Origin of the sequence: Streptomyces sp. NPDC048664, from assembly GCF_040650555.1 — a bacterium.
Lineage (GTDB): Bacteria > Actinomycetota > Actinomycetes > Streptomycetales > Streptomycetaceae > Streptomyces.
On sequence record NZ_JBEZHK010000005.1, the window covers coordinates 1 to 56,054 of the forward strand.

Below are 56,054 nucleotides of genomic sequence, written 5' to 3' on the forward strand. Positions count from 1 at the left end.
CGTGGTGCGGGGTGAGGGCGCGGTCGGTGATGCCGAGGACGGCCAAAGGGCGGTGGGGGCGCGGGGAACTGCGCGAAAAGCGGCCACCGGCCCGCAGGCGATGAACCGGCCTGGGGTCGCACGATCAGGGGCGCGGGGAACTGCGCGAAACCGGCCACCGGCCCGCTGGGATGCTCAGGGGTGTGGAACCCGGTGCTGCCAGTGCAACGTCAGCCGCAGCAGTCCGGCGCCAGCCCCCACGGCAACCGCTCCCCCCCGAACACCGCGCACGTCGCCTCGTCGCCCCCCAGCGCCGCCACCGCGAGCAGCAGCGACCCCGCCGTCCAGCTGGTCAGCTCCTCCGGCCAGACCGCCCCGGCGTCGAACACGTACCCCGTCCAGTACAGCCCGGACTCCGCGTCCCGCAGATGCTGGATCGACTGGAGGATCTCCAGCGCCCGGTCGGACTCGCCCATCGCCCACAGCGCCAGCGCGAGTTCGGCCGATTCCCCGCCCGTGACCCACGGGTTGGGCACGACGCACCGCACGCCCAGCCCGGGCACCACGAACCGGTCCCAGTGCGCATCGATCCGCTCCTTGGCCTCCTCGCCCGTCAGGGCGCCGCCGAGGATCGGGTAGTACCAGTCCATCGAGTAGCGGTCCTTGTCGAGGAACCGCTCCGGGTGCCGCCGTATCGCGTGCCGCAGCGCGCCGGCCGCGAGTTCCCAGTCCGGCTGCGCCTCCTCCCGCTGCTCGGCGATCGCGAGAGCGCACCGCAGCGCGTGGTGGATCGAGGAGGAGCCGGTCAGCAGCGCGTCCGTCGTCGCCGTACCGTCGTCCTCGCGCTTCCAGCCGATCTGCCCGCCGGGCTGCTGCAACCGCAGGACGCACTCGATGGCCGCGTACACCGTCGGCCACATGCCGTCCAGGAAGGTGTCGTCGCCGGTGGCGAGGTAGTGGTGCCAGACGCCCACGGCGATGTAGGCGACGAAGTTCGTCTCGCGCCCGCGGTCGGTGACGTCGTGCGGGTCCCCGTCGGCGTACGCGGCGTACCACGAGCCGTCCTCGTTCTGGTGCCGCGCCAGCCACTCGTACGCCCGTTCGGCCGCCGTGTGCTCCCCCGCCGCGTCGAGCGCCATGGCGGCCTCGACGTGGTCCCACGGGTCGAGGTGGTGTCCGCGGAACCACGGTATGGCCCCGTCCTCCCGCTGGAGCGACAGGATGCCGCGCACGGTCAGCGCGGCCTGCTCCGCGGTGAGGACCCCGGGCAGGACCAGGTGTTCCGTCCGGGGAGTGGTCACGCGGCGTCCGCCTCGGTGGCGCGGGGCAGGTGCGGCTTGGTCGCGTAGGCGACGAAGCTCTTGCCGATCAGCGGGTTCAGCGCCTGCTCGGCGACCCGCGTGGCCAGCGGCTTCTTCATGATGTCCCAGACCAGCAGCTTGTGGTACGCGCGCACCGGCAGCGCCTTGTCGTTGTCGACGCCGAACGCGCACTTCAGCCACCAGTAGGGCGCGTGCAGTGCGTGCGCGTGGTGGGTGCCGTACGGCTTGAGGCCCGCCTCGCGGATCTTCGCGAGCAGTTCGTCCGCCTTGTAGATGCGGATGTGGCCGCCCTCGACCTCGTGGTAGGCGTCGGACAGGGCCCAGCAGACCTTCTCGGGGCCGTAGCGCGGGACGGTGATCGCTATGCGTCCGCCCGGCTTGAGCACCCGGACCATCTCGGCGAGCACGCCCTTGTCGTCCGGGATGTGCTCCATGACCTCGGAGATGATCACGACGTCGAAGGACTCGTCGGGGAAGGGCAGCGCGAGGGCGTTGCCCTCCATGGCGGTGGCGGTGGCGCCGGCGGGCGCCTCACCCGCCTCCTTCATGGCGGCGAACCACTTGGCGACCTCGCGGATCTCCTCGCCGTTCTGGTCCAGTGCCACGACCCGGGCACCGCGCCGGTAGCACTCGAACGCGTGCCGTCCGGCACCGCACCCGAGGTCCAGGACACGGTCGCCCGGGGCGAGCGGGAACCGGGAGAAGTCGACGGTCAGCACGTGGCCCTGCTTTCACGGTGGGAGCGGTCGGAACGGTCGGTGTCGGTCTGGGTGTCCGCCGCCGACGCGGCGGCTGTCGCGCCCACGACGGCCTGGGTCCGCGCGGCCGGGGCCGCGGGGACGGCGGGTGCCCCGGCACCGTGCGCGGCGCCGCCCGAGGCGGCGATGGCCTCCCGGTACCGCGCCACCGTGCCCTCGGCGGCCTTGGCCCAGGTGAAGCGGCCCAGGACCCGTTCCCGGCCCGCCCGGCCGAGCCGGACCCTGAGGTCCCGGTCCCCGAGCAGCCGGCTCAGACCGGCGGCCAGGGCTCCCGCGTCGCCGGGCGGCACCGCGAGGCAGGTCTCGCCGTCCGGGCCCGCGACCTCGGGTATGGCGCCGCCGGTGGTGGCCACGAGCGGGGTGCCCGTCGCCATGGCCTCGGCGGCGGGCAGCGAGAAGCCCTCGTAGAGGGAGGGCACGCACGCCACCTCGGCCGAGCGCACCAGGTCGACCAGTTCGGCGTCCGAGATGCCCTTGACGAAGTCGACGGCGCCTTCGAGGCCGTAGCGCTCGACGGCCGCGGCGACCGGTCCCTCCTCGGGGCGCTTGCCCACGACCACGAGATGGGCGGCCGGGTGCTCGGTCCGCACCTTGGCGAGCGCCTCGACGAGGAACACGAGTCCCTTGAGCGGCACGTCCGCGCTGGACGTGGTCACGATCCGCCCCGGCACCTGCGGCACCGAGGGGTCCGGGGAGAACAGGTCGGTGTCGGCGCCGATGTGCACGACATGGATGCGGTCCCGCTCCACGCCGAGGTGTTCGACGATCTCCTGCCGGGAGGTGCCGGAGACGGTGAGCACGGAGGGCAGGCGGCGGGCGACGCGCTTCTGCATGCGGGTGAAGGCGTACCAGCGCCGCACGGAGGCGCGCCGCTTCCAGCCCTGGGCGGCGTCCAGCTCCAGCTGCCGGTCCACGGTGATCGGGTGGTGGATGGTGGTCACGAGCGGCGCGCCGACCTCGCCGAGCAGGCCGTAGCCGAGGGTCTGGTTGTCGTGCACCACGTCGAAGTCGCCGCGGCGGGCGTGCAGCAGGCGGCGGGCGCGCAGCGAGAACGTCAGCGGCTCGGGGAAGCCGCCGGTCCACATCGTGGCGACTTCCAGGGCGTCGATCCAGTCCCGGTACTCGCCGCGGCCGGGGGTGCGGAAGGGGTCCGGGGCGCGGTACAGGTCGAGGCTGGGCAGCTCGGTGAGGGAGAGTCCGGCGAGGTCCTCGCCCTCGTCCAGAACGGGGTACGGCTGCGAGCCGATCACCTCGACGTGGTGGCCGAGCCGGGCGAGCTCGCGCGAGAGGTGCCGTACGTACACGCCCTGGCCACCGCAGAACGGGTTTCCCTTGTACGTGAGGAGCGCGATGCGCAACGGGCGGAGCCCGTCGGCGGCGGGGCCCTCCTGGGGACCCGTCTCCCAGGCCTCAGCGGTCACTCTTGGCCCCTTCTTCCCTGCCATTTCCCGCGAGACTACGACGGGACGGTAATCTAGAACAAGTTTCAGACTTGATCGTAGAGCCTCTGAATCTACCGGCAGGTACTGCCACTGTGAGCGTTGGATCAGGTGATTCACGCCACGGCCGACGACTGTCACGGAACGGGACCCCAGCGATGCCCGCGGAAGCCAAGGTGCCCACCAGTGCCTCACCGCTCACCGAGCGGCAGGAGGCGCGCCGCCGCCGGATCCTGCGCGCGAGCGCGCAGCTCGCCGGCAGGGGCGGGTTCGACGCGGTGCAGATGCGGGAGGTGGCCGAGCTGTCGCAGGTGGCGCTGGGGACGCTGTACCGCTACTTCCCCTCGAAGGTGCATCTGCTGGTCGCGACGATGCAGGACCAGCTGGCGCACATGCACGGGACGCTGCGCAAGAAGCCGCCGGCCGGGGCGACGGCCTCGGAGCGGGTGGCGGAGACGTTGATGCGGGCGTTCCGGGCGTTGCAGCGGGAGCCCCAGCTGGCCGACGCGATGGTGCGGGCGCTGACGTTCGCCGACCGGAGCGTGTCGCCGGAGGTGGACCAGGTCTCGCGGCAGACGACGGCGATCATCCTGGACGCGGTGGGGTTGGACGATCCGAGTCCGCAGCAGCTCTCGGCGGTGCGGGTGATCGAGCACACGTGGCATTCGGCGCTGATCACGTGGCTGTCGGGGCGGGCGTCGATCGCACAGGTGAAGATCGACATCGAAACGGTCTGCCGCCTGATCGACACCCCCGAGTCCCGGTGACCGGGGCCCGGCCGAACCGCCCGCCCAGTTCCCCGCACCCCTGAGGGAGGTGGCCCGGGCCGGTGGGCAGGTGCTGGTGCGTGGCGGGATTCGCGCAGTTCCCCGCGCCCCTGAAGGACGCGGCTCGGGCCGGTGGGCAGGTGCTGGGGCGTCGTGGGTTTTTGCGCAGTTCCCCGCACCCCCGAAGGGCGTGGCCCGGGCCGGTGGGCAGGTGCTGGGGCGTCGAGCCTGATCGCCGTCGTCCCGATGCGCGCGGAGCGCGCCGCTGGGGGCGCGGGGAACTGCGCGAGTGGCCACGACGGGCCCGCGGCCGGCAACGGTCGGCACACGAGAACCTACGAGACGGGTCCGGACGGCCTTGGGGTCTTTTCGGCCCTTCCAGCCCCTCGGCCGACCTCTGTCGGCCCCGGCGGATTCACATGCCTCACGCCAAAGTCGGCAGCTTCCGGTCGAGCTTCCTCGCTCGCCTCGTAGGCGACTTTCAGGATAGCCCTTTCCAGGCCGGACAGACCACCCCAGAGCCAAATTTTTCGGGCACATCCTGAGGGCCTACTCCTCGGGCGGGAACACGGCCTCCCCGCTGCCGGCCAACGTGATCGTGATCGCCTCCACCGGGCAGTTCTCCGCCGCCTCGAGCACCTGCTCCGCCGCGTCCGCGTCCGCCTCGACCGGATGGGACTGCCGGGCGGAGTCGAGGCGGAAGGCGCCCGCCGCGCGGTGCACGCACTGGGCGGAGCCGATGCAGAGCGCGCGGTCGACCTCGACGTGCCAGCGGTCGCCCATGCGCTACGCCTCCCCGTGCTCGTACCCGGCCGGAAGGTGGATCATCTTGTGCTCCAGGTACTCCCCGTACCCCTCGGGCCCGAACTCCCGCCCGAGACCGGAGTTCTTGTAGCCGCCGAAGGGGCCGAGCATGTCGAGGCTGAAGGTGTTCACGGAGTACGTCCCCGTCCGCACCCGCCGGGCGACCTCGATGCCGCGCTCGACGTCGGCCGTCCACACACTGCCGCTGAGCCCGTACTCGGAGTCGTTCGCGATCGCCACCGCGTCGTCCTCCTCCCCGTACGGGAGCAGGCAGATGACCGGGCCGAAGATCTCCTCGCGGGCGATCCGCATGGAGTTGTCGACGTCGCCGAAGAGCGTCGGCTCGACGTACCAGCCCCGCTCCAGGCCCGCCGGCCGCCCGCCCCCGGCGAGGATCTTGGCGCCCTCCTCCTGGCCGACGCGGATGTAGTCCAGGCTGCGCCGCTGCTGGCGCCGGGCGACCAGCGGCCCGACCTGCGTCGCCGGGTCCAGCGGGTCCCCGACCACGAGCGCGCTCGCGGCGGCGGCCAGGGCCTCGGCGAACTCGTCGTAGCGCGAGCGCGGCAGCAGGATGCGGGTCTGGGCGACGCACGCCTGGCCGTTGTTCATCCAGGCCGCCGGGACGATCCCGGCGACGGTGGTGGCGAGATCCGCGTCCGGCAGCACGACGGCCGCCGACTTGCCGCCCAACTCCAGTGTCACGCGCGTGAGGTTGCGGGCGGCGACCTCCATCACCCGCCTGCCGGCCGCCACCGAGCCGGTGAAGGACACCTTGTCGATGCCGGGGTGTCCCACGAGGTACTCGCTCACCTCGCGGTCGGCGGGCAGGATCGACAGCACGCCCTCCGGAAGCCCGGCCTCGCGCGCGATCTCCCCGAGGAGGTAGGCGTCAAGCGGCGACTCGGGCGACGGCTTGAGCACGACGGTGCAGCCGGCGAGCAGCGCGGGCGCGAGCTTGGCGGCGGCCACGAACTGCGGCACGTTCCAGGGGACGACGGCCGCCACGACCCCGACCGGCTCGCGCCGTACGAGGATCCGGCCGAGGACGCCGTCGCGCCGCTCCTCGTGGGTGGCGTTCCGGGCGACCGTGATCGCCGCGTCCCACACCATCATCGCGCCGAGCGCCTGGGCGAGGACGCTCCAGGAGTACGGGGAGCCGTTCTCGGCGGAGATGACGCGGGCGATCTCCTCGTGCCGTACGGCGATGGCGTCCTTGATCCGGGTGACGACCGCGATCCGCTCCTCCAGCGTCGCCCTCGGCCAGGGTCCCTGGTCGAAGGCGCGGCGCGCGGTGGCCACGGCACGGTCGACGTCCTCCCGGGAGGCGTGCGGGACGCGCCCGATGACCTCCTCCGTGTGCGGTGAGACGACCTCGATGACGTCCCGGCCCAGGGGGTCGGTCAACTCCCCGCCGATGTACAGCTGTCCGTGCTCCACGAGTTCGGTCATGACCGACTGCCTCCCCAGGGACTGCCTTTGGGCGATCCGGTGACCTGACGGCTCATCAGATATGGATGAACTGATACCAGTTCCGGCCGCCGGAGTCCACGGACGGGACACAGGTCCGGAAGGTGCCCAGGGCTACCGTCGCAACGCGTTCTCGTTCATAGTGGGCCGGGAGCGCGAGGCGGCGAACGGGGAACCGGTGGAACCCAGGAAGCGCGTGGCACCCGAGGCCGGGGTCGCGGCCGATCACGGCGGCGGCGTACGGTCGCTCCGCGTCCCCATCCCCGACAACCCGCTCGGCCACACGCTGGTCTACGTAGTGGACACCGACCGGGGCCCGGTGCTGGTGGACACGGGCTGGGACGACCCGGAGTCCTGGGACACCCTCGCCGCGGGCCTGGCCCGGTGCGGCACCTCGCCCAAGGAGATCGTCGGCGTCGTCGTCACCCACCACCACCCCGATCACCACGGCCTGTCCGGCAGGGTCCGGGAGGCGTCCGGGGCGTGGGTCGCGATGCACGCGGCGGACACCGCGGTCGTACGGCGCACCCGCGAGAACCCGCCCGAGCGCTGGTTCGCCTACATGGCCGCGAAGCTGGCGGCGGCCGGGGCGCCCGAGGAGCACGTGGCGCCGCTGCGCTCCGCGCGCGGCCGGGCCGGCATGCCCGGGTTCTCGCCCTCGCTGCCCGACCGCGAGATCGTGCCCGGTGAACTCCTCGACCTGCCGGGCCGCCGGCTGCGCGCGATCTGGACCCCGGGGCACACGCCCGGCCATGTCTGCCTGCATCTGGAGGAGGAGCATCCCTCCGGGCTCCCGGGGCGTGGGCGTCTGTTCTCCGGGGACCACCTACTGCCCGGGATCACTCCGCACATCGGCCTGTACGAGGACCCGGACGACCTCACCGTCACGGACCCGCTCGGCGACTACCTCGACTCCCTGGAGCGCGTCGGACGGCTCGGGGTCGCGGAGGTGCTGCCGGCCCACCAGTACGCGTTCGTGGACGCGGGCGGCCGGGTGGGGGAGCTGTTGGACCACCACGAGGAACGGCTGACCGGCCTGCTCGCCCTCCTGTCCACCCCGCTGACCCCCTGGCAGCTCGCGACCCGCATGCAGTGGAACCGCCCCTGGGACCAGATCCCCTACGGCTCCCGCCACATCGCGGTCTCGGAGGCCGAGGCCCACCTGCGCCGACTGGTGAAACAGGGCCGCGCGGAACAGGTACCGGGCTCGGACCCGGCGACGTACATCGCCCTACGGACCTGAGCCCGGCGGGCGCGCTCTGCCCTCAAGACCGCCATCGGAGGGTCGGTCCGGGCACGAGCCTCGTCAGGACCCTGCGGGTTTGCGGGCCACGAGGCAGGCGCGACCGTGCTGTACGACTCTCGGACGGCGGTCAGGAAGGAGGGCTCGGCCATGTGGGATCAGGCCGGGCTCTCCGCTGCTTCGTGGAGCCGGGTCAGCAGTGCCATCAGATGCTTCTGCTCGTCCGGGGTGAGTGGTGCCAGCAGTTCGACATTGGCGGCTTCGGCCAGGGCCCCGCAGCGGGAGAGGACGGCCGCACCCTCCGGAGTGACGGTGACGGCGTTCTTGCGGCGATCGGAGGGGTGGGGGGCGCGCAGGACGAGGCCCCCCTTCTGGAGGTGGTTGAGGATACCGACCATGTCCTTGGGGTCGACGGACAGCCGGCGGCCCAGGTCGGCCTGAGCGACGGGCCCGTACTCGGCCGTGGCGGCCAGTACCGCGTGGTGCATGAGCTTCAGCCCCTCGGCAGCGATCGCGTCGGCGACCATCCCCCGGCCTCGGGCCGCAACACGGCCGACGAGCCACGTCGGCAGGGACTGGATGCGCTGGAGGTCCGAGGTCATGAGCTGAGCCTACCGAAAAGTTCATTGGACTTCCCAACGACATTGCCCCTATCGTTGGGGCATCCAATGAGTTCGGACGGGGGAGGTCCTGTGCTGCGCATGCGCCATGAGGTCAACGGTGGGCCCGAAGTGCTGTTCGCCGAGGAGGTCGACCGACCCGAAGCAGACGCCGGGGAGGTGCTGATCCGGGTCGAGGCAGTGGGGGTGACCCTGCCCACCGTGCGCAAGGTGCGGGAGGGCAGCGAGCCGATCCCGTTCGGAGGCGAGGTCGCCGGGGAGATCGTCGCCCTGGGCGCGGGAGTCACCGCCTTCCGCGTGGGAGACCGCGTCACCGGGCTGTGCTTCGCCGACGCCTACGCCGAATTCGCGGTCCTGAACACCTCCATGGCTTCCCTGATTCCGGACGGCGCGACCGCCGTGGAGGCGGTCGCCCTGGTCCGCAGCGGTCTGGTGGCGCGCGGCGCCTACGAGGCCGCCCGTACGGAGCCCAGCGAGTCGGTGCTCGTCACGGCGGCGGCCAGCGGTGTGGGCACGTTGGCCCTCCAGTACGCCAAGGCCGGTGGGGCGGCACGCGTCGTCGCCGCCGTCAGCAGCGCCGACAAGGCCGACTTCGTCCGAGGGCTCGGCGCCGACGAGGTCGTCCTCTACGAGGAAGCCGACTGGGGCGCCCCGTACGACGTGATTCTCGACGGCGTCGGCGGCGACCTTCTCGGCCCCGCTGTGAGGGCCCTCGCGACGGGCGGCCGACTGGTGGCCTTCAGCTCCGGCGGTGGCACGGTCGAGGCGTACGAACTCCTGGTCCGCGGCGCCTCAATGATCGGTTTCCAGATGCGCGCCATCGCTGCCGGCAATCCCGGACTCTACGACCGCTGGCTGTGCGAGCTCTGGCAGATGCGCGACGCAGGCATTCTGCGCACCGCCGTGCACGAGGAGATCCCCCTCGCCGATGCCGCCCGAGCCCACACCCTCATCGAGCAGCGCCGCAACCTCGGCAAGGTCGTCCTTGTCCCCTAGCAGGCGTCCACCGGCCTGCGACGAGGAGCAGCACAGGAAACGGAACACCGTCGAACGGGCCATCAACACGCTCACGCACGCCAGAGCAGCCGCCACCCGATTACGACGAACGCGGATGCGTCCGTCTCGGCACCATCACCGCAGCCGCCCTCGTCGTCTGGCTCCGCACGTGATCGACCGGCCAAGTCCTAGATCCGCGAGTTGCGCAGCGACTGCCACGCGGCGCCGGCCAGCGCTCGCGTCGACCGCGGGACGGACAGCCTCTCGTGCTCGCGGTACAGCTCCCAGTTGTACCGGACGAGCGAGAGCTTGTTGGAGGACAACGATCCCGCCCGGTGGGCCCTGTACACCGCCAGCGGCTCGGGAAGGCCCCGGGCGTCGGCGCCGTCGCGCATGATCGACAGCCACAGGGCGTAGTCCTGTCGCTTCCGCATCTCCGGCATGAGCCTCGTGCCCAGGACGTTGCGGTCGTACATGGCGGTCAGGGCACCGATGTGGTCCTGGACCAGCATCGCGCGGTAGTCCACGTGCTCCCGCGCGCGGACGACCCGCCCGTTCGGGACGAAGTCGGTGCTCTCGCCCTCGTGGTCGGCGTCCATCTTGAAGTACGAGGTGAACGTCAGCGGCGCACTGCCCGCCGCGGCGAACGCGATCTGCCGCTCGACCTTCTCCGGCAGCCACATGTCGTCGCTGTCGAGGAAGGCGACGTAGTCGCCCCGGGCCCGTTCGATGGCGAGGTTGCGTGCCCGGCCGGCACCGCCCTGTTCGGGTGCCGATTCCGGCAGGACCCGCTCGTCCTGCCGGGCGAACTCCATGAGCAGGTCCATGGAGTCGTCGGACGACCTGTCGTCGGTGACCAGCAGCTCCAGGTCGCCGTGGGTCTGCGTGAGCACCGACCGGACCGCTGCGCCGAGAGTGGCTGTCGAGTTGTACACGGGCATCACGACAGACACCAGGGGCACAGCGTTTCTCCTTGCTCGGCAGAACGACGGCCCATTCAAACACTGCGCAGGCATACGACGCCCGGAGCCTGGGGTGGCCCTGTGACGCACGTCCTCGGGGGATGTTCTTACCTGCCGGTAGAGTGGCCGCGTCGTCATCACACCCGTACGGGGGGAAGCCGGTGCGAATCCGGCGCTGACCCGCAACCGTGAACCACCCCCGAGGGGGCGGTGAGCCGGACTGCCCCGCTCGGATCGTGACCGGCTCACGCGTACCGCACGGTGCGCGGCACCGTCGAGGTATACGGAGCCGAGCCGCCCGGGTCCTCCCCGCGCGCCCGGCTCCCCCGCAGGGAGAGGCACCCGCCGATCATGAATGTCCGCCGCAGCGCCGTGGCGCTCACCGCCACCGCCGCCGCCGTGTTCGGCGCCGCCGTACCCGCCGTCGCCGCCACCCCCGCGCCGTCCGCGACGCCGTCGGTGAAGATACCCGCCGGTCTGTACGGCAGCGCCGACCCGACCTACGACGGCGTCTGGCGCCAGTCGCTGTCCCTGCTCGCGCAGCACACCGCGGGTGAGAAGCCCGCCGCGAGCGCCGTGGGCTGGCTCACGGGGCAGCAGTGCGCGAACGGCGCCTTCGCCGCGTTCCGCGCGGACGCCGCCACGGCGTGCGACGCCAAGGTCATGGTGGACACCAACAGCACCGCCGCCGCCGTCCAGGCCCTCGCCGCGCTCGGCGGCCACGACGATGCCACCGGCAAGGCCGTGACCTGGCTGAAGTCCGCGCAGAACAAGGACGGCGGCTGGGGCTACAACGCGGGCGGCCCCAGCGACACCAACTCGACCTCCGTCGTGATCGGCGCTCTCGCGGCCACCGGCGAGGACCCGGCCAAGGTCGTCAAGGACGGCGCCTCGCCCTACGACCTGCTCGCCGCGTTCTCGCTGCCCTGCGCCAAGGACGGCGGCGCTCTCGCCTTCCAGCCCGACAAGAAGGGCGCCCTCGCGCCGAACGCGGACGCGACCGCCGCCGGTGTGCTGGGCGCGCTCGGCAAGGGCCTGGTCACCACGGCCGGGACGGCGAAGGCCGGCGCCTGCGCCGCCGCCTCCGGCAAGAAGCCCACGCCCGCCGAGGTCGCCCGCAACGGCGCCGCCTACCTCGCCCAGGCCACGGCCGAGAACGGCCACCTCATGTCGGTGATGCCCGGCGCCACCGACCAGCCCGACTACGGCAACACCGCCGACGCCGTCGTCGCGCTCGCCGCGCAGGGTGGTGCGAAGGCCGCGCAGAAGCAGTACGCCTGGCTGGAGAAGAACGCCGGCGCCTGGGCCAAGACGAGCGGCCCGGCCGCCTACGCCCAGCTCGTCCTGGCCGCGCACGCGGTGGGCGCCGACCCGCGCCACTTCGGCGGCACGGACGTGGTCGCCGCGCTGAACGCGACCGGCCCCGCCCCGCAGGCGGCCTCCGGCGAGCACGCCAAGTCCGCCGAGCAGGACGAGAAGAGCGGCTCCACGACCACCCTGTGGTGGATCATCGGCGTCGGTCTCGTCGCCGGTGTCGGCATCGGCTTCCTGCTCTCCGGCCGCCGGAAGCGCACGCAGTGATCCCAGCGATCCGCCGCGCCGGCCCCGCCCTCGCCCTGCTGCTCGCACCGGCCCTGCTGGTGCTGCTGGGCGGGGGCCCGGCGCACGCCGCCGGCTACCGCTACTGGTCCTTCTGGGACCGGGACGGCGGCCACTGGACGTACGCCACCGAGGGCCCGTCGACCGCGCGCCCTGACGACGGGGACGTGCAGGGCTTCCGGTTCGCCGTCAGCGTGGACTCCAAGGACGCGACCCGGCCGCGCGGCGCCGCCGACTTCGCCGCGATCTGCGCGGGGACCCCGGCGCACGGCGGTGACAAGCGGGTCGCGCTCGTCCTCGACTTCGGCACGGCGGCGGACGCGCCCTCGGGCGAGAGGCCGCCCGCCCCGCGGACGGCCTGCGCCCGCGTCCCCGAGGACGCGACGACGGCGGAGGCGCTCGCCTCGGTGGCCAAGCCGCTGCGCTACGACATGAACGCGCTGCTGTGCGCGATAGCGGGCTATCCCGAGCAGGGCTGCGGGGAGCAGGTCTCCGGTACGGCGACGTCCGAGCCCTCCCGGGCGCCCTCGGCGGCACCGGCCGCGCACCACCGCGGCCCCTCCGTGAACCTCTACGTCGGCGCCGCCGTCGTGGCCGCACTCGGCATAGGCATCCTCGCCCAGGCCCGCCGCCGCAAGCGCTGACCATGGCCAGGGTTCCACGGAGCGCCGCGCTTCCCCCCGCCGCCTGGTGGCTGTGGGCCCTCGGGCTCGCCGTCGCGGCCACCCGCACCACCAACCCGCTCCTGCTGGCCCTGCTCGTCGCCGTCTCCGGTTACGTGGTGGCGGCCCGCCGCGTGCACTCGGCCCCCTGGTCCCGTTCGTACGCGGCGTTCGTGCGGCTGGGGCTCGCGGTGCTGGCGATCCGGTTGTTCTTCGCGGTGGCCCTCGGTTCGCCGATCCCCGGCACGCACACGCTGGTGACCCTGCCGGAGGTGCCGCTGCCGCACTGGGCGCAGGGCATCCGCATCGGCGGCCGGATCACCGCCGAGGCGCTCGTGTTCGCGTGCTACGACGGTCTGAGGCTGGCCACGCTGCTGATCTGCGTGGGCGCCGCGAACGCCCTCGCGAACCCGGCCCGGCTGCTGAAGTCCCTTCCCGGCGCCCTGTACGAGGCGGGGGTGGCGGTCGTCGTCACGCTCACCTTCGCCCCGCATCTGGTCGCGGACGTGCGGCGACTGCGGGCCGCGCGGCGGCTGCGCGGGCGGCCGGACCGGGGGGTCGCCGGGCTGCTGCAGGTGGGGCTGCCGGTCCTGGAGGGCGCGCTGGAGCGTTCGGTGGCCCTGGCCGCCGCCATGGACGCGCGCGGCTTCGGCCGGACCGCCGAGGTGGCGCCCGCCGTGCGCCGTACGACGGCCGCGCTCACCCTGGGCGGTCTGCTGGGGGTGTGCGCGGGCACGTACGGGCTGCTGACCGCCGAGGGCGGCACCTACGGTCTGCCCGTGCTCCTGGCCGGGCTGGCCGCCGCGCTCGCCGGGCTGAAGCTCGGGGGCAGGCGCTCGCCGCGCACCCGCTACCGTCCGGACCTGTGGGGCGTGCGGGCCTGGGTGACCGCCGCGTCCGGGATCGCGGCGGCGGCGCTGCTGTCCCTGGCCGCCGTGCGCGACCCCGGGGCCCTGCATCCCGGTGTCGTCCCCCTCACGGCCCCGTCCCTGCCCCTGCTGCCCGCGGCGGCGGTGCTGCTCGGTCTGCTGCCCGCGTTCGTCGCCCCCGTCCCCGAGGAGTCCTCGTGATCCGCTTCGAGAACGTCTCCGTGACGTACGACGGCGCCGCCGAACCCGCCGTCCGGGACATCGACTTCACGGTCCCGGAGGGTGAACTGGCGCTGCTCGTCGGGCCGTCCGGGGTCGGCAAGTCGACGGTGCTCGGGGCGGTGAGCGGGCTGGTGCCGCACTTCACCGGGGGTGTGCTGCGCGGCCGGGTCACGGTCGCGGGCCGGGACACCCGCACCCACAAGCCGCGCGAGCTGGCCGACGTGGTCGGCACCGTGGGCCAGGATCCGCTCGCGCACTTCGTGACGGACACGGTGGAGGACGAACTCGCCTACGGCATGGAGTCGTTGGGTCTGGCACCGGCGGTGATGCGGCGCCGGGTGGAGGAGACCCTGGACCTGCTCGGGCTGGCCGAGCTGCGCGGGCGGCCCATCACCACGCTGTCCGGTGGGCAGCGGCAGCGGGTCGCGATCGGCTCGGTGCTCACCCCGCACCCGAAGGTGCTGGTCCTGGACGAGCCGACCTCGGCGCTGGACCCGGCGGCGGCCGAGGAGGTCCTCGCGGTGCTGCAGCGCCTGGTCCACGACCTGGGGACGACGGTCCTGCTGGCGGAGCACCGGCTGGAGCGGGTGGTGCAGTACGCGGACCAGGTCGTGCTGCTGCCGGGCCCGGTCGTGGGCACCCCGGCGGAGGTGATGGCGGTGTCCCCGGTCTGTCCACCGGTGGTGGACCTGGGCCGACTCGCGGGCTGGTCCCCGCTCCCCCTGACCATCCGCGACGCCCGCCGCCAAGCGGGCCCCCTACGCGAAACCCTGGCAGCCAGAGTCCCGTTCCCCCGCCTTGCACCTCCGGCGGCTTCGGCCGCCCCGGCAACCCCGACGGCCCCAGCTGCCCCCGCGGCTCCGGACGCCCCGGCAGTCCCGGACGCCCTGGCGGTCCCGGCGGTCCAGGCAACCCCCGAGCCCGCGGCGACCCCGACGGCCCCAGCCACTCCGGCGGCTCCGGACAGCCCGGCGGCCCCGGCCGACCTGGCGGCTCCAGCGGCCCCGGGTGCCCCGGCGACCCCAGAGCCCCCGACGGCCCCGGCCGCTCCGGCCACTCCGGCGGCCCCGGCGCCCTCGCGTCGTCGGTTGTTCGGGCGTAAGGCGGCGGCTCTTTCTTCGGCGGGTACCACTCCTGCCGCGGCCGTCGTCGGGCTGGCTGTGCGGCGTGGGCGGGTCGAGGCGTTGCGGCTGGTGGACCTGACCGTGGTGCCCGGGGAGACGGTGGCCCTCATGGGGCGGAACGGCGCCGGGAAGTCCACGCTGCTGTCGGCGCTGGTCGGGCTGGTCGAGCCGGCGCACGGCAGCGTGCGCGTGGGGGGCGCCGTCCCGCACCGCACGGCCCCGCGCGACCTGGTGCGCCGGGTGGGCCTGGTCCCCCAGGAGCCGAGGGACCTGTTGTACGCGGACACGGTGGCCGCCGAGTGCGCGGCGGCGGACCAGGACGCGGGCGCGGAGCCGGGCCGGTGCCGGGCCCTGGTCTCGGAGCTGCTGCCGGGCGTCGGGGACGAGGCGCACCCGAGGGATCTGTCGGAGGGCCAGCGCCTCGCACTGGCGCTGGCCGTCGTCCTCACCGCCCGCCCCGGGCTGCTGCTCCTGGACGAGCCGACGCGCGGCCTGGACTACGCGGCGAAGGCCCGCCTGGTCACGGTGCTGCGCGGGCTGGCGGCCGAGGGCCACGCCATCGTCCTGGCCACGCACGACGTCGAACTCGCCGCCGAGTTGGCCCACCGTGTGGTGATCCTCGCGGAGGGCGAGGTGGTGGCGGACGGTCCGGCGGCGGAGGTGGTCGTGGCCTCCCCGTCCTTCGCCCCCCAGGTGACGAAGATCCTGGCTCCGCAGGAGTGGCTCACGGTGGCCCAGGTCCGAAAGGCCCTGCAGCCATGACGGACACGACTCCCCGGGCCCGCCCGATCCGCCTGGGCCCGCGCTCGGCGGCCGCCGTCCTCCTGGTCAGCGCGGTGGGCGTCGCCGGTTTCGGCTGGCCCCTGCTGGCGGACCCGGACTCCGCGCTCGGCGCGCACGCGCAGGACGCCCCGTGGCTGTTCACGGGCGTGCTGGTCCTCCTGGTCGCCGTCGTGGCCGCGACGATCTCCGAATCCGGGCTGGGCGGCCCGAAGGCGGTGGCGATGCTGGGCGTGCTGTCCGCGACCGGCGCCGCCCTGCGCCCGGTCGGCGCCGGAACGGCCGGTATCGAGCCGATGTTCTTCCTGATGGTGCTGAGCGGCCGGGTCCTGGGCCCGGGCTTCGGCTTCGTGCTCGGCACCATCACCATGTTCGCGTCCGCGCTGCTGACGGGCGGGGTGGGGCCGTGGATGCCGTTCCAGATGCTGGCCATGGGCTGGTTCACGCTGGGCGCGGGGCTGCTCCCGGGACCGGACCGCCTGCGGGGCCGCTGGGAGGTGGCGATGCTGGCGGTGTACGGATGTCTGGCGTCGTTCGCGTACGGCACGGTGATGAACCTGGTGGGCTGGCCCTACATGAGCGAACTGGCCTCGGGGATCGCCTTCGACCCGCACGCCGACCTGGCCACCAACCTGACCCGCTTCGCCGCGTTCTGCACGACCACGTCCCTGGGCTGGGACCTGGGCCGGGCGGTGATCACCGTGGTCCTGACCGCGTCCCTGGGTCCGGCGATCCTGAAGGCCCTGCGCCGGGCGACCCGCCGCGCGGCGTTCGAGGCCCCGGTCGGCTTCGACGACGCCGATTCCTGAGCGCTCCGTGCGGTCTGCCCGCACCCTGCGTGACGTAAACGGTGACGCCCCCCACGTGAGCCCCGTCACCTACGGCTCCGCCTCGTAGCCCCGCACCCGCCCCGGCCCATCCAGGGCACGGGACCGCCCGCCGCCCGCCCCGGCCCACACGACCACCCCTAGTAAGAGGGGGGCATTGCGGACATTCCACGTCGCTGCTTCTCTGGAACACGTCGCCGGGAGCCACCGGTCCCCACCAGGGCCGAGGCACCCAGGCACACCACCTCCGCAGGCTTGTGCCCCGTGGATCCCGTGTGCCCGGCGGCCCCTTGTCCCCGACGAAAGAGTGCTCTGTGTCCGTCTCCTTCATCCGCCGCATCGCCTCCCCGAAGAAGGCCCTCGTCACCGCCGCCGTGGTCGCCGCCACGACCGGTGTGGCCCTCAGCTCGGGGACCGCCATGGCCGCCACCCCGGACTCGGCGACCAACGCCCAGGCGATCGCGCACCAGATGATCCCGGACGCCGCGCAGTTCGACGCGTTCAACAAGATCGTCAGCCATGAGAGCGGCTGGAACATGCACGCCACGAACGCCTCTTCCGGCGCGTACGGCCTGGTCCAGGCGCTGCCCGGCTCGAAGATGGCCTCCGCCGGCGCCGACTGGAAGACGAACCCGGCCACGCAGATCAAGTGGGGCCTGGACTACATGAACTCCCGCTACGGCAGCCCCGTGGGCGCCTGGAACTTCTGGTCCACCCACCACTGGTACTGAGCCGACCCGGCACAGCACCCGGCACGGCACCCAGCACCGCCGAAGGCGGCGACCCCCACCCCGGGGTCGCCGCCTTCGGCGTTTCCCGCACCGTGCGCGCGGGCCACACGTGCTGCACTTGGTGCCCATGGCGACGCCGACCCCTCCCCCGCACCCGTCACCGAAGGCGCGCGGCCTGCGCCTCGTTCCCGCGCTCCTGGTGATGACCGTGGTCAGCGGTCTCATCGACGCGGCGAGCTATCTCGGCCTCGGGCACGTCTTCACCGCGAACATGACCGGGAACGTCGTCATCCTCGGCTTCGCCGCCGCCGGGGCCCCGGGCTTCTCGGTCCCCCACTCCCTGGTCTCCCTGGCGTCGTTCCTCGCGGGGGCGGTGACGGGCGGGCTCACGGAGCGGCGGTACGGCACGACGTCGCGCCGCGCGTGGACGCGGATCACCTTCGGTGTGGAGGCCGTCCTCGTGGGTGTGGCCGCGGCGGTCGCGTTCACCGCGCCGCACGCCCCGGACACCCACGGCACGCGCTACGCGGCCATCGCCCTGACGGCGTACGCGATGGGGCTGCGCGTGGCGACGGTGCGCAAGCTGGGCGTGGCGGACCTGATGGCGACGACCGTCCTGACCACCACGCTCACCAAACTCGCCTCCGACTCCCCCGCCGAGGGCGGCACCGCGCGCCGCGTCGCCTCCGTGCTGTCCCTGCTGCTGGGCGCCGTGATCGGCGGCTGGCTGATGATCCATCACGGCCTGCCCGCCGCGCTGCTGGCCGCGTCCCTCACGACGGCGGCCCTGGCGGTGACGGTGACCGGCCGCGAGTGAGCCGCCCTCCAGGTGACCCCTCGTCGCCCAGCCGAGTGGCGTTGCGAGCCAAGGACCGTACGCCACCAGGGCGGCGGTATGGATACAGGCATGACGAGGCATCAGAAACGGGGCATCGCCCTCGGCCGGAAGCCCCGGAAGCCCGGGACGGCACGGAGGACACGGACGGCCCGGACGGCGGCCGTGTGTGTCGCGGCGGCGGTGACCGCGGTCGTCTTCCCGGCCGCTCCGGTGGCGCACGCGGCGACCGTGGACTGCACCACCCTCGACCTGGTCAACGCGATCAACACCGCCAACAGCGGCGGCGACAACGTCCTGGACCTCACCGACCACTGCGTCTACAGCCTCACCAGCGCCGCTTCCGGCGAGGACGGCCTGCCGCCCATCACCGCCGCCGACGTGGTCGTCCACGGCCACCACGCCACGATCCGCCGCGACCCCACCGCCACCGACACCTTCCGCGTCTTCGACGTCAGCGCCGGAGCGGGCCTGCACCTGGACAACCTCGCCGTCATGGGCGGCTCCACGACCACCCAGGGCGGCGGCATCGTGGTCCAGGGCGGCGGCACCCTGACCGCCGACACCGTCAGCGTCCAGGGCAACCGGAGCACCGTGTACGGCGGCGGGGTCGGCGTCGACAACACCGGGAGCGCCGGCTTCACCGACAGCCGGGTCAGCGACAACTCCAGCGGGTCGGAGGGCGGCGGGATCGACGCCGAGGGCACGGTGACCCTGCTGCGGACCACCGTGCGGGGCAACCGGGCCATCGGAGGCGGCGGCATCAACACCGAGGCGGCCGCCCAGACCCTGACCATCACCGACAGCGTCATCGCGAACAACACGGGCCGGGAGTTCAGCGGCGGCCTCGACCTGGACGGCGGCAACACGACGATCACCGGCAGCGGCATCCTGGACAACCGGGCGATCCACGAGTCCTTCGCGGGAGGCGTCTACAGCGGCAGCGGCAGCACCCTGCACATCACCGGTTCCACGATCTCCGGCAACAGCGCCGCGGCGCCCAGCGGTCCGGCCGCCGGCGGCATCGAGGCCGACGGCGACGTCACGATCACGGACGCGGACATCACCCGCAACTCGCTCGTCGGCACGCAGGCCGCCGGGGCCGGCATCGCCCAGTTCGCCGGAACGCTGACCCTGGACACCGTGAACGTCACCGGGAACCTCGCCAGCGGGCGTTACTCCCACGGCGGCGGCGTGTGGAGCCGCTCCGACGGGCTCGACATCAGCGACTCGCACATCGACGGCAACAAGGTCGCCGGCACCGGCGCCTACGCCGCCGGCCTCTACAACGAGACCACGCCCGTCTCCCTGACCGACTCCACGGTGAGCACCAACACCGCGCCCACCACCCCCGCTCCGGGCGGCATCTGGACCAACGTCCAGTTCACGCTGAACGGCACGAACACCTTCACCGACAACACCCCCACCAACTGCCTGCGCAGCCCCGTCATCGTGACCGGCTGCGTCACCTGACCGCCGCGGCCGGGCCGGCGGAACGGCACTCGAACCACACCGCCTTGCCGTTGCCCGGCCCCCCGAAGTCCACGCCCCACTTGTCCACGATCGCGTCCAGCAGAAGCAGCCCCCGCCCGCCCTCCGAATCCTCGGGCTGCTGCAGCACCACCACGGGCAACCCCGGCGACCCGTCCGCGACCTCCACCCGGACACCGGTCCTGCGGCGCACCACCAGGACGGTGCAGCGCCGGTCGGGGACATGGCGTACGACGTTGGCGACCAGTTCGGTGACGGCGAGTTCGGCTGCGTCGACCACGTCGCCCATCCCCCACTCGGCCAGCAGCGAGCGGACCACCCGGCGGATGTGCCGGGCGGAGTGCTCGCCGACGACGAGCCTCATGCGGTAGTGCGGGGAGCCCGGCGCCAGAAGAGCCGAGGGAAAGAATTCGTTCATGGGACGAGACTGGCGCCAGGCGACTACGCTCGGCCACAGGCTCAATACAACCTGTTTCGCCGTAGGCCGGTCGGCCGAGCGAGAGGAGTCGTGCGTGACTCACATCAACATCCTCGACCCGGGTGCCTCGCCCCTCCATTTCTACGGTTCCGAGCTACGCCGTTACAGAGAGGAGACCGGCCTGACCCAGAAGGAGCTCGGCGACCTCCTCAACTACACCGGCTCGTTGATCGGCCAGATCGAGACGGCCCGCAAGGTGCCGACGCTGGCGTTCAGCCGCCGCGCGGACAAGGAGTTGGTGACGGGCGGGGCGCTGGCGCGGACACTGGTATTGGTGCTGCGCAGCCAGCTCCCAGCGTGGTTCCAACAGGTCGCGAGGTTGCAGGAACTCGCCACGGAGATCTGCATCTTCCACCCTCACCTCGTGCATGGCTTGTTGCAGACCACGGCGTACGCGCGGGCGGTGCTCGGCGCGCTGGATCAGAGCGACCTCGACAAGCGCACGGCCGCGCGCCTCGCGCGTCAGCAGATCCTCGAGAAGGACAACCCACCGACTTTCTGGGCGGTGATCGGCGAAGCCGCCCTCCGTCAGGCGATCGGCGGCCCCGAGACCATGTGGGAGCAGCTCAACCATCTGCGGTCGTTCGAACACAACCCCCGAGTCAACATCCAGGTGCTGCCCTTCTCCGCCGGAGCGCACGCAGGACTGCCAGGCTCGTTCGACCTCTACCGCTTCGACGACGACCCCGATCTCGTCTACACGGAGGACTACGGCCCTGGTCATACAACCGCTAATCCGGACACCTTCAGGGACTGCTCGCTGCGCTACGATCACCTCCAAGCCTCCGCGCTCTCCATCACGGACTCGGCGGAGCTGATCCGGGATCTAATGGAGACACACAGTGGACAGCAGTTTCCAGTGGCGTAAATCCAGCTACAGCAGCGACACGGGCGGCAACTGCGTCGAGTGCGCCCCTCTCGGCGCCCTGTCCTGGAGCAAGTCCAGCTACAGCGGCGACCAGGGCGGCAACTGCGTGGAGATCGCCGCGACCCCCTGCGCCGCCGTGGCCGTACGCGACTCGAAGGTCACCGCCGGTCCGACGCTGACCCTCGCGCCCTCCTCCTTCGGTGCGTTCGTGAACTGGGCGGCTACAGCCGCTGGATGATCGTGCCGGTGGCCAGTCCGCCGCCCGCGCACATCGTGATCAGCGCGAACTCCTTGTCCGCGCGTTCCAGTTCGTGCAGTGCCGTCGTGATGAGCCGGGCACCCGTGGCCCCGACCGGGTGCCCCAGCGCGATCGCACCGCCGTTCACGTTGACCCTCTCCAGGTCCTGGCCGAAGACCTGCGCCCAGCTCAACACCACCGACGCGAAGGCCTCGTTGATCTCCACGAGGTCGATGTCCCTCATCGACATGCCGGCCTTCCCGAGCACGGCCCTGGTCGCGTCGATGGGCCCGTCGAGATGGAAGTGCGGGTCGGCGCCCACCAGCGCCTGCGCCACGATCCGCGCGCGGGGCCGCAGCTTGAGCGCCCGCGCCATCCGCTTGGACGCCCACATGAGGGCCGCCGCCCCGTCGGAGATCTGCGAGGAGTTCCCGGCGGTGTGCACGGCGGTCGGCATGATGGGCTTCAGGGACGCCAGCGCGTCCATCGACGTGTCGCGCAGCCCCTCGTCCCGGTCCACGAGCCGCCACATGCCCTGACCGGCCCGCTGCTCCTCCTCGGTGGTGGGCACCTGCACGGCGAACGTCTCGCGCTTGAACCGCTCCTCGGACCAAGCGGTGGCCGCCCGCTCCTGCGAGATCAGGCCCAGCGAGTCGACGTTCTCCCGGGTGAGCCCCCGGTGCCGGGCGATGCGCTCGGCGGCCTCGAACTGGTTCGGCAGGTCCACGTTCCACTCGTCGGGGAACGGCTTGCCGGGCCCGTGCTTGGACCCGGACCCGAGCGGCACCCGCGACATGGCCTCGACGCCGCAGCTGATGCCGACGTCGATGACGCCGGCCGCGATCATGTTGGCGACCATGTGACTGGCCTGCTGCGAGGAGCCGCACTGGCAGTCGACGGTGGTCGCGGCGGTCTCGTAGGGCAGGCCCATGGTGAGCCAGGCGGTGCGCGCCGGGTTCATGGACTGCTCCCCGGCGTGGGTGACGGTGCCGCCGACGACCTGTTCGACGCAGTCGGGCTGGATCCCGGTGCGGCCGAGCAGTTCACGGTAGGTCTCGCCCAGGAGGTAGGCGGGGTGGAGCTGGGCGAGCGCGCCACCGCGCTTGCCGATGGGGGTGCGTACGGCTTCGACGATCACGGGTTCCGCGGCCATGGGGGGTGATGTCCTCTCCTCGGTCAACCCGCGCGGCGCGGGCGTCCCGGCCCACCCGCCACGCAGAACTAGTACGCGTTCTAGTTCTGTCCAGCAGTCTGCGGACAGGGGGTCCGGCCTGGCAAGAGCCGTGCAGGCCCATCTGGGGGACGGCGGAAAGCGAACCGGCGGCGCCGTACCCCTTGCGACTTGCCGGAGCCGTCACTACCTTCACGGCAATCCACTCATTCTGACGACTCGTCAGAACGCGACGCAGGCACGCGGAACGCGGGGAGGCGCCCGATGCACTGTCCCGAGCTGCCCGACGGGTTCGACTTCACCGACCCCGACGTGCTGCATCGCCGCGTCCCCCTCCCGGAGTTCGCCGCGCTGCGCCGCGCCGAGCCGGTCTGCTGGATACCCCAGGCGGACAACGCGGCCGGGTTCCGGGACGAGGGGTACTGGGCCGTCACCCGGCACGCCGACGTCCGGTACGTGTCCACGCACCCGGAACTCTTCTCCTCGAACCTCAACACCGCCATCATCCGCTTCCACGACCGCATGGAACGCGCCACCATCGACGCCCAGCGGCTGATCATGCTGAACATGGACCCGCCCGAGCACACCCGGGTCCGCCAGATCGTCCAGCGCGGCTTCACCCCGCGCGCGATCCGCTCCCTGGAGAACCGGCTGCGCGCCCGCGCCCGGGCCATCGTCAAGGGCGCCCTGGAACGGCGGGGCTCCTTCGACTTCGTCACCGAGATCGCCTGCGAACTGCCGCTCCAGGCCATCGCCGAACTGATCGGCGTCCCGCAGGAGGACCGGATCAAGATCTTCGACTGGTCCAACAAGATGATCGCCTACGACGACCCCGAGTACGCGATCACGGAGGAGATCGGCGCGCAGTCGGCCGCCGAGATCATCGCCTACTCCATGAACATGGCCGCCGAGCGCAAGAAGTGCCCGGCCCACGACATCGTCAGCACCCTGGTCGCGGCGGAGGACCAGGGCAACCTCACCTCCGACGAGTTCGGCTTCTTCGTCCTGATGCTGTCCGTCGCGGGCAACGAGACGACGCGCAACGCCATCACCCACGGGATGCACGCGTTCCTGACCCATCCCGAGCAGTGGGACCTGTTCAAACGGGAGCACCCGGCCACGGCCGCCGAGGAGATCGTCCGCTGGGCCACGCCCGTCGTCGCCTTCCAGCGCACCGCCACCCAGGACACCGAACTGGGCGGCAGGCGGATCCGCAAGGGCGACCGGGTCGGCCTGTTCTACTCCTCCGCCAACCACGACCCCGAGGTCTTCGAGAACCCCGGCGCCTTCGACATCACCCGCGACCCCAACCCCCATCTGGGTTTCGGCGGCGGGGGCCCGCACTTCTGCCTCGGCAAGTCCCTCGCCGTCCTGGAGATCGACCTCATCTTCCGTGCGATAGCCGACGCCCTGCCGGACATCCGCCTGACCGGCGACCCGCGCCGCCTGCGCTCGGCGTGGATCAACGGCGTGAAGGAGCTCCAGGTCAGCGCCGGCTGACGCGGAGCCCCCCCACCCGGCCTCCGGACGGGGCCGCCGGCCTCCCGGCGCCGTCGGCCCTCCCCGGGGGAGGCAGGGGCAACCCCTACGCCCCGCCCCTGCCTCCCCCGCCGACCTTCACACCCCGCCGACCTTCGCGGGCTCCGGCCTCACCAGCAGCCGTCGCCCCCGGCGCGCGGGCACTTCTTCTTCGCGTCCTTCGCATTGATGAGGGTGGGGTCCAGCGCGGTGTGGGTGGCGCCGTCGCCTCCGCCCGTGACGGAGGCCGCGTTGACCACGTGCCGGGGCGCGTGGCGGGAGACGTCGGCGGTGAGCAGGAGGGGCGGATAGGCGGACCCGGCGGCCAGGACGTCGGCGCGGGTGCAGGTCAGCGTGGACAGCACGCAGGTCCAGCCGGGTCCGGCGAGCGCGGTGGCCTTCAGGCCGCGCGGAAGCCGGTCCGTGACGGTGACCGCCGTGCCGTTGGTGGGACCGGCCCCGGCCGCGTCGGCCACCCCGAGGAGGTAGGTGGCTCCTCGCTGCCCCCGGTGGAAGGGGCCGCGGTGGGCCTTCGTGATCGTCAGGGCGGGCGCGTCCTCGCAGATGCCCGCCGGCTGGTCCGTGGCGCCGATGTCGTCCGTCCAGGTGTTGGCCGTGCCCGCCGTGCCGGACCCGGTGGTGTCGTCCTCGCAGTCGAGGACCGCGCTGCCGCCGGCCGTGTTGTGGGTGACGCTCAGCCCGCTGGTGCCGGACTCGACGAGGATGCCGTCGTGGCTGCTGCCGGTGACGGAGTTCGCGTCGATCGTGCCGTCGCTCTCGCCACCGCCGAACCGGACGCCGTTGCGGCGCGAGCTGATGGTGTTCCCCGTGATGGTCAGGCCCGTGCTCGGAGCGCCGAAGAAGCTGGTCACCCTGACGCCACTCGCGGCACCGCCGCTGATGACGTTCCCCTCGATGCGCAGCCCGTCGGTGTTGCCGCCGACGAAGATCGCGCTGCCGGCGTTCGGGTCGTCCGGGTCCGTGTGGGTGACGACGTTGCCGGTGACGCGGGTGGACCGGGCGTTGACGACGACGGCGAACGTGGCGTCGTCGGTGCTCGTGTTGTCGGTGATGAGCAGGTCGTGGGAGAAGTCCGCCGTGCTCCCGGTGGTGTTGACGGCGGCGGAGCTGTGGCCCGAGAAGCTGTTCTCGGTGATGGTGGTGTCGTTGGCGGGCCCGTTGGAGACGAAGACGCCCGCGCCTCCGGCGGAACCCGTCTGGTTGTCGGCGAAGAAGCGGTTGTGCCGGATCAGCGTCGCCACCGTGCCGTCGGAGTGGAAGTTGATGCCGTAGGTGTTGGCGGTGAAGATGTTGTCGACGAAGGTGTAGCCGCTGCCGCCCGCGAACGCCTCGATGCCGTCGTCCTCCTGCGCGGGGGTGCCCGCGTTCTGGATGGTGAATCCGTCGATCGTCACGTTCGCGACGCCGCCCTGGATCCTGAACCCTCCGGTGCTCGAATCCACGATCGACTCCTCGGCCGGCACCGTGCGTCCGGTGCGGGCGTCGACGCCCGCCTGCGCCCCGAGGAACGTGAGCGGCTTGTCCACCTCGACGGTCTCCGGGTACGTACCGGCGCACACGCGGATCGTCGCGCCCGGGGCGGCGGCGGTCACGGCGGCCTGGATCGTCGCGTACTGCGGATCCACACAGGTGGGGCCGGCGGTGCCCACCAGCAGTTCGGCCGCCGCCGCGGCCGGGGCGGGAACGGCGGCACCGGCCATCCACAGGACGGCCGCGGCGGCGGCGCCCAGGGCCGGTCTGACGCGGAACTCCATGGTCACCTCCCTTTTCTCCTCGCGGGGCGAACTTCCCGTGGGTGGGCGATCCGTCCCGTTTCCGGATGATCAGACCATGGGCTCCTCCGTGGACGGCCTCCCGAACACGTCCGCCGCCGAGATCCGCTCGTTCGGATCAGCTCCGCGCCGCACCCGGCGCGCGCGCCCCGGTCCCGGCCCCGGTCCCGACAGCAGGCGCGTCAGGGCGAAGCCCGCGCCGACGACCGCCGCGCCCCCGACCGCGTCCAGCACCCAGTGGTTGCCGGTCGCGACGATCGCCGACACCGTGAGCAGCGGGTGCAGCGCGCCGAGCGCCCGCATCCACCGCCGGGGCGCGAGCAGCGCGATCGTCACCCCGCACCACAGGGCCCAGCCGAAGTGCAGCGAGGGCATCGCCGCGTACTGGTTGGTGAGCGCGGTCAGGGTGCCGTAGCCGGGCCTGGCCAGGTCCTGCGCGCCGTGGACGGTGTCGATGATCCCGAGGTGCGGCATCAGCCGGGGCGGGGCCAGCGGGAACAGCCAGAAGCCCACCAGCCCGGTGAGCGTGGTGAGGCCGAGCGTGGTCCGGGCCCAGCGGTAGTCGGCCGGGCGGCGCCCGTAGAGCACGGCGAGGACGGCCAGCGGGACGGCGAAGTGGAAGGAGTCGTAGTAGAACCCGAAGAAGTCCCGCAGCGGGCCGACCTGGGCCACGGCATGGTTGACCGCGTGCTCGACGTCGACGTGCAGGGCGCGTTCGAGGTGGCGGACCTGGTCGCCGTGGTGCTCGGCCAGGGCCCGGGCCGCCGTCGGGTCACCCCCGGTGGCGGCCAGTCTGACCTCGGAGTAGGCGGCGTAGGTGACGCGGATGAGGAGGAGTTCGAGGAGCAGGTTGGGCCGCTCCAGGACCCGGCGCGCGACCGGCGGCAGCGCCAGGCGCCCGATGCGGGCGGGCGGTCCGGCCGCGCACGCGGTGGGGACGGGCGCCCGGTAGTAGGGGGAGGCGCGGGGCAGGAACGGGACGGCGCAGGCGGCGGCGAGCGCCGCGAGCAGCACCAGGTTGTCCCGCACCACCTGGAGCCCGAAGCCGTCCGGGACCATCATCCGCGCGGGCAGCGTCATCACCAGGACGACGGCGACCGGCCACGCGTACCGGCTGGAGGCCCGCTCGCCGACCCGGCCGACCACCGCGAGCAGCACCCACAGCAGCTGGTGCTGCCAACTCGTGGGCGAGACCGCGACGGCGACGCAGCCGGTGACCGCGACGGCGAGCAGCAGCTGCCCGTCCCGCGCGTACCGGACGGCGCGGCGCAGCCCGAGGACGGCGACGGCGACGGCGAGCGCGAGGAACAGGACGATCTCCGGCGGTCCGGCCGGGCCCACCCGGAGCAGGGCGCCGTGCAGCGACTGGTTGGCGTCGTCGTACGCCTCACCGCCCAGGCCCGCGCCCGCCAGATGGTGCACCCAGTAGGCGTACGCGTCGTGCGGCATCACCGCCCAGGCCAGCGCGGTGGCGACGGCGAACGTCGCGGCGGCGCCGACGGCGGCCCGGCGCCGGCCCGTCCACCAGAGCAGGGGCGCGAACAGCAGGACGGTCGGCTGGAGCGCAGCGGCCACCCCGATCAGCAGCCCGCTCGCGCCCTGCCCGCGCACGCCGAAGCAGCCGAGCAGCACGAGCACGACCGGGATGATGCTGGTCTGGCCGAGGTGCAGGGCGTTGCGCACCGGCAGCGACAGCATCAGCAGGCTGATGGCGACGGGCGCGGCGAGCAGGGAGGTGCGCCGGGTGACGGGCTGGGGCAGCGCGCGGGCGGCGACCAGGCCGAGCGCGACGACCAGCAGCAGCGAGCCGAAGGTCCAGCCCCAGCCGAGCGACTGCTGGGCGGCGCGGGTGAGCGGTTTCAGGACGAGCCCGGCGAACGGGGTGCCGGTGAACCGGGTCGAGTCGTAGAGCGAGCCGTTGACGTGCAGGACGCCGTGCGGTCCCACCCACGTCTCCAGGACCGTCAGTCGGGTGGCCCGGGGGGTGCTCAGGACGGCGGCGACCTGTCTGACCGCCAGGAGGGCCGCGACGGTCCACAGACCGATCCGGGCCGCCCCGAACCGTGCCCGCGCCTCCTCGGCGGCGACCGGCGCCGCCACCCCCAGGACACCCGTCACCTGCCGCCCGCCGTGCTCCACGTTCGCCACGCGCCGCCAACACTCCCGCCCGGTTCATCACACTGCAGCCGTATGCCGGATTCCCGCCTTTTGCCCGAAAGACGATAGTGCCCCGCACGGGCCGATCGCCGCCGGTTCCCCCTTCGGGGCGCGATAAGGCTCACAAAATGGGCGGTTGGCCAGGTGCCGCCCCTGGCGCATCGCCCCTGCAAGCGCCGGGATTCGCCGCTCGGTGCGACCGGCCCGCGACTCTGCGTAGGCCCCTCACCTGCACCTATGGTCGATTGCTCGGCCTGTCGCCGGGTAGGCGCGGCCCGAGGGTTCGCCGCCGGTCGGTGGGCCAGTGTCCATGTCCCCGTCGAAAGGCAGGCGAGCGAAGCCTTGGCGACCGTCGCCCCACTCTCCGCACCCGTCACGTCCAGGTCCTCAGCCGGCAGGCAAGCCACCGTCACGGACCCTGCGCTCGTCAAGCGCGCGGTGAAGGCGGCCGCACTCGGCAACGCCATGGAGTGGTTCGACTTCGGCGTCTACAGCTACATCGCCGTGACGCTCGGCAAGGTCTTCTTCCCCTCCGGCAACCCCACCGCGCAGCTCCTGTCGACCTTCGGCGCCTTCGCCGCGGCCTTCCTGGTGCGCCCCATCGGCGGCGCGGTCTTCGGGCCGCTCGGCGACCGGGTGGGGCGGCAGAAGGTCCTGGCCGTCACCATGATCATGATGGCGGCGGGCACCTTCGCGATCGGCCTGATCCCGTCGTACGCGACGATCGGTGTCGGCGCCCCGATCCTGCTGCTGGTGGCACGTCTGGTGCAGGGCTTCTCGACGGGTGGCGAGTACGCGGGCGCGTGCACGTTCATCGCCGAGTACGCGCCGGACAAGAAGCGCGGCTTCCTCGGCAGCTGGCTGGAGTTCGGCACGCTCGCCGGCTACATCGGCGGTGCGGGCCTGGTCACCCTCATGACGTCGCTGCTGTCCACGCACGACCTGCTGACCTGGGGCTGGCGCATCCCGTTCCTGATCGCGGGCCCGATGGGCGTCATCGGCCTGTACCTGCGACTCCGCCTTGAGGAGACCCCGGCGTTCGCGGCCGAGGTGAAGAAGGCCGAGGACCACCGGCCCAAGGTCCCGCTGCGCCAGATGCTCTCCGGTCAGTGGAACACCCTGCTGCTGTGCGTGGGCCTGGTGCTCGTCTACAACGTCACCGACTACATGCTGCTGTCGTACATGCCGAGCTACCTGACCAGTGAGCTCAAGTACAACGAGACCCACGGCCTGCTGGTCGTGCTGGGCGTGATGGCGCTGATGATGATCGTGCAGCCCTTCGCGGGCGCGATGACCGACCGGGTCGGCCGCCGTCCGGTCATCGCCGCGGGCTGCGCGGGCTTCCTGTTCCTGTCGGTCCCGGCCCTGCTGCTGATCCGCCAGGGCTCCCTGCTCGCGGTCGCGCTCGGCATGGGCGCGCTGGGCATGCTGCTGGTCTGCTTCACTGCCGCCATGCCGGCCGCGCTTCCGGCCCTGTTCCCGACCAAGGTCCGCTACGGCTCGCTGTCCATCGGGTTCAACGTCTCCGTGTCGCTGTTCGGCGGGACCACCCCGCTGGTGGTGACGGCGCTGATCGGCGCGACCGGCAACCTGATGATGCCCGCCTACTACATGATGGCGTCGGCCGTGATCGGCGGCGTGGCGGTGTGGTTCATGGCGGAGTCCGCGGGACGCCCGCTGCCCGGGTCGAAGCCGGCGGTCGAGAAGGCCGCGTAACCGCACTCGACCCGCCCCGTTCGGCGCCCCGCCGTACCGTCAACGATCCCCTGACGGCACGGCGGGGCGTTCGCCGTGTCGGGGGGCGTTCGCCGTCCCGGGCCTGATCGGCCCTGATCGGCCAAATCCCGTCGTGACCGCCGGCGCTGTCGGGCATCCTGATCACTGCGCAGGACATCAGTGACGTGAAAGGTCTGATCATGAGCAGCGAGCAGCAGGTCTGGGACGACGTCGACGCCTACTTCACCGGCCTCCTCTCCCCCGACGACGAAGTGCTGACGGGGGCCCTGCGGGACAGTGAGGCGGCGGGGCTCCCGCCGATCGCCGTCGCGGGCAACCAGGGCAAGTTGCTGCACCTCATCGCCCGCATCCAGGGGGCCCGCCGCATCCTGGAGATCGGCACCCTCGGCGGCTACAGCACGATCTGGTTCGGCCGGGCGCTGCCCGCCGACGGCCGGCTGGTGACCCTGGAGTACGACGCCAAGCACGCCGACGTGGCCCGCGGGAACCTGGAGCGGGCGGGCCTGTCCACCATCGCCGAGGTGCGGGTGGGCCCCGCCCTGGAGTCGCTGCCGAAGCTGGCCGAGGAGCACCCGGAGCCGTTCGACCTGGTGTTCCTGGACGCGGACAAGGCGAACAACGCCAACTACGTGGAGTGGGCGCTGAAGTTGACCCGCCCCGGCAGCCTGATCATCGTGGACAACGTGGTGCGCGGCGGCGCGGTCCTCCAGACGGACGGCAAGGACGCGTCCGTCGCGGGCACCCGCGCCGCGCTGGAACTGATCGCGAACCACCCGAAGCTGGACGGGACGGCGGTGCAGACGGTGGGCACGAAGGGCTACGACGGCTTCGCGCTGGCCCGCGTGCTGGACTGACGTGACCGACGCGGGCTGGCACGGGCTGACGCGGACCGACGGACGCCGCCCGTCGGCCCTCCTCCCGTCACACCTCGTGGAAGAACCCCACGTTGACGCTGCGCGGGGCGGTGCGGTCCTGGATCACCAGTTCCCCCGCCTCGCCGCGCGGCAGTGCGGCCGTGCCGCCGTAGGGCAGCGGCTGGGCCGGGCCGCCGGGCAGCACCAGCAGCACCTGGGAGGAGGGGTCGGGGTGGGAACCGCGCAGCCAGGTCACCTGCCAGACGCCGTCCTGGCCGCACCGGAACTCCAGATGGACCCGGGAGATGAACAGCCAGTCATCGGGCGGCACCAGACGGCACAGGGACGCGTCCCGGCCCACCCGCAGGACGGTGCCCGGGTCGCTGGGCGCGTCGGCCATGAGCATGCCGGCCGTCGCCCCGGCTTCCGCCCCGGAGACCGAGGCCATGGTCAGTTCGAGCACGTGCACTCCTGAACCGAGTTGACGTATGCAGCCCGAATGATAATTCGCCCCGTCGCTCCTGCGGGTGACCTCCGGCACAATGAACTCATGACCGAGCGCAAGCCACCGGGTGTCAGCTTCGAGTCCTTCGTCGACAAGCAGATCCGCGACGCCGAGAGGCGCGGGGACTTCACCGACCTGCCCGGCGCGGGCCGCCCCTCCGCCGCGGTCTCGGAGACGTCGTACGACGAACTGTGGTGGATCAAGCGCAAGATGGCCCGCGAGGGCCTGGCGGTCCTGCCTCCGACGCTGGCCCTGCGCAAGGAGGCGGAGGACACGCTGGCGGCCGCCGCGCAGGCGCCGTCCGAGCGGGCCGTGCGGCGGATGGTCGAGGAGCTGAACGTGAAGATCCGCGACATGATGTTCAAGCCCCCGCCGGGCCCGCCCCTGGGGCTGAAGCCCTACGACGTCGAGGAGATCGTCGCGAAATGGCGCGAGCGCGGGTGACGTCCTGACCTCCCTGACGTCCGCCCCGCGCCGCGCCCCGCTGCCTCAGAGGTTCAGCAGCCGCTCCGCCGTCGCCCGGTAGTCCTTCAGGGCGAGCCGCAGCCGCTCGGTGTCGGCATCGGCATCGGAGGTGTCCACCCAGGACTCCTTGAGCGCCCGTTGCCGTGCGGCAAGAGCCTCGGTCAGGTGTGCGGCCGCCTCCTCCACCACGAGGTCGGCCTCCTGGACGGCGTCCCTCGGACTGTCCACGAAGGTGCCGACGGCCTGCCTCAGCCGCTGCCCGAGCTTGTCGCTCTCGTCGGCGGGAAGCAGCCGCTCCTCACCTGAGCCACCCGGCTCCGGCGCCACCGCCCGGTGAGCGGGCTCGCTCTCGACCGGCGCCATCGGAGCCGTGTCGCGGGAACGGTGGCCGGGGCTGATGCCTGCGCCGGGGCTGGTGCCCCTGTCGACGTCATGGGAGGGGCCGGGATCGCCGGGGTTACCGGAGATCCCGGGATTGCCGGGATTGCCCGGGTTCTCGGACGTGTCGGGTGTCTTCCTGCCGAACTCGTCCGCAGTCGTCTCGGTCATGGCTTTCAGTTCCCCTTCATCTGCGGCCGGTGGAGCGCCCCCGGCCTGCGACGCCGCGTGACGGTGTGGCCCGCGGTGCGGCTCATGGACTTCGACGCCCGGCGCCCGGGGGCGGTCAGCTCCTCGAAGAGGGCCCTCGCCTGGAGCAACGCCTCCCGCAACTCCTCCGTGCCGGACCCGTCACCGGCACCACCGGCCGGGACGTGCGCGGCCCGGTGCAGCCGGCGGTAGGCGTGGACGTGCGTGGCGTGGTGCACGGACAGCGCGTCCACCTGCTCCTCGTAGCGCGTGCCGTCGGGCAGCCCTCGGGCGCCCGCCACCTCGGCGAGCAGTCGGTCCGCCTCGGTCATCGCCGCCCCGGGCGACTCCACGAACAGTTCCTGAGCCGCCGCCCAGCGCGCCGCGAACCGCTCCCGGTCGGCCGCCTCCAAGGGCCGCGACTCCAGCGACCCGTACAGCCTTACCCGCTCGGCCAGTTCACGCTCGGCGGCCTTGGTGTCGCCGTCGTGCCGGCGCACGGCCCGCTCGTACTCGGGCCCGAAGCGCCGCTTGAGTCCTCCCTGACCGAACGCGCCCCTGGCCCTCGGAGACAAGGCAGCCGCGCCCGCGAGCGCCGCCACCACGACCAGTGCCAGAACGATGATCACGCCTGTGGACATGGATGCCTTCCGATCTTCCGGCCCCAACGGGCCATCCTGCGGACCGGATTGCCCGCGAGAGAGCCCGCAAACGGGAGCACGGTGAACCGGAGGGCTCGACAGCCGGTGTGGTTCCCCGGTCAGGTCCGCTCGACGACAATCCGGTTGCCTCCCCCGACCGCCCTCTGCCGAGAATGGCCCCCATGAGCTGGACCGTCTCCCCCGAGCCCCCTGACTCGCCCGTGGCCGCCGCGCTGTGGCGCGCGTACTACACGGAGGTCAGCGACCGCTGGTTCGCCCTCCACGAGGGCAGGCGCACGCCCGAGGACGAGCTGGAGCGGGAGATCGCCGCCGACACGGGCGACTATCTGGCCCCGCCGAACGGCACGCTCCTGGTCGCCCGGTTCGAGGGCGAGCCGGCGGGCACGGCGGGGGTGCGGATGCTGGACACGGACACCGCCGAACTCAAGCGGGTCTTCCTGCGCGAAGAAAACCGGGGCCGGGGCGGCGCGGCCCTCCTCGTGGCGGCCGCCGAGCACGCGGCGCTGGGGCTGGGCGCCCGCCGCATCGTCCTGGACACCCGCTCCGACCTGGTGGAGGCCCGCACCCTGTACACCCGCCTGGGCTACACGGAAACCGCCCCCCACAACGACCAGAAGTACGCAGACCACTGGTTCACCAAGCCCTTGAACATCACGGGAAACGACGCACCCCGATAAAAAGGGGCGCGGGGAACTGCGCGAAAACCCCCTGGTCAGGGGCGCGGGGAACTGCGCGAACCCCCTTGTGGCAGCTCCGCATCAGACCCGCACAACTCCGCATTCAGCTCCCGAACCAACCGCACGAGATCCGTAGGCCGATCCGGCCCCCACCAGTCCCCCAGCATCTCCGCCATCGACGCCTCCCGCGCCTCCGCGAGCCGCTCCGCCACCACACCCCCCTCCTCCGTGAGGACGAGGTCCAGCCCCTCCCGCCGAGCCAGCGCCCGCGACTCCAGCTGGCGCCCGGCTTCGAGGATGACCGTCAGCGGCACCATGCTCCGCTCCGCCAGCACCCCCGGCTCCGCCCACCCGTACTTCTTGATGCGCAGCAGCAGCCAGCTCGCCGCGGGCAGCAGGTCGTACCCGGCACGCGCGGTGATCTTCTCGTAGACCTGCCGCCGCCCCTCCCGCGACCCGAGCAGCGACAGCGCCCGGGACACCTCGTCGTACGACGACCGGTGCACGGGATTGCTGGCGAGCGTCTCCGTCCCGTCCGGCGCCGTCACCGAGCCGCGCAGCCGGTCCTCGCGCAGGTACCAGGCGAGGACGAAGCCGAGCAGCGCGACCGGGGCGGCGTACAGGAACACGTCGGTGATCGAGGAGGAGAACGCGCTCAGCACGGCGGGCCGCACGGTCACCGGAAGCGCCGCGACACCGCGCGGATCGGACTGGAGGGACGCGGGGCTGACCGCGGCGGGGAGCCGGGTCCCGGCGAGCGCCGTCGTGAGGTTGCGGCCGAGGCTGGTCGCGAAGAGCGTCCCGAAGATCGCGACGCCGAACGAGGCCCCGATGGAGCGGAAGAACGTGGCGCCGGAGGTGGCGACGCCCAGGTCCTCGTAGCCGACGGCGTTCTGCACGATCAGCACCAGGACCTGGATGACCAGGCCGAGGCCCACGCCGAACACGAAGAAGTAGACGCTCATCTCCGCGGTGCTGCTGAACTCGTCCAGCTGGTGCAGCAGGAGCAGCCCGATCGTGGTGATGCCGGTGCCCGCCACGGGGAACACCTTCCAGCGGCCGGTGCGGCTGACGATCTGCCCGGAGCCGGTGGACGACAGCAGCATGCCGGCCACCATCGGCAGCATGTGCACCCCGGACATGGTGGGCGTGATGCCGTGCACGACCTGGAGGAACGTCGGCAGGTACGTCATCGCGCCGAACATCGCGAAGCCGACGATGAAGCTGATGACGGCGGACAGCGTGAAGGTGCGCACGCGGAAGAGCCGGAGCGGGATGACAGGCTCGGCCGCCCGCCGTTCGACCAGGACGAACGCGGCGAGCAGCAGGACGCCGACCACCGCGAGCCCGACGACCTGCGGTGAACCCCAGCTCCAGGTGGTGCCGCCGAGCGAGGCGACCAGGACCAGACAGGTGGCGACGGCGGCGATGAGGAAGGTGCCGAGGTAGTCGATGACATGCCGCCTGGACTTGCTCGGTGTGCGCAGCACCGTGGCGATCACGGCGAGCGCGACGACGCCGACGGGCAGGTTGACGTAGAACACCCAGCGCCAGCTCAGATGCTGGGTGAACAGGCCGCCGAGCAGCGGCCCGAGCACGCTGGTCGTGCCGAAGACCGCGCCGAACAGCCCCTGGTAGCGGCCGCGTTCCCGGGGCGGGACGATGTCGCCGACGATCGCCATCGACAGCACGATGAGCCCACCGCCGCCCAGGCCCTGAAGGGCGCGGAAGGCGATCAGCTCGGGCATGTTCTCGGCCATGCCGCACAGGGCCGAGCCGATGAGGAAGATGACGATCGCCGCCTGGAACAGCTTCTTGCGGCCGTACTGGTCACCGAGCTTGCCCCACAGGGGGGTCGCCGCGGTGGAGGCGAGCAGGTAGGCCGTGACGACCCAGGACAGGTGTTCGAGGCCGCCGAGGTCGCTGACGATGGTGGGCAGGGCGGTCGACACGATCGTCTGGTCCAGGGCGGCGAGCAGCATGCCGAGCAGCAGCGCGCAGATGGAGACCAGGACCCCGCCTCCGACGGTCTGTTCGACGGACGTGTGGCGCCCGTACAGCGGGCCGGGAGTCCCCGCATCGCCGTCCACGTCGGGGTCGCCCACCCCGCCCTGTGTGTCGTCCGTCGTCATCGAAGGCCTCCTGGGAACGTCCGTCCTGGAAAGTCCCTCTCTCATCCTGGTGGGTGTGACCGGTTATGGCCTGTCGAGTTCCGGGGGAAGGCAAAGCTTCCGGGACCGCGGGGGGATCGTGCGACGGGGATATGCATAATTCCTGGAGTTCATGAGCTCATCGGGAGGGGATCCAGGAGTGAGCGCGGCGAACGAGGCGTACGAACGGACCTGCCCGGAGTGCTCCGCGCCACGGCGGGGGGACGGGACGCCGTCCTGCGGCTGCACGCTGCGGGCGTCCGACGCGCTGCGGGACGCCCGGACGGAGGAGGCGGCAGCGGCGGAGGACTTCGATCCGCTGCGCATCCGGCCGTACGTGGACCTGCCGGCCCACCCTGAACCGGCAGCTCCCGAAGCCCCGACCGAGCGGACGATGCGGCTCGCGGCCGTACAGGGCGTACGGAGGGTACGGACCGTACGGGAGGGGCTGGCGCCGCCGGACGAGACCGTGCGCCTCGGCGTACTCGACCGCTCCCTCGACGAGCCGCCCCGGCGCGGGCGCCGCGGGCGCGGCGCCCTGCTGGCCGGTGCCGGGGCCGGCGCGGTCGCGGTGGTCCTGGCCGCCGCCGGGTTCGCGAGCGGCCTGTTCTCCTACAGCGGCCCGGAACGGGACAGCGCGCTGCCCGAGGACGTACGGGCGAGCGTGCCGGACCAGGAACAGGAACAGGCGCCGTCGGCACGGGTGTCCGCGCCGCCGTCCGCGAAGGCCGCGGCCACGCCCCGGGCGAGCGCGAGCCCGTCGAGGAGCGGCAGCCCGTCCCCCTCGGCGTCCAGCGCACCGCCGAGCCCCTCCGCGTCCGCGTCGGCATCGGCGTCGGCCGCCCCGGGCCCGTCGGCGACGAGCGCGCGCCCCAGCGCCACCGCCTCCCGCCAGTCCATCACCACCGGCGGCGGCCATCCCCTGCGGTACGGCGACAACGGCCCCGCTGTCACCGACCTCCAGCTCCGGCTGAACCAGCTGAACCTGTACGGCGGCCCGGCGAACGGGCACTACGGCGAACAGGTGGAGAACGCCGTGATGACGTACCAGTTCGCCCGCGACATCACGGACGACGACTTCGGCGTGTACGGCCCGGCAACCAGGGCAATGCTCGAATCGGAGACCTACCACCCCTGACGACCCGGCCCCGACCCGGCCCCGACCCGGCCCGACCTGGCTCGACCGGCGGCTGCGCCGGGGCGCGGCCGGTGGGCGCGGCGGGCGCGAGGTACACGACAGGTCGACGGCGTGCGAGGCGGTCGGTTGTACGCAGCCGGAACGCGCGAGGGACACGACAGCCGCCACCCACGCGGCAGGCTCAACGGCCCGGCCGACGTGAGCACCCGGCAGGGCCGGCCCGGACGCGCACCGGGCTCGTGCACCCGGTCAGCCGGCCCCGGCGGGCAACCGGCGCGTGTGCCCGGTCAGGTCGTGGGGGTGATGTGCAGTCGGACCGTGCCGTCCGTGTCCTGCTCCACCCGTACGCGGGTGAGGTCCTCCACCAGCACGTCGGGCCGGTGGACACCGGCCCGGGGGCCGACTCCGACCACCCGCATGCCGGCGGCGCGCCCCGCGGCGATCCCCGCGCCGGAGTCCTCGAAGACGACGCAGTCCGCGGGGTCGATGCCCAGTTCGGCCGCGCCCTTGAGGAAGCCCTCGGGATCCGGCTTGCTCGCGCCCACGGACTCGGCGGTGATCCGCACCTGCGGCAGCGGCAACCCCGCGGCGGCCATCCGCCGGGTGGACAGCGTCACGTCCGCCGAGGTGACCAGGGCGTGCGGAACCGAGGCGAGGGAGGCGAGGAACGCGGTGGCGCCGGGGATCTCGACCACGCCGTCCATGTCGGCACTCTCCTCGGCGAGCATGCGGGCGTTGTCCGCCAGGTTCTCCTCGATCGGGCGCTCGGGCAGCAGGAGGGCCATGGAGGCGTGCCCCTGGCGGCCGTGCACGACCCGCATCGCCTCGTCGCCGTCGAGCCCGTGCTCCCGCGCCCAGCGCCGCCAGACGCGTTCCACCACGGCGTCGGAGTTGACGAGGGTGCCGTCCATGTCGAGCAGCAGGGCACGTGCGGTGAGAACCGTGGTCGTGGGGGCCGTCATACGAGCGGGACTCCAGTCCGTGAGGCGGCGACCGAGGGGCCGTCCGGAAAACAAGGCGGCCCCGCCCGCCGGTCAGGGGTAGCGGACGGGAGCCACTTTGTTCCTTCACGATACAAAATCCTCCCCACCTACGCCACCCGCCCCCGGGACCGGGGCCGGGAGCCAAGGCCGGGGCCGGGGCCGGGGGCCGGGGCCGGGGGCCGAGACCGAGACCGGGGCCAGGGCGGGGACCGAGACCGAGACCGGGGCCGGGGCCGGAACCGGGACCGAGGCGGGGGCCGAGGCCGAGACCGAGGCCGGGACCGGAGGCCGGGACTGGGACCGGAGCCGGAGGCCGGGGCCAGGACCGGAGGCCAGCGCCGAGACCGGGACCAGGGCCGAGACCAGGGCCGGGGCCAGGACCAGGGCCGGGGCCGGGGCCGGGGCCAGGGCCGAGACCGGGACCAGGGCCGAGGCCGGGACCGGGGCCGGGGCCAGGGCCGGGGCCGGGGCCAGGGCCGGGGCCGGGACCAGGGCCGGGACCAGGGCCGGGGCCAGGGCCGGGGCCGGGGCCAGGGCCGGGGCCGGGACCAGGGCCGGGACCAGGGCCGGGACCAGGGCCGGGGCCAGGGCCGGGGCCGGGGCCAGGGCCGGGGCCAGGGCCGGGACCAGGGCCGGGGCCAGGGCCGCGCGAACGGCCCCGGCGGAATCACGCCGCCACGGCCTCGTACAGGCTCCAGCCGCCCAGTCCCAGCATCAGCGCCGCCGCGATCTTCGTGATCAGCCGCAGCGGCACCTTCTTCATCAGCGCCTTCCCGCCGACGATGCCGAGCCCCGCGACCGCCCACAGCGCGAGGACCGCGCCGACCCCCACCGACAGCGGGTCGTCGTACCGCGCGGCGAGGTTCGCGGTCATGATCTGGGTGAGATCACCGAACTCGGCGACCAGGATCAGCATGAACCCCGTCGTCGCCACCTTCCAGAAGCTCTGGTCCTGGGGCCGGCGGACCTCCTCCTCACCCTCGTCCTTCTTCAGCAGCAGCACGGCCGCGCCGCCGAGGAAGAGGACTCCGGTGATCCCGTGGACGATCGGCTGCGGCAGCAGGGTCAGCACGCTTCCCGCCGCGACGGCGAGCACGACGTGCAGCAGGAAGGCGGCGGCGACACCGGCGAAGACGTAGGAGGCGCGGTAGCGGGTGCCGAGGACGAGCCCGGCCAGGGCCGTCTTGTCCGGCAGTTCCGCCAGGAAGACGACGCCGAAGACGAGCGCCAGGACGGTGATGCTGATCAAGGTTCCTCAATCGGTCGGGGCCACCCCACCGAGAGTGCGTGCTGCGATCGCTGCGACACCTCGGCACGGCAGCACACGGATCACCCGTGCCGTCGATCGGGCACAGGCGTGCACTGCATGCCGAAGGTCTCGCTGGGCGGTCCGCTCCGGTCCCCCTCACTGAGGGCCCGGCCCTCGTAAGAGGTCCGCGGAAGGATCCGCCTCCGGGCGCCGGCTCAGGCTGGCTGAGCAGTATGTCGACGGTCCGGCGAAGAGCTACTCCCCTTCTGCGCCGTCCATCGTACGCGAGCCCGGGACCGCACCCCGGGGGCGTGGTTCATGTCACAACCCTTGTCGTGTCATGTACACGTCACTACGCTCTCACCCGGTGCACATCTTCCGGCCACGACCCCCCACGAGTATGAGCCGGGCCCCGCACCTCAAAACCCTTACCCCACGAGGGAGTTCACATGTCCAAGGTCTACGCGCGTCGACGCTTCGGCATACTCGCGGCCCTCACGGGCCTCGTCGCCTCCGCCGGACTCTTCAACAGCCCGACCGCCTCCGCCGCCCTCCCGACGCCGGTCAGCGGCGCCACCGCGCGCACCTACCTCGGCTCGCTCACCGTGGCCGCGGAGGACCGCACGGGATACAAGCGGGACCTGTTCCCGACCTGGATCACCATCGACGGCGCCTGCAACACCCGCGAGTGGATCCTCAAACGCGACGGCTCGAACGTCGTCACCAACTCCTCCTGCGCGGCCACCAGCGGAAGTTGGTACTCGCCCTACGACGGCGCCACCTGGACGGCCGCCTCCGACCTCGACATCGACCACCTGGTCCCGCTCGCCGAGGCCTGGGACTCCGGCGCGAGCAAGTGGACCACGGCCCAGCGCCAGGCCTTCGCCAACGACGTCACCCGCCCGCAGCTGCTCGCCGTCACCGACAACGTCAACCAGGAGAAGAGCGACCAGGACCCGGCGACCTGGATGCCGCCCCGCAAGGACTACCAGTGCACGTACGTCCGCGCCTGGGTCCAGGTGAAGTACTACTACAAGCTCTCCGTCGACTCGGCCGAGAAGGCGGCGCTCCAGAAGGACCTGGCCGGCTGCTGAACCCCTGACACCGGCCCACCGGGCCCCCACCCCTCGCCTCACACCCACACCCGCGACGCCCCTCCGGCGCCCCGCATCAGCCGGGCACCGGAGGGGCGTTGTCATGTCGGGAACCACCGCCCCACCAGGGCGATCATGGGCGACGATGGCCAAATCTTGAACTTGCAAGTATCAATTAGGTACGCCTAACCTAACGGCTCGCTCGGTACCGCACCCCACACCGGCCCGCCCGCGGACCGGAGAGAACCGGAGGAGAGCCCCCCCATGAACACGATGACCGCACGCCTCAACCACGCCCAGCCCTACGCCGTCGGCCTGTTCCGCCTCGTCGTCGGACTGCTCTTCGCCTGCCACGGCGCCGCCTCGCTCTTCGGCGTCCTCGGCGGCGCGATGGGCACCCACGGCGGCACCGTCGAGGCCGGCGCCTGGCCGGCCTGGTACGCCGCCGCGATCCAGCTCGTCTGCGGCGTCCTGGTGCTGTTCGGCCTCGGCACCCGCGGCGCCGCGTTCATAGCCTCCGGGTCGATGGCGTACGCGTACTTCGACGTGCACCAGCAGAACGCCCTGTGGCCGCTGCAGAACGGCGGCGAACTGTCGGCGATCTACTGCTGGGCCTTCCTGCTGCTGGTCTTCACCGGCTCCGGCGCCTTCGGTCTCGACCGGCTCCTCGCCGCCCGGTCCGGCGGGTCCACCGCCGAGGAGCGGACCACCCGGCCCGTCGCCGCCTGAGCCCGGCGCCCGGACCCGGCAACCCGACGGCGGGGCGGGGGAGGTGGCCGATCGGTCGCCTCCCCCGCCCCGCCGCGTTCCCCGCGCCGACCGCGCTGTACGCTGAACGGCTGTCGAAGGCCGCTTCCTGCCGCTCCCCGCACGATCGCGGCACGCAGTTGCCTCAAGGGGTGTCGCACGGGGAGATCGGTTCGGTGTTGCAGAGCGTGGGGTCACTGACCGGTGGCCCCTGGATCTACGTGGTGGTGGCCCTCTCGGTCCTGCTGGACGTGTTCCTGCCCCTGCTGCCGAGCGGGGTGCTGGTGGTCACCGCCGCGACCGCCGCCGCGGCGGGCTCGACCGCCGCGGCCGGATCCGCCGCGGCGCGGGCGCCGGACATCCTCGCGCTCGTCCTGTGCGCGGCCACCGCGTCCGTCCTCGGCGACCTGGCCGCCTACCGTCTCGCCTGGCGCGGCGACACCCGCCTGGACCGCGCCATCGCCCGCTCCCGCCGCCTGAGCAGCGCACAGGAACGCCTCGGCACGGCCCTCGCGCGCGGCGGCGGAGCCCTCGTGGTCCTCGCCCGGTTCGCGCCCGCGGGCCGCTCGGTCGTCTCCTTCTGCGCGGGCGCCGCCCACCGCCGCGCCCGCGACTTCGTGCCCTGGTCGGCGCTGGCCGGGTTCGCCTGGGCCGCCTACAGCGCGGCGCTCGGCTACTTCGGCGGCCAGTGGCTGGGCGCGAGCTGGCTGGCGACCGGCGTGTCCGTGGCCGCCCTGTTCGCCGCCGGGGCCGGCGCGGGGGCGCTCATGCGCCGTCCGGCACCGCCGGAGAAGCAGTCGCACTGACCCGGCCCTGACCCCGTACCTCCAGACCGGCGAGCAGCCGGGCGGTGGCGTCCGCGATCACGTCCACGGCCTGGTCGAAGACCTCGCGGTTGTGGGCGGCCGGCGCCCGGAAGCCGGACACCTTGCGCACGAACTGAAGCGCTGCGGCGCGGATCTCCTCCTCCGTGGCCTCCTCGGGCAGAACGGGCGGGCGAAGCGTCTTGATGCTGCGGCACATGCGTCCAGTCTCCCGCACCGGCGCGCGCGGGGCCGGGCCCCGAGCGAAGCCTTCGCTGTCGAAGCTTTTGCTTGGGGTTCGGCAAGGAAATGCGAGGATTGACTCGGGTACGGACGCCTGGCGACCATTTCCCGCATGGGGAACGACAAACCGAACGACCGAACGGCCACCCGGGCGAACGACCATGCCGACTCCGCGCTCACGGTGGCGGTTCTGGGGCCCGGCGGTGTCGGCGGGCTGCTGGCGGCCCGGCTGGCACGGGCCGGACACCGCGTGATCTGCCTGGCGGGCGACGACACCGCGCGCGTGCTGCGCGAGGACGGCATCAGCGTGCGCAGCAGGCTGTACGGCGAGTTCACCGCGCGGGTGGAGGCGGACACGGAGCTGCGCGAGCGCGCCGACGTGGTGATCGTCGCCGTCAAGCACACCGTGCTGGACGCCGCGCTGGAGCGGGTTCCGGCGGCGGTCCTGCCCGAGAACGCGCTGGTCGTACCGCTGCTGAACGGCGTGGAGCATCCGGCCGCGCTGCGCGCGCGGTACGGCCCGGAGCGTGTCGCGCCGGCCGCCATCCGGGTCGCGTCGACCCGGGTCGCGCCCGGGGTGATCGAGCATGGCAGTCCGTTCGCGGAGATCGACCTGACCGGCGAGACGGTGGAGCGCGGCCTGCTGGAACGGTTCGCCGCCGTCCTGGAGTGGTCCGGGGTGAAGGCGCGGGTCCTGGACGGCGAAGTGGACACGCTGTGGGCGAAGATGGCGTTCCTGGCGCCGTTCGCCCTGCTGACGACGCGGTACCGGGTACCGGTCGGCGAGATCCGGACCCGGCGGCGGGCCGAACTGGTGGACCTGGTGGAGGAGACGGCGGCGGTGGGCCGGGCATGCGGCGCCGCCACGGACGCGACCGCGCTGCTGGCCCGCTACGACGACTTCCCGGCACAGGCCAAGTCGTCGATGCTGCAGGACGCGGAGGCGGGCCGGGCCCTCGAACTGGACGCGATCGGTGGCGGGTTGCTGCGAGCGGCCCGGCGACACGGGGTGGCGGTACCGCTGGCGTCCAGACTCGTGGAGGAGCTGGGAAACCCTGCGGGAGCGAACGAGGAAGGCGGCACCCCCCTCCACCCGGCACCGTGACACCCGCTTGCCGGACCCGGCCCCACGGCAGCTGAGCTGGGCACGCCGAGGAGGAACGGCCGCCCGACGCGCGCCCTCGACGTGCCGCCCGGAAGCCTTCGTACGAGACGCACTCGGGGTTCCCGCCTACGCGGTGGAGGCGTCGCAACGGGCGGGCGGGGTGCCGCCGGGGGCTCGGTTCGGGGCTACGGCGTCGTGGTGTTGTGTCGTACGACGGTCTCGGCGAAGGCGCGTGCCGACGGGGACAGGTTCTCCCAACGGCGCGCGGCCCAGCCGACGGTGAGCGGCTCCAGCGCGGGCACGGGGACGAAGCACAGCCCGGGCCGGGGGTTCGCGCGCCAGCCGGGCAGGTCCGGCACGATGGCGTGGCCCACGCCGAGCTCGGCGAGCAGGACGGCGGTGTCCCAGTCGGCGACGCTCGTACCGGAGGAGGCCGCCGCTATCCCCAACTCCGCGTAGGCGGACTCCAGTCGGAGCCGGGAGGTGGAGCCCTCGGGCAGTCCTATCGGCCGCAGGCCGGCCAGGTCGGCGACCTCGGCCCGGGCCCGCCCGGCGAGTTCGTCGTCGGCGGCCACGGCGAGCACCCAGGGCAGGCGGGCCACGGGCCGCTGTTCGACACCGCGCACGGGCGCGTCCTGGGTCACCCAGGCCAGGTCGAGGCCGGGGTCCTGGAGGGCGGCGAAGCAGCTGCGGCTGGAGGACTCGGTACGGAACTCCAGGCTGACCCGTGGATGCAGGCGCCGGAACTCGGCCACCGCGGGAGCCATGAAGTGCCGCACGGTCACACTGCCGGTGGCGATGCGCACCACACCGCCGTCGCCCCGGGCGATCTCCCCGAGGGTGCGCAGCGCCAGGTCCAGCCCGGACAGCCCTTCCTCGGCCGCGCGCTGGAGCACCCGCCCGGCCCGGGTCGGGACCACTCCACGCGGTTGCCGCTCCACCAGGCCGACCCCCACCTCGCGCTCCAGCCGCCGCACGTGCTGACTCACGGCCGACTGGGTGCAGCCCAGGTCCCGGGCGGCCGCGCTCAGGCTCCCGGCGTGGCAGACGGCGACGAAAACGCGGAGATCATCAAGGGTCACGGGGGTAAAAGGTAGCCGCAGGGCGGCAGTTGCCCACCCGGCGGCCACCCCCGGATACCGGTCAGCTCGCGGGGGTCTCGTGGGTCTTGGCCAGCAGTTCCAGGATCTCGGCCGTCGTGCCCGTCTCCCCGAGGCGCGGGAAGATCCGCTCGACGCTGTTGCGGTGCGCGTCGAGCTCACGGTCGCCCATCGCGTCGGTGGCGAGCGTGACGTGGTAGCCGTGCTCGTGGGCGGCGCGCGCGGTGGACTCGACGCCGATGCTGGTGGCGATGCCGGTCAGGACGATCTGGGTGACGCCCCGGCGGCGGAGCTGGACGTCCAGGTCCGTGCCGTGGAAGGCACCCCAGTTGCGCTTGGTGACCACGATGTCGCCGGGGTGGCCGGAGAGTTCGTCGGTGATGACGTCCCAGCCCTCGGGCAGGGAGCCGGAGCCACGCGGCTGCTCGGTGCGGCCGGGGACCGTGTCGGAGCCGTCGGCCGCGAAGGAGACGCGGACCAGGACGACCGGCAGGTCACGGGCGCGGAAGGCGTCGGCGAGCGCCGCGCTGCGGGCGACCACGTCGGGGCCGGTGTGGGGCTGGGTCGGCATCGCCACGATGCCGTTCTGGAGGTCGATCACGACGAGGGCGGTGCGGGGGTCCAGGGCGGTGAGAGCCACGGCTGGGGCCTTTCGGGCGGAGTGACAGGGGGATGGGGGTGTCACGGCCGGGTGAGCCGCTCCATCAGGGCGAGCGCGTCGAGGAGCGTGCGGCGCTCCTCCTCCGTGTACCGGTCTTCGAGAGCACGGGACAGCCATTCCTGACGGGCCTGGCGGTCGCCCTCGACCCGGGCGCGCCCCGTGTCGGTGAGCGCGACCAGCTGACGGCGGCCGTCGGTGGGGTCGGGGCTGCGCATGATCAGGCCGTACTGCTCCAGCACACCGAGCGTGGCGGCCATCGACTGCGGGCGCACGCCCTCGGCGGAGGCCAGGGCGCTGGCGGTGGCCGCGCCGCCCTTGCTGATCAGGGTGAGCGCGGACACCTGGGAGGGCGTGAGCCCCTCCGACCCGGCGACCTCCCGCAGACGCCGCCGCAACCGGCTGAACACCACCCGCACATCGCGTGCGGCGCGCGCGGCGGACTCGGAGACGTCGTCGGGGTGCTGCTCCATGGCCGTCATGACCGTCACGCTAATTCCTTCAGGTAAGCCTGTCCAGTTTCACCTGTGCAGCCTTACCTGTTCATATCCGCGCAAGGCAGCCCTCGGCACTCCGCACACGTCACCCCTTGAAGCCCTGAAGTCCGCGCCTACGCTTGACCCAGCCCACACAGAGGGCGACCACGGCGACCACGGAGACGAGGGCCGCACCGAGGATCACGGTCGCCCCGGCGGACACGACGAACATCACCCACCACGCACCGCCGGCGGATTCCACGGCACCCCCCTGGATCGTCCTCACCGACGGGGACGACGGATTCCCGGAAGCGGTTGCGCGGCGTCACGCGCCCCGAGGCCGGACGACACCGTTCGGGTGAAGCGGAGGAAGTCGCTCGCATCATAAAATCGAACAGGCGTAGCATTGTGGTGTGGCTGCGACCCATGACTTCCCGAGTGACCTCCTCGCCGGTCAGGAGGAGCTGCATCAGGTCCGGGCCGAGCTCCTGGCTCTGCTGAAACGACTGCCCTGGTCGGTCGAGCCGCTGGAGGGATTCAGCGACGACACCGGCTGGCGCAAGGTGGAACGCCCCGCCTCCCCCGGCTGGACGAAGGGCGAGCAGGCGGAGGTGGAGAAGCTCCGGCAGCGCGAGCGCGAGCTGGCGGTGTTCATCTCCTGCCATCGCTTCTGGGAGGACGTGACGGCGGACCGGACGGTCGACACCCGGATGCGTCTGAAGCGCACCCAGGGGGAGTCATCGCGAGAGGCGTAGCAGGGCGGGGCCGGCGCCGAAGGGCCCCTGGGAGGCGGCTTCGGTCGGCAGCGGCGACGCGCCCACGTCGGCATCTCCCCCGTTGACTTGATGCCGATGCAGCCGCGTCACCTCTGCCGACCGCCCCCGTACCTACCATCGAGCACGAACGGATCCGACTCCGCGATTGCGGTGAACCATCCGTCCTGCGCGATGAGTTGACCATAGACTGCGACACACCAGGCCTGTCAAGTTTGTTAGACGGGTGGCGCCGGGTAAGGGTGGACCGAGTGTCTAACCAACTAGGCGCCCCCGCAGGAGAGTAGTGAGTCAGACACATGGGTGAGAGCACACCTGCCGGCAGGGGGTTGATCGCCGAGCGGCTGGATCGGCTGATCCTGACCAGGCATCCCGACGGACAGGGCCCCGGCAGCGAACGCGAGATCGCCCGCCGTAGCCGGGAGTTCGCGCGGACGCATCCGGAGGCGCCCACCATCAGCCACCAGAGCGTGGCCAACATCCGCGACGGGGTGGTCAAGAACCCGAGCGTCGACAGCCTGCGCGCACTCGCCAACGTCTTCGGCGTCAGACTCGGCTTCTTCCTGGAGGAGGAGCCACCGGCACCCCTTCAGGCGCCGACGTCGAACGCCACCGAGCCATCGGACCGGCAGCCGAGGCCCGCCGCCCTCGGCCTCTCCACGAGGCTGAACCGCCTCTTCGAGACGATGCACCCCAAGGAGCGCGGCTCCTACTCCTCGCGCGAGGTCGCGGACGCCATCGCCGCGCGCGGCGGCAGCATCAGCGAGGACGAGATCGAGCACCTGCGCGACGGCCGCTGGGATCCCACCAGCTACGAGCAGTTCGAGACGCTCGCCGCGTTCTTCGGCGTGCCGGTGGCCTACTTCGTGGACGACGACACCGCCGCACGGGTCTCCTCGGACCTCGACCTCGTGGACGCGCTCAAACAGCAGGGCGTCGGCACCCGCCAGATCGCCCTGCGCGCGGTCGCCGACCTGGACGAGGACGCCCTGGAAGCCCTGGTCCCGGTGATCCAGCATCTGCGGCAGGCGGGCAGACGGCAGCGGATGTAGTCCCGTACGCACACGCACCGCACGCGCCGGACGCCGCCGCACACAGCGCACGCCACACGTGTTCCCACACGGGACAGTAAAATCTTCCGACTCATCCGGGCTGCCCTCAACCTTCGTCCTCACCACCGCCGTCCTCACCACCGTCGTCACGACCGGCGGTGCCCACCCACCGAGCGGACCGCGCGACGGAGACCCAGCCCGACTGGGGGGATCTGGGGGGAGAGGAGAGCACGACGTGGACTTCCTTCGACGGCAGCGGGCCGCGCGCCGCCCGGCCCAGGCGCGACAGGACGAGCCGGAACTGCGCCGCCACTGCGGCGAACTCGTGCGAGGGCTCGACCTCCCGGACCCGTTCACCGTCAACGCACTCGTCGACCAGATGGAAGAGCACCGCGGCCGTCCCATCTCCCTCGTACCGGCCCCCTTACCGGCCGACCGGGGCCCCTGCGGACTGTGGATCGCCACCCCCGAGGTGGACTACATCGTCTACCAGGCGGACACCGGCAAGGCCCACCAAGGGCACATCGTCCTGCACGAGATCGGCCACATGATCTGCGAGCACACGTCGACTCCCGCCGAGGAGGCGGAGGTCTCCCGGCTCCTGCTGCCGCACCTGGACCCCGCGACGGTCCGCGCCGTCCTCGGCCGCACCGCCTACGACCGCGACGAGGAGCGGGCCGCCGAACTGGTCGCCTCCCTCATCCCGCTCCAGGCCGGCGCCGGCACCGCACCCCGACCGGAGCCCGCCCGGGCCTCCCGTTCCCCGCACACGGCGGCCCTGGTCCGCCACCTGGAACGCTCGCTCGAACGCGGCGTACGCCCCCCGAGCGATGTCTAGCGTGCTGTTCGTCGTCGTCCACGGGGTGCTCGCAGTGATCTCCTGGAGCGCCTTCACCGTCAAGGCCAAGGACCTGGCCCGGGATCGGCACAACAGGGAACTCCGGCTGCTGTGCCTGGCGATCGGCACCTTCGCCACCCCGTTCTTCTTCGCCAGCCCCCCGTTCTACACGCGCGTCGACGCGGCTCTCGGCCGGCACAACGTCTCCATGCTCATCGTCCACACCACCGTGGCCGTCTTCCTCACCTCGACCCTCGCCCTCCTCGCCAGCCGGTCGTCCGCCCGGCCCACGGGGCGGTCGGGGCCACGGCTGCGGTACCGGCTCGTCGTCGGCTACGGGATCGCCAGCATCGTCGCGATGGCCGTGCTCTTCTTCCTCTCCTCAGCGACCGACGACGCGGAACACCCCCTCGACTTCGACACCCGCTACGGCTCCGTCCCGAGCGTCTGCGCGTTCCTGCTCGTCTCGCAGTGCCTCTTCACCGTCAGCATGGTCGGTCTGATCCGCATGTGCCGGCACTGCGCCAGGATCGTCCCGGGACCCTGGCTGCGGCGCGGCCTGCGCGTCGTCGCCGCCGGAGCCGTCGCGGGCCTGTGCTACTCCCTGCCCAAAGCCGGCTCCGTGCTCTGGAACCTGTGCGGAACCTTCCCCCTCGCCACGGTCACCACCGTGCTCGCGCCGATGGCCGTGAGCGTCGCGGGCGCCCTGTTCGCGATCGGCTTCACCATGCCGGTGTGGGGTGTACGCGTGGGCGCCGCCCTCGCCTGGAGGCACCGCTACCGCGCCTACCGCCGCCGCCTGCCCCTCTGGGAGGCGATCACGCGGGCCTTCCCCGAGATCGTCCTCGTCCCGCCGCCCGCCTCCCGCCTCGCGCTCGCCCGCGAACTCGACTTCTTCCTCAGCCGTCAGGTGATCGAGATACTCGACGGGGAGATGCGGCTGCGCGCCCGGTACGACGACGGGGTGGGCGAGTTGGCCCGCGACGTCTGCGCCGCGCACCGGATCACCGGCGCACGCGCCGAGGCGTTCCGGGACGCCCTCCGGATCGCCGCGGCCCTGCGCGCCCACACCGCCGGCCTCACCGCCGCCCGGCAGGGGGCACGGGTCCACGACAGCACCGACGGCGACCTCGACCAGGAGGCCGCCCGCCTCACCCGAGTCGCCGAAGCCCTCCACTCCCCCCTCCTCACCACCACCCTCCCCCGCCTCACTCCCACCCCCGCCCAACAGGGCACCGGACGAGCGGCGCCCTGAACGACTCGCCGATACGGCCGTCGCCACCGGGCGTGGATCGCGCTCTCTGCCGCGGCCCCTGGTCAGGGCAGGGCGAGGACGCAGAACTCGTGGCCCTCCGGGTCGGTCAGACACGTCCACGCGACGTCGCCCTGGCCCACGTCGAGGTCGGTCGCGCCGAGGGCCCGCAGCCGGGCGACCTCCGCCACCTCGTCGTCACCGGGGTACGGCAGCAGGTCGAGGTGGACCCGATCCGGCGCGGTCTTCGCGCCCGGCGTGCGCAGGAACTCGAGATACGGGCCGACACCCTGGGCGGAGCGCAACGCCGCATGCGTGTCGGACACCTCGTGCAGGGTCCAGTCCAGCGCCTCGCCCCAGAACCGGGCCATCGCCCGCGGATCCACGCAGTCCACCACCACCGCGGCGATGGGCCCGGTGTCCCGGTAGATCTCCCGGGGCTCCAGCACACAGAACTCGTTGCCCTCGGGGTCGGCGAGCACCGTCCACGGCACAGCGCCCTGCCCCACGTCGACGGGCGTCGCACCGAGAGCCGTCAGGCGTCCGACCAACTCCGCCTGATGAGCCGCGGAGGTGGTGGCGAGATCGAGATGCACACGGTTCTTCGCCGCCGCCCTGGGTTCCGGGACGGGAACGACGTCGATGCCGACGGCGACGGGGTCCGGCCAGACGAGACCGCCACCAGGCCCCACGTAGGTGGTCACGTCGGACGCCCCACCGTATGCACTCCACCCGAGCGCCCGAGCCCAGAACCGCCCGACCATCGAACCGTCGAGAGCCTTGAAGTTCACCTGAACAGGTCGCAATGCCATACCCACCGATCGCACCCGCCGGCTACCGGACCCGAGCACTCATCCAGCGCGGCTGAGGGGCGCTGTCGGCATCGCCTCGTGCGTACGACCCGCCCGAGGGATGACGCCACGAATGCCGACGACCAGAACCCAGAGCAGGAGAGGGAAAACAGCGACCCGTTCCATACCTCCCATGCCAAAGCCCAGGTAGTGGCGGGAGAGGAAGAGCCCGAAGGCCGTGATCGCTGCGACTCCCAGCAGGCTGGTACCCCATCGCAAGGGGGCCGGTATGGACTCTGGCAGGGCGAACCCCGCCACGACGAGTCCGAAGTTGCCCATTGCCATGATGAGGAGGGCGCCCAGGACATGCTGGTTCTCGTTGACGTCTGCGGGAGCCAGCCCGGCCAGCACGCATCCCACGCCGGCACCGGCCAGCAGCAGGCGGGCCACGGCAGCGGCCCTGCCTCTGCGCCACAGGACACCACCGGCCAGGGCAGCGCCGACAACGAGCAGGGTTCCCAGGGTGACGAATGAAGCATTCATCAGGCCGTGCTCGGGGGAGCAGACGTACCGCGGCTCGGGCTCTGGCTGCAGGGCGCAGTGAGCGTTGCCCAAGTCGCTGATGTTGTTCCGCGCCCAGCTGTACGGTCTGGCCCAAGCCGACTCGGCGATCCCGTGAACGACGAAGAACTGCACCACGCCCACGATCCATGCCGAGTACCCGATCCGGAATCTCACCTGTCCACCTCCGTCACGCGCATCTCGTGCGGACAGTCGATCACGCGGCGCCGGACTCAGGCACTCCGACAAGCCCCCTGAAACAGGGTGGGGCTAACCCTATGATCTTCGCGCCGTGAGACCGTGCGGGGCTGCCAACACCGCGGCGACACTTGGTCACTTGGCGTCCAAGGCGGCTCAGGGTGCGACGGGGGACGGGAAGATCCGCCTCGGGAAATGAGCGGCAGGGTCCCGCCGGTGCGCGGTACGGTGCGCCGGTGTCAGAGATCAAGAAGTTCCAAGTCACCTTTGACTGCGCAGAACCCGAGCGCCTCGCTCGCTTCTGGTGTGAAGTGCTGGGGTACGTCATGCCGCCGCCACCTGAGGGGTTCACCAACTGGGACGATTTCAACCGCACCCTGCCTCCTGAGAAGCAGGGAGCATGGTCCGCCTGCAGTGATCCTTCAGGCGCGGGCCCGCGCCTGTACTTCCAGCGCGTCCCTGAGGGCAAGGTCGTCAAGAATCGGGTCCATCTCGACGTCCGGGTCGGCACCGGGCTCGTGGGGGACGAGCGCCTCGCCACGCTCGAAGCCGAGTGCGCACGACTGGTCGCGCTCGGTGCGACCCACGTGCAGACGCTGTACGCCGACGAGGAGAACGAGTCGTGCATCCCGATGCTGGACATCGAGGGCAACGAGTTCTGTATCGACTGAACATTCTTCGAGCCGGGGAGGTGGAGAGCCACCTCCCCTGGGCCTCTCCGGTCCAGCTGACGCAGCGCATGGGGCCCATCTGGCACATAGGTGGCACGGCGGCGGCGGGCGGCCTGAAAGAACAAGGCCCAGGGCTTCGGGTGCGTACCCGTCGACCTGGGCCTTCGTCGTGTCCGGGGACCGGTGGGCGCGGACGGTTTCGAACCGCCGACATCCGCCTTGTAAGGGCGGCGCTCTACCGCTGAGCTACGCGCCCGGGAGACGAGTGGACAGCGTACATCGCCCGGGGGGATGTCCCGCAAACCACCGGCCGGGCGCACCGTGAACCACAGGCCCTGTGTGTTCGTCCTGTACCGGTGGGAGAATGACAGCCGGGCAGTGCGGATCACAGCGCGGGAGAGGGATGTGACGGCGACACCAGCACAGCCGTGCACGCCGGGGGCGGGCCGGCGCCGTACGGCTGCCCGTGACGGCCTGGTCCTGCTCGCGCTGCCGCTCGTCGCCGCGCTCGCCCTGCCCGCGGCCTTCGCCGGAGGCGGTACGCGGCGGTGGTTCGGGGGACGGGCCGAGGGGCAGCGGGCCGAGGCGCAGGCCGCCAAGGACGACGCCGCGACCGCCTTCTACGAGCTGGACAGCGCCCAGCGGGATCTGCGGATCTCGATCGAGACCATCGCCGCCGTGGACGACTCGCCGGCCGCCCGCCGTGCCGTCGCCGACTTCGAGGGGCTCGGGCGGCGCATCGACGAGGTCAGCCTGCGCTACATCGGTGCCGTCGACGCGCACGACCTGGACCGGGTCGACCTGGAGGCGTCCGCCGCGTCCCGCGCCCGGGCCGACCTCACGGCCGCCAAGGACGAACTGGCGCGCGTCAAGCAGGAGCTGGATCGTTTCGGCCAGGGCCTGGGGCCGCTGCTCGGGAAGGCGGAGACCCAACTCGCCCGGGTCGCCCCGGCCGCGGAGCGGGCCCGCCAGGCGTTGCGCGCCGCCGGTGACGCCCTGGAGGCCGCGCGCGCGGCGGGGCTCCGGGCGGAGGACCTCGCCGCCCGGCTGGCCGCCCTGGCGCCGGAACTGACCAAGCTCAACGAGGGCGCCGGCCGGCACGGCGTGCCGCAGACGCTGGAGCGCGCGCAGCGGGTCGCGCGGGACGCCGAGAGCGTACGGGCGCAGGCGGAGCGGCTGCCGGAGCAGGCCGCCGACGTCGATCACCGGCTGGTGTCCCTGCGCACCCGCGCCGAGGCGCTCACCACGCGGGCCGGGCAGGTCGAGCCGGTCCTCAGCGAGCTGCGGCGGCGGTTCACGGCGGCCTGCTGGCAGGATCTCCAGCGGGTGCCGGAGCAGGCGGCCGAGTCCGTGCGGCAGGCCGAGCTGAAGCTGGCGGAGGCGCGGGCGGCGCGGGACGCGCAGCGCTGGCCGGACGCCGCGTCGCTGCTGTCCACCGTACGGGCGCTGCTGAACTCGACGGACGAGGCGGTGTCGGCGGCCGGTGACCGGCTGCGGCGGCTCAACGCCGTGCAGAAGGACGCGGGGCAGGAGATCGAGCGGACCCGGTTCGCGATCAGGGACGCCCAGCGACTGGCCATGGCGGGGCGTACGACACCCGATCCGCGGCATGCCCGCCCGCTGGACGAGGCCGTGGCCCGGCTGGACCGCGCGGTCGCCGGTCTTGAGGGCCGGCACCCGGACTACTGGCACTTCCTGACCGAGACGGAAGCGGTGCGGGGCACGGTCGCGGACGTGGTGTCCGGGATCCGCGGGGAACGCGGCGGGCCGCGGTAGGCCCGTAGGCCGATGGGCAGGGCCCCCGGACACACGCAGGCCCCGGACACACGCAGGCCCCCTGCCGGCGGAGAGTCCGCGGCAGGGGGCCTGGTCACCGGTATCCGAGGCCGAAGGCTCAGGTGCGGTACGCGTAGAACGCGGCCGTCGGATACGACGCGACGAGACTCGCCACCGACCTGTTGAAGGTGTTGGTGGAGTGGTACGACACGTAGGGCACGCCCTGGGCGCTGCGCGACGTGACGATCATGGAGTGGTCCTTGGACCCGTCCTTGTTGAAGTCCATCTGGAGCACGTCACCGATGTCCAGCTGGTACACGTTGGACAGGCTGGTGACCCGCTTCGAGGACAGCGCGAACCACGAGAACTCGTTGACGCCGACGAACGAGTCGGACTGGATGTCCGCGGTGCCGAACCACTTGTGGAAGTCGTTCGTGTAACCCGGGACGTGCTTCCAGCCGCCGGCCTTCAGGGACTGGCTGACGAAGTTGGTGCAGTCACCGCCCGCGCCCTGACCGTTGTAGTCGGGGTAGTCCGGGTTGTAGTTCTTCCAGTACTTCGTCGCGTACGCCACCATGGCGTTGTAGTCGTACGCGCCACCCGTGATCTTCTTCGGGTTGGCGGGCGCCGGCCACGTGGTCGAGGCCTTGGGGGCCGACGGCGGGCCGTCGTCGGCGGGGGTGGCGGGCTTGGCCTTGGCGGCGGCGACGGTCGGCGTGGCCACCTGGTTGACGGCCATGTAGCCGTCGTCGGTGTCCTGGACCCGGGTCAGCTGCCAGGCGCCCTGCCGGTCGGCCTTGAACGTCAGCTCGTGGTGCGCCTGGAAGCCGGTCGTCTTCGGCTCGTTGGCCTTGACGTCGGCGTAGGCGAGCGTCGTGATCTCGGTGACGTCCGCCTTGGCGGTACGACCGGTCACCCGCGTCGCGTCCAGCGTGACCTTGGTGCTGCCGGCGCTGTACTTCTCCCCCAGCTTGGCGAGCAGGGTCTGACGGCCGTGCAGCTGGCTCAGCGCGGACTTCTCCGCACGGTTCTGCCCGTCGGACAGCTTGACGTGCCCCCGGAAGCCGGTGGCGCGCTGCGTGTCCTTCTTCTGGGCGCCGCCGGCCACCAGGGCGTCGGTGCGGTCGGTGAAGACCGCGTCGGCCAGCTTCTGGAACGTGGCCTTGGTCGCCGCGTCCACCGTCGGGTCGTCGGTGACCGCCGCGCCGGCGCTCCAGTTGGGCACCAGGGCCACGCCCGCGACCACCGAGGCGGCTGCGGCGGAGACTATGGCTGTACGGCTCCGCTTACGGCTCAGTTTTCTTGATTTCAATGGTGATCCCCTCTAGGCCGGTACACCCATACCGGAGGGGCATCTTCCCATGCCATATGTGGCTGGTGGGAAGGGGGTTGGTTGAATCGCAACCAACCGTCCACCGCCGTCCACCGCCCCGTCCGGTGCCGTCTACGACCGTCTACGCCCGGCTACTGCACCACGCTGGACCAGTCCGGCGACTGGGCCGGGTCCAGGCTGCGCAGCCGCTCCAGCGTCGCGGGCTTCTGCACGTCCATCCAGTCCGACAGCTCCTTGAAGGAAACACACTTGACCTCCTTCTTGGTGCAGACGTTCTTGATCACCTGGTTCATGGCCTTCATGTAGATGCCGCCGTTCCAGTCCTCGAAGTGGTTGCCGATGAACATCGGCGCGCGGCTGCCGTAATACACACGGTTGAACCCGTCCATGTACGACTGGAGCGTCATCCGCTGCCATTCGGAGTACATGGCCGGGTTGCCCTTCGGGTTGGCGTCGGACTGGTTGTAGAGGAAGTTGAAGTCCATGGACAGGGCCTGGAACTTGCCGCCCGGGTACGGAAGGCTCTGGAGCGGGAAGTTCCAGACACCGTTCTTCTTCGCGGGCCATATCTGGAACTCGCCCGGGGAACTCGCGTCGTAGCGCCAGCCGTAGTCCTTGACGACCTTGAGCAGGTTCTCCTGGCCCTCGAGACAGGGGGCGCGCCCGCCGACGACCTCGCTCTTGAAGTCGAAGGGCAGCGCGGGGATGTCCTTGTAACCGGTGTTGGTCTTCCAGTTCTCGACGAACTTGTAGAACTGGTCGATCTCGTCCTTCCACTGGGCGGGGCTCCACGCCTTGCCGCTGCCGGGGTCGGGGTCGCAGAAGTGGCCGTTGAAGTGGGTGCCGATCTCGTTGCCGCCGTTCCAGGCCGCGCGGAGCTGTTCCAGGGTGTCGCGGATGTGCTGGTCGGTGGCGTAGTCGATCGCCGCCTCGCCCGGCTTGTGCATGGGCCCCTGGTAGAGGCTCCTCTTGTCCTTGGGCAGCAGGTAGATGCCCGTGAGGAAGAACGTCATGTGGGCGTCGTACTGCTTGGCCATCTCCAGGTAGTGCGAGAAGAGATGGTCGTCGCCCTGCAGCGCGCCGTCCCAGGAGATGACGACGAACTGGGGCGGCTTCTCACCGGGCTTGAGCGGAACCGCCTTCAACTGGTCCTTCTGCGGCCCGGTGAGGGAGGTGGAGCCGTCGCCCAGGATCTTTACCTTGCCGTCCCACTTCGGCGTCTGGCCGGGCTTGGGCAGGTAGTTCTTCTTGTCACCGTCGGCGGCCGTCGGCGTCGTGTCGTCGTGTCCGGCCACCACGAGGAAGGTCACCGTGATGGACGCGACCGCGAGCAGCGCCGCCAGCGTGAGGTTGCGGCGGTTGCGGGCCGGGGCGGGACGGGCCTTGCGACGGCGGCCGGTCTTGGAGGTCATGGGCGGCTCGTTCTGCGAGGAGCGGACGGTGGGCGGTGGCTCGTGCACCGGCGTCAGCCGGGCGGACGCGTGGCGTTCGTCCAGATCGTGTAGGGGACGCCGGTGGTGGTCGCCGTCCCGGCGATCCCCTCCAGCGGCAGCGACTGAAGGCTCTTGGCGAGGTCCATGCGGTAGACGACGACCGCCGTGGAGACGGAGTCGGCCGTGCCGATGTACCAGGAGGCGGTGTCGTCCTGCGCGTGCCCGGCCATCCCGGCGACCGGCCGCTCGGCGGACACCGCGCCCGGGTGGGCGGTACGGAAGGCGTCGGTGAGCGCGTCGGTGACCTGGCTCGCGGTCGTGGAACTCACCGCCCGCCGGGGCTTGGGCGTCGCGAGCGGGACCGCGGTGCCGTTGCGGGTCATACGGCGCACCGAGTACGGCTCGGTGTGCTGCCCCTCGGCGGCGAAGGTGGCGTAGCCGTT

At 72.3% G+C, this 56,054-nt stretch carries 56 protein-coding genes, 1 tRNA gene and 1 riboswitch (1 of these 58 running past the window's edge); of the genes, 29 read left to right on the top strand and 28 right to left on the bottom strand.

The features are described from left to right. Positions 1–209: 209 nt before the first annotated feature. From AB0C59_RS07050 to AB0C59_RS07060, 3 genes are read right to left on the bottom strand one after another with little or no spacing between them, the layout of a single operon-like run. Positions 210–1,280, bottom strand: a complete 1,071-nt coding sequence (locus AB0C59_RS07050) for a prenyltransferase (protein WP_363001447.1) — start codon at positions 1,278–1,280, stop codon at positions 210–212. Beyond that, the gene (locus tag AB0C59_RS07055) at positions 1,277–2,020 is read right to left on the bottom strand and encodes a class I SAM-dependent methyltransferase (protein ID WP_363001449.1); all 744 of its coding nucleotides are present in this window, start codon (positions 2,018–2,020) and stop codon (positions 1,277–1,279) included. Before AB0C59_RS07055 ends, AB0C59_RS07050 begins: the two co-directional genes overlap by 4 nt. After that, complete coding sequence (locus tag AB0C59_RS07060; protein ID WP_363001451.1) at positions 2,014–3,480, bottom strand: glycosyltransferase family 4 protein; 1,467 nt, start codon at positions 3,478–3,480, stop codon at positions 2,014–2,016. The genes AB0C59_RS07055 and AB0C59_RS07060 overlap by 7 nt, the downstream gene beginning before the upstream one ends. Before the next feature lie 176 nt (positions 3,481–3,656). Between AB0C59_RS07060 and AB0C59_RS07065 the strand changes: the two genes are divergently transcribed. After that, the gene (locus tag AB0C59_RS07065) at positions 3,657–4,265 is read left to right on the top strand and encodes a TetR family transcriptional regulator (RefSeq protein WP_363001453.1); all 609 of its coding nucleotides are present in this window, start codon (positions 3,657–3,659) and stop codon (positions 4,263–4,265) included. A 549-nt stretch (positions 4,266–4,814) separates the two neighbouring features. Here AB0C59_RS07065 and AB0C59_RS07070 read toward each other — a convergent pair. Then, positions 4,815–5,048, bottom strand: coding sequence for a ferredoxin (locus AB0C59_RS07070; RefSeq protein WP_363001455.1), 234 nt, complete (start codon positions 5,046–5,048; stop codon positions 4,815–4,817). A gap of 3 nt (positions 5,049–5,051) precedes the next feature. Beyond that, positions 5,052–6,518 (bottom strand): aldehyde dehydrogenase, encoded by a 1,467-nt coding sequence (locus AB0C59_RS07075; protein ID WP_363001457.1) that lies wholly within the window; start codon positions 6,516–6,518, stop codon positions 5,052–5,054. 214 nt (positions 6,519–6,732) lie between these two features. Between AB0C59_RS07075 and AB0C59_RS07080 the strand changes: the two genes are divergently transcribed. Beyond that, entirely contained in the window at positions 6,733–7,779 is a 1,047-nt protein-coding gene (locus AB0C59_RS07080; protein WP_363001459.1) for an MBL fold metallo-hydrolase, read from the top strand. Between the two features lie 158 nt (positions 7,780–7,937). Here AB0C59_RS07080 and AB0C59_RS07085 read toward each other — a convergent pair whose 3' ends face one another. Beyond that, the gene (locus AB0C59_RS07085; protein WP_363001461.1) at positions 7,938–8,381 is read right to left on the bottom strand and encodes a MarR family transcriptional regulator; all 444 of its coding nucleotides are present in this window, start codon (positions 8,379–8,381) and stop codon (positions 7,938–7,940) included. Between the two features lie 90 nt (positions 8,382–8,471). Here AB0C59_RS07085 and AB0C59_RS07090 point away from each other — a divergent pair, with 90 nt between their 5' ends. Beyond that, on the top strand, positions 8,472–9,395 hold the full coding sequence (locus AB0C59_RS07090; protein ID WP_363001463.1) for a zinc-binding dehydrogenase: 924 nt from the start codon (positions 8,472–8,474) through the stop codon (positions 9,393–9,395). A 188-nt stretch (positions 9,396–9,583) separates the two neighbouring features. On the opposite strand, the gene AB0C59_RS07095 is transcribed toward AB0C59_RS07090, so the two are convergent. Continuing rightward, positions 9,584–10,357 (bottom strand): glycosyltransferase, encoded by a 774-nt coding sequence (locus AB0C59_RS07095; protein WP_363001465.1) that lies wholly within the window; start codon positions 10,355–10,357, stop codon positions 9,584–9,586. 104 nt (positions 10,358–10,461) lie between these two features. Next, positions 10,462–10,604, top strand: a riboswitch (cobalamin riboswitch). 104 nt (positions 10,605–10,708) lie between these two features. On the opposite strand from AB0C59_RS07095, the gene AB0C59_RS07100 reads away from it, so the two are divergent. The 8 genes from AB0C59_RS07100 (at position 10,709) to AB0C59_RS07135 (ending at position 19,479) form a co-directional block, all read left to right on the top strand. Further along, positions 10,709–11,938 carry a prenyltransferase/squalene oxidase repeat-containing protein gene (locus AB0C59_RS07100; protein WP_363001467.1) on the top strand — a complete coding sequence of 410 codons (1,230 nt, stop codon included), beginning with the start codon at positions 10,709–10,711 and terminating at the stop codon, positions 11,936–11,938. Then, positions 11,938–12,600: an SCO2322 family protein gene (locus AB0C59_RS07105; RefSeq protein ID WP_363001915.1), complete on the top strand. Its 663-nt coding sequence runs from the start codon at positions 11,938–11,940 to the stop codon at positions 12,598–12,600. The genes AB0C59_RS07100 and AB0C59_RS07105 overlap by 1 nt, the downstream gene beginning before the upstream one ends. 2 nt (positions 12,601–12,602) lie before the next feature. Further along, positions 12,603–13,688 (top strand): CbiQ family ECF transporter T component, encoded by a 1,086-nt coding sequence (locus tag AB0C59_RS07110; RefSeq protein ID WP_363001469.1) that lies wholly within the window; start codon positions 12,603–12,605, stop codon positions 13,686–13,688. Further along, positions 13,685–15,595 carry an ATP-binding cassette domain-containing protein gene (locus tag AB0C59_RS07115; protein ID WP_363001471.1) on the top strand — a complete coding sequence of 637 codons (1,911 nt, stop codon included), beginning with the start codon at positions 13,685–13,687 and terminating at the stop codon, positions 15,593–15,595. Before AB0C59_RS07110 ends, AB0C59_RS07115 begins: the two co-directional genes overlap by 4 nt. After that, positions 15,592–16,422, top strand: coding sequence for an ECF transporter S component (locus tag AB0C59_RS07120; protein ID WP_363001473.1), 831 nt, complete (start codon positions 15,592–15,594; stop codon positions 16,420–16,422). Before AB0C59_RS07115 ends, AB0C59_RS07120 begins: the two co-directional genes overlap by 4 nt. A gap of 332 nt (positions 16,423–16,754) precedes the next feature. Continuing rightward, complete coding sequence (locus AB0C59_RS07125; protein WP_363001475.1) at positions 16,755–17,171, top strand: transglycosylase SLT domain-containing protein; 417 nt, start codon at positions 16,755–16,757, stop codon at positions 17,169–17,171. A gap of 127 nt (positions 17,172–17,298) precedes the next feature. Further along, entirely contained in the window at positions 17,299–17,988 is a 690-nt protein-coding gene (locus AB0C59_RS07130; RefSeq protein WP_363001477.1) for a YoaK family protein, read from the top strand. A gap of 90 nt (positions 17,989–18,078) precedes the next feature. Next, positions 18,079–19,479, top strand: a complete 1,401-nt coding sequence (locus AB0C59_RS07135) for a right-handed parallel beta-helix repeat-containing protein (RefSeq protein ID WP_363001479.1) — start codon at positions 18,079–18,081, stop codon at positions 19,477–19,479. Here AB0C59_RS07135 and AB0C59_RS07140 read toward each other — a convergent pair. After that, positions 19,472–19,915 (bottom strand): ATP-binding protein, encoded by a 444-nt coding sequence (locus tag AB0C59_RS07140; RefSeq protein WP_363001481.1) that lies wholly within the window; start codon positions 19,913–19,915, stop codon positions 19,472–19,474. The genes AB0C59_RS07135 and AB0C59_RS07140 overlap by 8 nt on opposite strands. A 94-nt stretch (positions 19,916–20,009) precedes the next feature. On the opposite strand from AB0C59_RS07140, the gene AB0C59_RS07145 reads away from it, so the two are divergent. Both AB0C59_RS07145 and AB0C59_RS07150 read left to right on the top strand, forming a co-directional pair. Then, a complete protein-coding gene (locus AB0C59_RS07145) occupies positions 20,010–20,843 on the top strand; it encodes a helix-turn-helix transcriptional regulator (RefSeq protein WP_363001483.1) in 834 nt (277 codons plus the stop codon). Beyond that, entirely contained in the window at positions 20,818–21,081 is a 264-nt protein-coding gene (locus AB0C59_RS07150; protein ID WP_363001485.1) for a DUF397 domain-containing protein, read from the top strand. The genes AB0C59_RS07145 and AB0C59_RS07150 overlap by 26 nt, the downstream gene beginning before the upstream one ends. Here the strand turns inward: AB0C59_RS07150 and AB0C59_RS07155 are convergent. Further along, positions 21,065–22,234 carry a steroid 3-ketoacyl-CoA thiolase gene (locus AB0C59_RS07155; protein ID WP_363001487.1) on the bottom strand — a complete coding sequence of 390 codons (1,170 nt, stop codon included), beginning with the start codon at positions 22,232–22,234 and terminating at the stop codon, positions 21,065–21,067. The genes AB0C59_RS07150 and AB0C59_RS07155 overlap by 17 nt on opposite strands. A gap of 282 nt (positions 22,235–22,516) precedes the next feature. Here AB0C59_RS07155 and AB0C59_RS07160 point away from each other — a divergent pair, with 282 nt between their 5' ends. Next, a complete protein-coding gene (locus AB0C59_RS07160) occupies positions 22,517–23,752 on the top strand; it encodes a cytochrome P450 (protein WP_363001489.1) in 1,236 nt (411 codons plus the stop codon). A gap of 149 nt (positions 23,753–23,901) precedes the next feature. Here AB0C59_RS07160 and AB0C59_RS07165 read toward each other — a convergent pair whose 3' ends face one another. Next, positions 23,902–25,545 carry a right-handed parallel beta-helix repeat-containing protein gene (locus tag AB0C59_RS07165; RefSeq protein ID WP_363001491.1) on the bottom strand — a complete coding sequence of 548 codons (1,644 nt, stop codon included), beginning with the start codon at positions 25,543–25,545 and terminating at the stop codon, positions 23,902–23,904. A gap of 69 nt (positions 25,546–25,614) precedes the next feature. Further along, positions 25,615–27,663 (bottom strand): bifunctional glycosyltransferase 87/phosphatase PAP2 family protein, encoded by a 2,049-nt coding sequence (locus AB0C59_RS07170; RefSeq protein ID WP_363001917.1) that lies wholly within the window; start codon positions 27,661–27,663, stop codon positions 25,615–25,617. Between the two features lie 399 nt (positions 27,664–28,062). Here AB0C59_RS07170 and proP point away from each other — a divergent pair, with 399 nt between their 5' ends. Next, entirely contained in the window at positions 28,063–29,436 is a 1,374-nt protein-coding gene (proP, locus tag AB0C59_RS07175; RefSeq protein ID WP_363001493.1) for a glycine betaine/L-proline transporter ProP, read from the top strand. A gap of 200 nt (positions 29,437–29,636) precedes the next feature. Further along, positions 29,637–30,311 carry an O-methyltransferase gene (locus tag AB0C59_RS07180; protein WP_363001495.1) on the top strand — a complete coding sequence of 225 codons (675 nt, stop codon included), beginning with the start codon at positions 29,637–29,639 and terminating at the stop codon, positions 30,309–30,311. A gap of 67 nt (positions 30,312–30,378) precedes the next feature. On the opposite strand, the gene AB0C59_RS07185 is transcribed toward AB0C59_RS07180, so the two are convergent. Next, positions 30,379–30,774: a hypothetical protein gene (locus tag AB0C59_RS07185; protein ID WP_363001497.1), complete on the bottom strand. Its 396-nt coding sequence runs from the start codon at positions 30,772–30,774 to the stop codon at positions 30,379–30,381. A gap of 87 nt (positions 30,775–30,861) precedes the next feature. Here AB0C59_RS07185 and AB0C59_RS07190 point away from each other — a divergent pair, with 87 nt between their 5' ends. Further along, positions 30,862–31,260 (top strand): DUF1992 domain-containing protein, encoded by a 399-nt coding sequence (locus AB0C59_RS07190; RefSeq protein ID WP_363001499.1) that lies wholly within the window; start codon positions 30,862–30,864, stop codon positions 31,258–31,260. A 45-nt stretch (positions 31,261–31,305) separates the two neighbouring features. Here AB0C59_RS07190 and AB0C59_RS07195 read toward each other — a convergent pair whose 3' ends face one another. Next, positions 31,306–31,830, bottom strand: coding sequence for a hypothetical protein (locus tag AB0C59_RS07195; protein ID WP_363001501.1), 525 nt, complete (start codon positions 31,828–31,830; stop codon positions 31,306–31,308). Positions 31,831–31,835: 5 nt separating this feature from the next. Next, positions 31,836–32,489 carry a hypothetical protein gene (locus AB0C59_RS07200; protein WP_363001503.1) on the bottom strand — a complete coding sequence of 218 codons (654 nt, stop codon included), beginning with the start codon at positions 32,487–32,489 and terminating at the stop codon, positions 31,836–31,838. 173 nt (positions 32,490–32,662) lie between these two features. On the opposite strand from AB0C59_RS07200, the gene AB0C59_RS07205 reads away from it, so the two are divergent. Continuing rightward, positions 32,663–33,187, top strand: a complete 525-nt coding sequence (locus tag AB0C59_RS07205) for a GNAT family N-acetyltransferase (RefSeq protein ID WP_363001505.1) — start codon at positions 32,663–32,665, stop codon at positions 33,185–33,187. 35 nt (positions 33,188–33,222) lie between these two features. On the opposite strand, the gene AB0C59_RS07210 is transcribed toward AB0C59_RS07205, so the two are convergent. Further along, a complete protein-coding gene (locus tag AB0C59_RS07210) occupies positions 33,223–35,169 on the bottom strand; it encodes an MDR family MFS transporter (RefSeq protein WP_363001919.1) in 1,947 nt (648 codons plus the stop codon). A 301-nt stretch (positions 35,170–35,470) separates the two neighbouring features. Between AB0C59_RS07210 and AB0C59_RS07215 the strand changes: the two genes are divergently transcribed. Continuing rightward, the gene (locus AB0C59_RS07215; RefSeq protein ID WP_363001507.1) at positions 35,471–36,475 is read left to right on the top strand and encodes a peptidoglycan-binding domain-containing protein; all 1,005 of its coding nucleotides are present in this window, start codon (positions 35,471–35,473) and stop codon (positions 36,473–36,475) included. Positions 36,476–36,762: 287 nt separating this feature from the next. Here AB0C59_RS07215 and AB0C59_RS07220 read toward each other — a convergent pair whose 3' ends face one another. After that, positions 36,763–37,437, bottom strand: coding sequence for an HAD-IA family hydrolase (locus AB0C59_RS07220; RefSeq protein WP_363001509.1), 675 nt, complete (start codon positions 37,435–37,437; stop codon positions 36,763–36,765). 688 nt (positions 37,438–38,125) lie between these two features. Further along, positions 38,126–38,707 (bottom strand): TMEM165/GDT1 family protein, encoded by a 582-nt coding sequence (locus AB0C59_RS07225; protein WP_363001511.1) that lies wholly within the window; start codon positions 38,705–38,707, stop codon positions 38,126–38,128. Positions 38,708–39,156: 449 nt separating this feature from the next. Here AB0C59_RS07225 and AB0C59_RS07230 point away from each other — a divergent pair, with 449 nt between their 5' ends. The 3 genes from AB0C59_RS07230 to AB0C59_RS07240 all read left to right on the top strand — a co-directional run bounded on the left by AB0C59_RS07230 (position 39,157) and on the right by AB0C59_RS07240 (position 41,354). Further along, on the top strand, positions 39,157–39,801 hold the full coding sequence (locus AB0C59_RS07230) for an HNH endonuclease family protein (protein ID WP_363001513.1): 645 nt from the start codon (positions 39,157–39,159) through the stop codon (positions 39,799–39,801). A 273-nt stretch (positions 39,802–40,074) separates the two neighbouring features. Then, a complete protein-coding gene (locus AB0C59_RS07235) occupies positions 40,075–40,530 on the top strand; it encodes a DoxX family protein (protein ID WP_363001921.1) in 456 nt (151 codons plus the stop codon). Between the two features lie 194 nt (positions 40,531–40,724). Then, complete coding sequence (locus AB0C59_RS07240) at positions 40,725–41,354, top strand: VTT domain-containing protein (RefSeq protein ID WP_363001515.1); 630 nt, start codon at positions 40,725–40,727, stop codon at positions 41,352–41,354. Here AB0C59_RS07240 and AB0C59_RS07245 read toward each other — a convergent pair. Continuing rightward, on the bottom strand, positions 41,314–41,571 hold the full coding sequence (locus AB0C59_RS07245; protein ID WP_363001517.1) for a DUF2277 domain-containing protein: 258 nt from the start codon (positions 41,569–41,571) through the stop codon (positions 41,314–41,316). The two genes, AB0C59_RS07240 and AB0C59_RS07245, sit on opposite strands and share 41 nt — an antisense overlap. Before the next feature lie 135 nt (positions 41,572–41,706). Here AB0C59_RS07245 and AB0C59_RS07250 point away from each other — a divergent pair, with 135 nt between their 5' ends. After that, the gene (locus AB0C59_RS07250) at positions 41,707–42,699 is read left to right on the top strand and encodes a 2-dehydropantoate 2-reductase (RefSeq protein ID WP_363001519.1); all 993 of its coding nucleotides are present in this window, start codon (positions 41,707–41,709) and stop codon (positions 42,697–42,699) included. 185 nt (positions 42,700–42,884) lie between these two features. On the opposite strand, the gene AB0C59_RS07255 is transcribed toward AB0C59_RS07250, so the two are convergent. The 4 genes from AB0C59_RS07255 to AB0C59_RS07270 form a co-directional block, all read right to left on the bottom strand. Continuing rightward, positions 42,885–43,781, bottom strand: a complete 897-nt coding sequence (locus AB0C59_RS07255) for a LysR family transcriptional regulator (protein WP_363001521.1) — start codon at positions 43,779–43,781, stop codon at positions 42,885–42,887. A gap of 61 nt (positions 43,782–43,842) precedes the next feature. Continuing rightward, positions 43,843–44,439, bottom strand: coding sequence for a hydrolase (locus AB0C59_RS07260; RefSeq protein ID WP_363001523.1), 597 nt, complete (start codon positions 44,437–44,439; stop codon positions 43,843–43,845). A gap of 41 nt (positions 44,440–44,480) precedes the next feature. Next, entirely contained in the window at positions 44,481–44,930 is a 450-nt protein-coding gene (locus tag AB0C59_RS07265) for a MarR family transcriptional regulator (protein ID WP_363001923.1), read from the bottom strand. Positions 44,931–45,039: 109 nt separating this feature from the next. Continuing rightward, positions 45,040–45,195: a hypothetical protein gene (locus AB0C59_RS07270; protein ID WP_363001525.1), complete on the bottom strand. Its 156-nt coding sequence runs from the start codon at positions 45,193–45,195 to the stop codon at positions 45,040–45,042. A 151-nt stretch (positions 45,196–45,346) separates the two neighbouring features. On the opposite strand from AB0C59_RS07270, the gene AB0C59_RS07275 reads away from it, so the two are divergent. From AB0C59_RS07275 to AB0C59_RS07290, 4 genes are all read left to right on the top strand, one after another. Further along, complete coding sequence (locus AB0C59_RS07275) at positions 45,347–45,688, top strand: hypothetical protein (protein WP_363001527.1); 342 nt, start codon at positions 45,347–45,349, stop codon at positions 45,686–45,688. Between the two features lie 317 nt (positions 45,689–46,005). Then, a complete protein-coding gene (locus AB0C59_RS07280) occupies positions 46,006–46,758 on the top strand; it encodes a hypothetical protein (protein ID WP_363001529.1) in 753 nt (250 codons plus the stop codon). Positions 46,759–46,993: 235 nt separating this feature from the next. After that, positions 46,994–47,596 (top strand): hypothetical protein, encoded by a 603-nt coding sequence (locus tag AB0C59_RS07285; protein WP_363001531.1) that lies wholly within the window; start codon positions 46,994–46,996, stop codon positions 47,594–47,596. Continuing rightward, positions 47,589–48,851 carry an MAB_1171c family putative transporter gene (locus tag AB0C59_RS07290; protein WP_363001532.1) on the top strand — a complete coding sequence of 421 codons (1,263 nt, stop codon included), beginning with the start codon at positions 47,589–47,591 and terminating at the stop codon, positions 48,849–48,851. The genes AB0C59_RS07285 and AB0C59_RS07290 overlap by 8 nt, the downstream gene beginning before the upstream one ends. Before the next feature lie 62 nt (positions 48,852–48,913). On the opposite strand, the gene AB0C59_RS07295 is transcribed toward AB0C59_RS07290, so the two are convergent. Beyond that, positions 48,914–49,660, bottom strand: a complete 747-nt coding sequence (locus tag AB0C59_RS07295) for a VOC family protein (protein WP_363001534.1) — start codon at positions 49,658–49,660, stop codon at positions 48,914–48,916. Between the two features lie 39 nt (positions 49,661–49,699). Beyond that, positions 49,700–50,338, bottom strand: a complete 639-nt coding sequence (locus tag AB0C59_RS07300) for a DUF998 domain-containing protein (protein WP_363001536.1) — start codon at positions 50,336–50,338, stop codon at positions 49,700–49,702. Positions 50,339–50,634: 296 nt separating this feature from the next. Here AB0C59_RS07300 and AB0C59_RS07305 point away from each other — a divergent pair, with 296 nt between their 5' ends. After that, complete coding sequence (locus AB0C59_RS07305) at positions 50,635–51,069, top strand: VOC family protein (RefSeq protein ID WP_363001538.1); 435 nt, start codon at positions 50,635–50,637, stop codon at positions 51,067–51,069. Between the two features lie 184 nt (positions 51,070–51,253). On the opposite strand, the gene AB0C59_RS07310 is transcribed toward AB0C59_RS07305, so the two are convergent. Next, positions 51,254–51,325: transfer RNA gene (locus AB0C59_RS07310), tRNA-Val, on the bottom strand. 149 nt (positions 51,326–51,474) lie between these two features. Between AB0C59_RS07310 and AB0C59_RS07315 the strand changes: the two genes are divergently transcribed. Beyond that, complete coding sequence (locus AB0C59_RS07315; RefSeq protein ID WP_363001540.1) at positions 51,475–52,845, top strand: hypothetical protein; 1,371 nt, start codon at positions 51,475–51,477, stop codon at positions 52,843–52,845. A 118-nt stretch (positions 52,846–52,963) separates the two neighbouring features. Here AB0C59_RS07315 and AB0C59_RS07320 read toward each other — a convergent pair whose 3' ends face one another. From AB0C59_RS07320 to AB0C59_RS07330, 3 genes are all read right to left on the bottom strand, one after another. Then, positions 52,964–54,079 (bottom strand): amidase domain-containing protein, encoded by a 1,116-nt coding sequence (locus tag AB0C59_RS07320; protein ID WP_363001542.1) that lies wholly within the window; start codon positions 54,077–54,079, stop codon positions 52,964–52,966. Between the two features lie 230 nt (positions 54,080–54,309). Next, complete coding sequence (locus tag AB0C59_RS07325; RefSeq protein ID WP_363001544.1) at positions 54,310–55,590, bottom strand: hypothetical protein; 1,281 nt, start codon at positions 55,588–55,590, stop codon at positions 54,310–54,312. A gap of 53 nt (positions 55,591–55,643) precedes the next feature. Then, positions 55,644–56,054, bottom strand: partial view of a transglycosylase domain-containing protein gene (locus tag AB0C59_RS07330; RefSeq protein ID WP_363001925.1) — the 3' end only. Its footprint extends 1,686 nt past the window's final position; 411 of the gene's 2,097 nt are visible here — the last part of the coding sequence; the start codon falls outside the window, past its right edge — the gene reads right to left on this strand; its stop codon occupies positions 55,644–55,646.

Coding starts and splice junctions, on each gene's coding strand:
- AB0C59_RS07065 (WP_363001453.1), top strand. CDS start 3,657: ATGCCCGCGGAAGCCAAGGTGCCCACCAGTGCCTCACCGCTCACCGAG.
- AB0C59_RS07070 (WP_363001455.1), bottom strand. CDS start 5,048: ATGGGCGACCGCTGGCACGTCGAGGTCGACCGCGCGCTCTGCATCGGC.
- AB0C59_RS07075 (WP_363001457.1), bottom strand. CDS start 6,518: ATGACCGAACTCGTGGAGCACGGACAGCTGTACATCGGCGGGGAGTTG.
- AB0C59_RS07085 (WP_363001461.1), bottom strand. CDS start 8,381: ATGACCTCGGACCTCCAGCGCATCCAGTCCCTGCCGACGTGGCTCGTC.
- AB0C59_RS07100 (WP_363001467.1), top strand. CDS start 10,709: ATGAATGTCCGCCGCAGCGCCGTGGCGCTCACCGCCACCGCCGCCGCC.
- AB0C59_RS07110 (WP_363001469.1), top strand. CDS start 12,603: ATGGCCAGGGTTCCACGGAGCGCCGCGCTTCCCCCCGCCGCCTGGTGG.
- AB0C59_RS07120 (WP_363001473.1), top strand. CDS start 15,592: ATGACGGACACGACTCCCCGGGCCCGCCCGATCCGCCTGGGCCCGCGC.
- AB0C59_RS07130 (WP_363001477.1), top strand. CDS start 17,299: ATGGCGACGCCGACCCCTCCCCCGCACCCGTCACCGAAGGCGCGCGGC.
- AB0C59_RS07135 (WP_363001479.1), top strand. CDS start 18,079: ATGACGAGGCATCAGAAACGGGGCATCGCCCTCGGCCGGAAGCCCCGG.
- AB0C59_RS07140 (WP_363001481.1), bottom strand. CDS start 19,915: ATGAACGAATTCTTTCCCTCGGCTCTTCTGGCGCCGGGCTCCCCGCAC.
- AB0C59_RS07155 (WP_363001487.1), bottom strand. CDS start 22,234: ATGGCCGCGGAACCCGTGATCGTCGAAGCCGTACGCACCCCCATCGGC.
- AB0C59_RS07160 (WP_363001489.1), top strand. CDS start 22,517: ATGCACTGTCCCGAGCTGCCCGACGGGTTCGACTTCACCGACCCCGAC.
- AB0C59_RS07165 (WP_363001491.1), bottom strand. CDS start 25,545: ATGGAGTTCCGCGTCAGACCGGCCCTGGGCGCCGCCGCCGCGGCCGTC.
- AB0C59_RS07180 (WP_363001495.1), top strand. CDS start 29,637: ATGAGCAGCGAGCAGCAGGTCTGGGACGACGTCGACGCCTACTTCACC.
- AB0C59_RS07190 (WP_363001499.1), top strand. CDS start 30,862: ATGACCGAGCGCAAGCCACCGGGTGTCAGCTTCGAGTCCTTCGTCGAC.
- AB0C59_RS07195 (WP_363001501.1), bottom strand. CDS start 31,830: ATGACCGAGACGACTGCGGACGAGTTCGGCAGGAAGACACCCGACACG.
- AB0C59_RS07200 (WP_363001503.1), bottom strand. CDS start 32,489: ATGTCCACAGGCGTGATCATCGTTCTGGCACTGGTCGTGGTGGCGGCG.
- AB0C59_RS07205 (WP_363001505.1), top strand. CDS start 32,663: ATGGCCCCCATGAGCTGGACCGTCTCCCCCGAGCCCCCTGACTCGCCC.
- AB0C59_RS07210 (WP_363001919.1), bottom strand. CDS start 35,169: ATGCTGCTCGCCGCCCTGGACCAGACGATCGTGTCGACCGCCCTGCCC.
- AB0C59_RS07215 (WP_363001507.1), top strand. CDS start 35,471: ATGAGCTCATCGGGAGGGGATCCAGGAGTGAGCGCGGCGAACGAGGCG.
- AB0C59_RS07220 (WP_363001509.1), bottom strand. CDS start 37,437: ATGACGGCCCCCACGACCACGGTTCTCACCGCACGTGCCCTGCTGCTC.
- AB0C59_RS07230 (WP_363001513.1), top strand. CDS start 39,157: ATGTCCAAGGTCTACGCGCGTCGACGCTTCGGCATACTCGCGGCCCTC.
- AB0C59_RS07235 (WP_363001921.1), top strand. CDS start 40,075: ATGACCGCACGCCTCAACCACGCCCAGCCCTACGCCGTCGGCCTGTTC.
- AB0C59_RS07245 (WP_363001517.1), bottom strand. CDS start 41,571: ATGTGCCGCAGCATCAAGACGCTTCGCCCGCCCGTTCTGCCCGAGGAG.
- AB0C59_RS07250 (WP_363001519.1), top strand. CDS start 41,707: ATGGGGAACGACAAACCGAACGACCGAACGGCCACCCGGGCGAACGAC.
- AB0C59_RS07265 (WP_363001923.1), bottom strand. CDS start 44,930: ATGGAGCAGCACCCCGACGACGTCTCCGAGTCCGCCGCGCGCGCCGCA.
- AB0C59_RS07280 (WP_363001529.1), top strand. CDS start 46,006: ATGGGTGAGAGCACACCTGCCGGCAGGGGGTTGATCGCCGAGCGGCTG.
- AB0C59_RS07290 (WP_363001532.1), top strand. CDS start 47,589: ATGTCTAGCGTGCTGTTCGTCGTCGTCCACGGGGTGCTCGCAGTGATC.
- AB0C59_RS07295 (WP_363001534.1), bottom strand. CDS start 49,660: ATGGCATTGCGACCTGTTCAGGTGAACTTCAAGGCTCTCGACGGTTCG.
- AB0C59_RS07325 (WP_363001544.1), bottom strand. CDS start 55,590: ATGACCTCCAAGACCGGCCGCCGTCGCAAGGCCCGTCCCGCCCCGGCC.